This window comes from Streptomyces sp. NPDC048506, from assembly GCF_040651315.1.
GTDB lineage: Bacteria > Actinomycetota > Actinomycetes > Streptomycetales > Streptomycetaceae > Streptomyces.
On record NZ_JBEZIX010000043.1, the window covers coordinates 1 to 55,064 of the forward strand.

At 70.6% G+C, this 55,064-nt stretch carries 57 protein-coding genes and 4 pseudogenes (1 of these 61 running past the window's edge); 35 read left to right on the forward strand and 26 right to left on the reverse strand.

All coding sequences use genetic code 11. The features are described 5' to 3' along the window. Window positions 1-192 precede the first annotated feature (192 nt). Together AB0C96_RS29860 and mca are read right to left on the reverse strand one after the other, a co-directional pair. The gene (locus AB0C96_RS29860) at window positions 193-444 is read right to left on the reverse strand and encodes a hypothetical protein (protein WP_362921591.1); all 252 of its coding nucleotides are present in this window, start codon (window positions 442-444) and stop codon (window positions 193-195) included. A gap of 4 nt (window positions 445-448) precedes the next feature. Continuing rightward, window positions 449-1,321: a mycothiol conjugate amidase Mca gene (mca, locus tag AB0C96_RS29865; protein WP_362921593.1), complete on the reverse strand. Its 873-nt coding sequence runs from the start codon at window positions 1,319-1,321 to the stop codon at window positions 449-451. Window positions 1,322-1,452: 131 nt separating this feature from the next. Between mca and AB0C96_RS29870 the strand changes: the two genes are divergently transcribed. Both AB0C96_RS29870 and greA read left to right on the forward strand, forming a co-directional pair. Continuing rightward, window positions 1,453-1,863 carry a DUF4307 domain-containing protein gene (locus AB0C96_RS29870; protein ID WP_362921595.1) on the forward strand — a complete coding sequence of 137 codons (411 nt, stop codon included), beginning with the start codon at window positions 1,453-1,455 and terminating at the stop codon, window positions 1,861-1,863. A 270-nt stretch (window positions 1,864-2,133) separates the two neighbouring features. Continuing rightward, entirely contained in the window at window positions 2,134-2,631 is a 498-nt protein-coding gene (gene greA / locus AB0C96_RS29875; protein WP_362921597.1) for a transcription elongation factor GreA, read from the forward strand. Between the two features lie 88 nt (window positions 2,632-2,719). Here the strand turns inward: greA and AB0C96_RS29880 are convergent, their stop codons facing one another. The 3 genes from AB0C96_RS29880 to ilvA form a co-directional block, all read right to left on the reverse strand. Beyond that, window positions 2,720-3,598, reverse strand: coding sequence for an ABC transporter permease (locus AB0C96_RS29880; protein ID WP_362921599.1), 879 nt, complete (start codon window positions 3,596-3,598; stop codon window positions 2,720-2,722). After that, window positions 3,595-4,638, reverse strand: coding sequence for an ATP-binding cassette domain-containing protein (locus AB0C96_RS29885; RefSeq protein WP_362921601.1), 1,044 nt, complete (start codon window positions 4,636-4,638; stop codon window positions 3,595-3,597). Before AB0C96_RS29885 ends, AB0C96_RS29880 begins: the two co-directional genes overlap by 4 nt. Window positions 4,639-4,919: 281 nt before the next feature. Beyond that, complete coding sequence (gene ilvA, locus AB0C96_RS29890) at window positions 4,920-6,083, reverse strand: threonine ammonia-lyase (protein WP_362921745.1); 1,164 nt, start codon at window positions 6,081-6,083, stop codon at window positions 4,920-4,922. Between the two features lie 355 nt (window positions 6,084-6,438). Here ilvA and AB0C96_RS29895 point away from each other — a divergent pair, with 355 nt between their 5' ends. The 3 genes from AB0C96_RS29895 to AB0C96_RS29905 all read left to right on the forward strand — a co-directional run bounded on the left by AB0C96_RS29895 (window position 6,439) and on the right by AB0C96_RS29905 (window position 7,855). Then, window positions 6,439-6,942: a MarR family transcriptional regulator gene (locus AB0C96_RS29895; RefSeq protein WP_362921603.1), complete on the forward strand. Its 504-nt coding sequence runs from the start codon at window positions 6,439-6,441 to the stop codon at window positions 6,940-6,942. Window positions 6,943-7,055: 113 nt separating this feature from the next. Beyond that, window positions 7,056-7,550 carry a sigma factor-like helix-turn-helix DNA-binding protein gene (locus AB0C96_RS29900; protein ID WP_362921605.1) on the forward strand — a complete coding sequence of 165 codons (495 nt, stop codon included), beginning with the start codon at window positions 7,056-7,058 and terminating at the stop codon, window positions 7,548-7,550. Between the two features lie 11 nt (window positions 7,551-7,561). Continuing rightward, window positions 7,562-7,855: a hypothetical protein gene (locus tag AB0C96_RS29905; RefSeq protein ID WP_362921747.1), complete on the forward strand. Its 294-nt coding sequence runs from the start codon at window positions 7,562-7,564 to the stop codon at window positions 7,853-7,855. Window positions 7,856-7,923: 68 nt separating this feature from the next. On the opposite strand, the gene AB0C96_RS29910 is transcribed toward AB0C96_RS29905, so the two are convergent. After that, window positions 7,924-9,084 (reverse strand): cystathionine gamma-synthase, encoded by a 1,161-nt coding sequence (locus AB0C96_RS29910; RefSeq protein ID WP_362921607.1) that lies wholly within the window; start codon window positions 9,082-9,084, stop codon window positions 7,924-7,926. A 216-nt stretch (window positions 9,085-9,300) separates the two neighbouring features. Here AB0C96_RS29910 and AB0C96_RS29915 point away from each other — a divergent pair, with 216 nt between their 5' ends. From AB0C96_RS29915 to AB0C96_RS29950, 8 genes and pseudogenes are all read left to right on the forward strand, one after another. Continuing rightward, complete coding sequence (locus tag AB0C96_RS29915) at window positions 9,301-10,431, forward strand: hypothetical protein (RefSeq protein WP_362921609.1); 1,131 nt, start codon at window positions 9,301-9,303, stop codon at window positions 10,429-10,431. Window positions 10,432-10,679: 248 nt separating this feature from the next. Beyond that, window positions 10,680-11,354 carry a peptide-methionine (S)-S-oxide reductase MsrA gene (gene msrA, locus AB0C96_RS29920; protein ID WP_362921611.1) on the forward strand — a complete coding sequence of 225 codons (675 nt, stop codon included), beginning with the start codon at window positions 10,680-10,682 and terminating at the stop codon, window positions 11,352-11,354. 36 nt (window positions 11,355-11,390) lie between these two features. Beyond that, window positions 11,391-12,029, forward strand: a complete 639-nt coding sequence (locus AB0C96_RS29925; protein ID WP_362921613.1) for a hypothetical protein — start codon at window positions 11,391-11,393, stop codon at window positions 12,027-12,029. After that, window positions 12,028-12,186 (forward strand): annotated as a pseudogene (locus AB0C96_RS29930) (peptide-methionine (S)-S-oxide reductase); the annotation flags it as partial. The gene AB0C96_RS29925 and the pseudogene AB0C96_RS29930, both read left to right, overlap by 2 nt. A gap of 20 nt (window positions 12,187-12,206) precedes the next feature. Then, window positions 12,207-12,557 (forward strand): annotated as a pseudogene (locus tag AB0C96_RS29935) (hypothetical protein). Window positions 12,558-12,828: 271 nt separating this feature from the next. Then, window positions 12,829-13,125 carry a WXG100 family type VII secretion target gene (locus tag AB0C96_RS29940; protein ID WP_362921614.1) on the forward strand — a complete coding sequence of 99 codons (297 nt, stop codon included), beginning with the start codon at window positions 12,829-12,831 and terminating at the stop codon, window positions 13,123-13,125. Then, window positions 13,122-14,456 (forward strand): colicin E3/pyocin S6 family cytotoxin, encoded by a 1,335-nt coding sequence (locus AB0C96_RS29945; RefSeq protein WP_362921616.1) that lies wholly within the window; start codon window positions 13,122-13,124, stop codon window positions 14,454-14,456. Before AB0C96_RS29940 ends, AB0C96_RS29945 begins: the two co-directional genes overlap by 4 nt. Then, window positions 14,453-14,710: a hypothetical protein gene (locus AB0C96_RS29950; RefSeq protein ID WP_362921618.1), complete on the forward strand. Its 258-nt coding sequence runs from the start codon at window positions 14,453-14,455 to the stop codon at window positions 14,708-14,710. The genes AB0C96_RS29945 and AB0C96_RS29950 overlap by 4 nt, the downstream gene beginning before the upstream one ends. Window positions 14,711-15,152: 442 nt before the next feature. Here the strand turns inward: AB0C96_RS29950 and AB0C96_RS29955 are convergent, their stop codons facing one another. Further along, window positions 15,153-16,004, reverse strand: coding sequence for a recombinase family protein (locus AB0C96_RS29955; protein ID WP_362921620.1), 852 nt, complete (start codon window positions 16,002-16,004; stop codon window positions 15,153-15,155). 109 nt (window positions 16,005-16,113) lie between these two features. Between AB0C96_RS29955 and AB0C96_RS29960 the strand changes: the two are divergent. Then, window positions 16,114-16,212 (forward strand): annotated as a pseudogene (locus AB0C96_RS29960) (peptide-methionine (S)-S-oxide reductase); the annotation flags it as partial. Between the two features lie 36 nt (window positions 16,213-16,248). Next, window positions 16,249-16,671: a hypothetical protein gene (locus AB0C96_RS29965; protein ID WP_362921622.1), complete on the forward strand. Its 423-nt coding sequence runs from the start codon at window positions 16,249-16,251 to the stop codon at window positions 16,669-16,671. Window positions 16,672-16,676: 5 nt separating this feature from the next. Here the strand turns inward: AB0C96_RS29965 and AB0C96_RS29970 are convergent, their stop codons facing one another. The 3 genes from AB0C96_RS29970 to AB0C96_RS29980 form a co-directional block, all read right to left on the reverse strand. Beyond that, window positions 16,677-17,339: a maleylpyruvate isomerase N-terminal domain-containing protein gene (locus AB0C96_RS29970; protein ID WP_362921624.1), complete on the reverse strand. Its 663-nt coding sequence runs from the start codon at window positions 17,337-17,339 to the stop codon at window positions 16,677-16,679. A 202-nt stretch (window positions 17,340-17,541) separates the two neighbouring features. Continuing rightward, a complete protein-coding gene (locus AB0C96_RS29975) occupies window positions 17,542-18,492 on the reverse strand; it encodes a hypothetical protein (protein ID WP_362921626.1) in 951 nt (316 codons plus the stop codon). Window positions 18,493-18,807: 315 nt separating this feature from the next. Further along, window positions 18,808-20,487 (reverse strand): SpoIIE family protein phosphatase, encoded by a 1,680-nt coding sequence (locus tag AB0C96_RS29980; RefSeq protein WP_362921628.1) that lies wholly within the window; start codon window positions 20,485-20,487, stop codon window positions 18,808-18,810. Between the two features lie 495 nt (window positions 20,488-20,982). On the opposite strand from AB0C96_RS29980, the pseudogene AB0C96_RS29985 reads away from it, so the two are divergent. From AB0C96_RS29985 to AB0C96_RS30000, 4 genes and pseudogenes are all read left to right on the forward strand, one after another. Beyond that, window positions 20,983-21,095: pseudogene (locus tag AB0C96_RS29985) on the forward strand (peptide-methionine (S)-S-oxide reductase); the annotation flags it as partial. Window positions 21,096-21,320: 225 nt separating this feature from the next. Continuing rightward, on the forward strand, window positions 21,321-21,674 hold the full coding sequence (locus tag AB0C96_RS29990) for a DUF6247 family protein (RefSeq protein WP_362921748.1): 354 nt from the start codon (window positions 21,321-21,323) through the stop codon (window positions 21,672-21,674). Beyond that, window positions 21,671-21,943, forward strand: coding sequence for a hypothetical protein (locus tag AB0C96_RS29995; RefSeq protein WP_362921630.1), 273 nt, complete (start codon window positions 21,671-21,673; stop codon window positions 21,941-21,943). Before AB0C96_RS29990 ends, AB0C96_RS29995 begins: the two co-directional genes overlap by 4 nt. A 198-nt stretch (window positions 21,944-22,141) precedes the next feature. Beyond that, on the forward strand, window positions 22,142-23,059 hold the full coding sequence (locus AB0C96_RS30000) for a phosphorothioated DNA-binding restriction endonuclease (RefSeq protein WP_362921632.1): 918 nt from the start codon (window positions 22,142-22,144) through the stop codon (window positions 23,057-23,059). A gap of 83 nt (window positions 23,060-23,142) precedes the next feature. Here the strand turns inward: AB0C96_RS30000 and AB0C96_RS30005 are convergent, their stop codons facing one another. The 3 genes from AB0C96_RS30005 to AB0C96_RS30015 form a co-directional block, all read right to left on the reverse strand. Next, window positions 23,143-24,348, reverse strand: coding sequence for a DUF2786 domain-containing protein (locus AB0C96_RS30005; protein ID WP_362921749.1), 1,206 nt, complete (start codon window positions 24,346-24,348; stop codon window positions 23,143-23,145). A gap of 361 nt (window positions 24,349-24,709) precedes the next feature. Continuing rightward, window positions 24,710-25,978, reverse strand: a complete 1,269-nt coding sequence (locus AB0C96_RS30010) for an Ig-like domain-containing protein (protein WP_362921633.1) — start codon at window positions 25,976-25,978, stop codon at window positions 24,710-24,712. 306 nt (window positions 25,979-26,284) lie between these two features. Beyond that, entirely contained in the window at window positions 26,285-26,623 is a 339-nt protein-coding gene (locus tag AB0C96_RS30015; RefSeq protein WP_362921635.1) for a hypothetical protein, read from the reverse strand. A gap of 109 nt (window positions 26,624-26,732) precedes the next feature. On the opposite strand from AB0C96_RS30015, the gene AB0C96_RS30020 reads away from it, so the two are divergent. Then, window positions 26,733-27,152 (forward strand): hypothetical protein, encoded by a 420-nt coding sequence (locus AB0C96_RS30020; RefSeq protein WP_362921637.1) that lies wholly within the window; start codon window positions 26,733-26,735, stop codon window positions 27,150-27,152. Window positions 27,153-27,229: 77 nt separating this feature from the next. Here the strand turns inward: AB0C96_RS30020 and hutH are convergent, their stop codons facing one another. From hutH to AB0C96_RS30045, 5 genes are all read right to left on the reverse strand, one after another. Further along, complete coding sequence (gene hutH / locus AB0C96_RS30025) at window positions 27,230-28,768, reverse strand: histidine ammonia-lyase (RefSeq protein ID WP_362921751.1); 1,539 nt, start codon at window positions 28,766-28,768, stop codon at window positions 27,230-27,232. A 114-nt stretch (window positions 28,769-28,882) separates the two neighbouring features. After that, window positions 28,883-30,004: a diguanylate cyclase gene (locus AB0C96_RS30030; RefSeq protein ID WP_362921752.1), complete on the reverse strand. Its 1,122-nt coding sequence runs from the start codon at window positions 30,002-30,004 to the stop codon at window positions 28,883-28,885. A gap of 252 nt (window positions 30,005-30,256) precedes the next feature. Beyond that, entirely contained in the window at window positions 30,257-31,051 is a 795-nt protein-coding gene (locus AB0C96_RS30035) for an enoyl-CoA hydratase-related protein (RefSeq protein ID WP_362921639.1), read from the reverse strand. A 113-nt stretch (window positions 31,052-31,164) separates the two neighbouring features. Continuing rightward, window positions 31,165-32,259, reverse strand: a complete 1,095-nt coding sequence (locus tag AB0C96_RS30040; protein WP_362921754.1) for an adenylate/guanylate cyclase domain-containing protein — start codon at window positions 32,257-32,259, stop codon at window positions 31,165-31,167. A 265-nt stretch (window positions 32,260-32,524) separates the two neighbouring features. Further along, on the reverse strand, window positions 32,525-33,415 hold the full coding sequence (locus AB0C96_RS30045; protein ID WP_362921641.1) for a biotin--[acetyl-CoA-carboxylase] ligase: 891 nt from the start codon (window positions 33,413-33,415) through the stop codon (window positions 32,525-32,527). Window positions 33,416-33,600: 185 nt separating this feature from the next. Here AB0C96_RS30045 and AB0C96_RS30050 point away from each other — a divergent pair, with 185 nt between their 5' ends. The 6 genes from AB0C96_RS30050 (at window position 33,601) to AB0C96_RS30075 (ending at window position 38,817) form a co-directional block, all read left to right on the forward strand. Then, complete coding sequence (locus AB0C96_RS30050; RefSeq protein ID WP_362921643.1) at window positions 33,601-35,190, forward strand: acyl-CoA carboxylase subunit beta; 1,590 nt, start codon at window positions 33,601-33,603, stop codon at window positions 35,188-35,190. 52 nt (window positions 35,191-35,242) lie between these two features. Continuing rightward, entirely contained in the window at window positions 35,243-35,455 is a 213-nt protein-coding gene (locus tag AB0C96_RS30055) for an acyl-CoA carboxylase epsilon subunit (protein ID WP_362921645.1), read from the forward strand. A gap of 127 nt (window positions 35,456-35,582) precedes the next feature. Beyond that, window positions 35,583-35,723, forward strand: a complete 141-nt coding sequence (locus AB0C96_RS30060; RefSeq protein WP_362921647.1) for a hypothetical protein — start codon at window positions 35,583-35,585, stop codon at window positions 35,721-35,723. A 163-nt stretch (window positions 35,724-35,886) separates the two neighbouring features. Continuing rightward, window positions 35,887-37,371 (forward strand): penicillin-binding protein 2, encoded by a 1,485-nt coding sequence (locus tag AB0C96_RS30065; protein WP_362921649.1) that lies wholly within the window; start codon window positions 35,887-35,889, stop codon window positions 37,369-37,371. A gap of 55 nt (window positions 37,372-37,426) precedes the next feature. Beyond that, the gene (locus tag AB0C96_RS30070; RefSeq protein ID WP_362921651.1) at window positions 37,427-38,038 is read left to right on the forward strand and encodes a nucleoside triphosphate pyrophosphatase; all 612 of its coding nucleotides are present in this window, start codon (window positions 37,427-37,429) and stop codon (window positions 38,036-38,038) included. Between the two features lie 212 nt (window positions 38,039-38,250). Beyond that, window positions 38,251-38,817, forward strand: a complete 567-nt coding sequence (locus AB0C96_RS30075; protein ID WP_362921653.1) for a DJ-1/PfpI family protein — start codon at window positions 38,251-38,253, stop codon at window positions 38,815-38,817. Window positions 38,818-38,970: 153 nt separating this feature from the next. Here the strand turns inward: AB0C96_RS30075 and AB0C96_RS30080 are convergent, their stop codons facing one another. Then, window positions 38,971-39,468: a hypothetical protein gene (locus AB0C96_RS30080; protein ID WP_362921654.1), complete on the reverse strand. Its 498-nt coding sequence runs from the start codon at window positions 39,466-39,468 to the stop codon at window positions 38,971-38,973. 435 nt (window positions 39,469-39,903) lie between these two features. On the opposite strand from AB0C96_RS30080, the gene AB0C96_RS30085 reads away from it, so the two are divergent. Then, window positions 39,904-41,673: a biotin carboxylase N-terminal domain-containing protein gene (locus AB0C96_RS30085; protein ID WP_362921656.1), complete on the forward strand. Its 1,770-nt coding sequence runs from the start codon at window positions 39,904-39,906 to the stop codon at window positions 41,671-41,673. A gap of 67 nt (window positions 41,674-41,740) precedes the next feature. Here AB0C96_RS30085 and AB0C96_RS30090 read toward each other — a convergent pair whose 3' ends face one another. Then, a complete protein-coding gene (locus AB0C96_RS30090) occupies window positions 41,741-42,925 on the reverse strand; it encodes an alpha/beta hydrolase-fold protein (RefSeq protein WP_362921658.1) in 1,185 nt (394 codons plus the stop codon). A 431-nt stretch (window positions 42,926-43,356) separates the two neighbouring features. On the opposite strand from AB0C96_RS30090, the gene AB0C96_RS30095 reads away from it, so the two are divergent. Continuing rightward, window positions 43,357-43,911, forward strand: a complete 555-nt coding sequence (locus AB0C96_RS30095; protein ID WP_362921756.1) for a helix-turn-helix domain-containing protein — start codon at window positions 43,357-43,359, stop codon at window positions 43,909-43,911. A gap of 28 nt (window positions 43,912-43,939) precedes the next feature. On the opposite strand, the gene AB0C96_RS30100 is transcribed toward AB0C96_RS30095, so the two are convergent. Together AB0C96_RS30100 and AB0C96_RS30105 are read right to left on the reverse strand one after the other, a co-directional pair. Next, a complete protein-coding gene (locus AB0C96_RS30100; protein ID WP_362921659.1) occupies window positions 43,940-44,923 on the reverse strand; it encodes a DeoR/GlpR family DNA-binding transcription regulator in 984 nt (327 codons plus the stop codon). A 318-nt stretch (window positions 44,924-45,241) separates the two neighbouring features. After that, window positions 45,242-46,684: an NAD(P)H-quinone dehydrogenase gene (locus AB0C96_RS30105; protein WP_362921661.1), complete on the reverse strand. Its 1,443-nt coding sequence runs from the start codon at window positions 46,682-46,684 to the stop codon at window positions 45,242-45,244. A gap of 124 nt (window positions 46,685-46,808) precedes the next feature. Between AB0C96_RS30105 and AB0C96_RS30110 the strand changes: the two genes are divergently transcribed. The 4 genes from AB0C96_RS30110 (at window position 46,809) to AB0C96_RS30125 (ending at window position 50,384) form a co-directional block, all read left to right on the forward strand. Beyond that, window positions 46,809-47,246, forward strand: coding sequence for a gamma-glutamylcyclotransferase (locus AB0C96_RS30110; RefSeq protein ID WP_362921663.1), 438 nt, complete (start codon window positions 46,809-46,811; stop codon window positions 47,244-47,246). A gap of 125 nt (window positions 47,247-47,371) precedes the next feature. Next, the gene (locus AB0C96_RS30115; RefSeq protein WP_362921665.1) at window positions 47,372-48,193 is read left to right on the forward strand and encodes a purine-nucleoside phosphorylase; all 822 of its coding nucleotides are present in this window, start codon (window positions 47,372-47,374) and stop codon (window positions 48,191-48,193) included. A gap of 95 nt (window positions 48,194-48,288) precedes the next feature. After that, window positions 48,289-49,971: a phospho-sugar mutase gene (locus tag AB0C96_RS30120; RefSeq protein ID WP_362921667.1), complete on the forward strand. Its 1,683-nt coding sequence runs from the start codon at window positions 48,289-48,291 to the stop codon at window positions 49,969-49,971. A gap of 197 nt (window positions 49,972-50,168) precedes the next feature. Further along, a complete protein-coding gene (locus AB0C96_RS30125) occupies window positions 50,169-50,384 on the forward strand; it encodes a DUF397 domain-containing protein (protein WP_362921668.1) in 216 nt (71 codons plus the stop codon). Window positions 50,385-50,468: 84 nt separating this feature from the next. On the opposite strand, the gene AB0C96_RS30130 is transcribed toward AB0C96_RS30125, so the two are convergent. From AB0C96_RS30130 to AB0C96_RS30145, 4 genes are all read right to left on the reverse strand, one after another. Then, on the reverse strand, window positions 50,469-51,137 hold the full coding sequence (locus AB0C96_RS30130; protein WP_362921670.1) for a nucleotidyl transferase AbiEii/AbiGii toxin family protein: 669 nt from the start codon (window positions 51,135-51,137) through the stop codon (window positions 50,469-50,471). Continuing rightward, window positions 51,134-51,499 (reverse strand): hypothetical protein, encoded by a 366-nt coding sequence (locus AB0C96_RS30135; RefSeq protein ID WP_362921672.1) that lies wholly within the window; start codon window positions 51,497-51,499, stop codon window positions 51,134-51,136. The genes AB0C96_RS30130 and AB0C96_RS30135 overlap by 4 nt, the downstream gene beginning before the upstream one ends. A gap of 314 nt (window positions 51,500-51,813) precedes the next feature. Continuing rightward, window positions 51,814-52,023: a DUF397 domain-containing protein gene (locus AB0C96_RS30140; RefSeq protein WP_362921674.1), complete on the reverse strand. Its 210-nt coding sequence runs from the start codon at window positions 52,021-52,023 to the stop codon at window positions 51,814-51,816. Beyond that, a complete protein-coding gene (locus tag AB0C96_RS30145) occupies window positions 52,020-52,907 on the reverse strand; it encodes a helix-turn-helix transcriptional regulator (protein ID WP_362921675.1) in 888 nt (295 codons plus the stop codon). The genes AB0C96_RS30140 and AB0C96_RS30145 overlap by 4 nt, the downstream gene beginning before the upstream one ends. Window positions 52,908-53,064: 157 nt before the next feature. Here AB0C96_RS30145 and AB0C96_RS30150 point away from each other — a divergent pair, with 157 nt between their 5' ends. From AB0C96_RS30150 to AB0C96_RS30160, 3 genes are all read left to right on the forward strand, one after another. Beyond that, window positions 53,065-53,553: an ATP-binding protein gene (locus AB0C96_RS30150; protein ID WP_362921677.1), complete on the forward strand. Its 489-nt coding sequence runs from the start codon at window positions 53,065-53,067 to the stop codon at window positions 53,551-53,553. A 242-nt stretch (window positions 53,554-53,795) separates the two neighbouring features. Then, window positions 53,796-54,680: a helix-turn-helix domain-containing protein gene (locus AB0C96_RS30155; protein WP_362921678.1), complete on the forward strand. Its 885-nt coding sequence runs from the start codon at window positions 53,796-53,798 to the stop codon at window positions 54,678-54,680. A 49-nt stretch (window positions 54,681-54,729) separates the two neighbouring features. Continuing rightward, a protein-coding gene (locus AB0C96_RS30160; protein WP_362921679.1) for a Uma2 family endonuclease crosses the window boundary here: on the forward strand, window positions 54,730-55,064 show its 5' portion. It continues 253 nt past the right edge of the window; only the first 335 of its 588 coding nucleotides appear in the window; it begins with the start codon at window positions 54,730-54,732; its stop codon lies beyond the right edge, outside the window.

The following is a 55,064-nucleotide window of genomic DNA, read 5'->3' on the forward strand; positions in this document are numbered from 1 at the left end:
CATCGGCTCCGCGCACGGCGGGCTCCCCTTCTACGACCAGCAGCACGTCGCGATGGCGGACCGCGGTGCCCGGCTCGGGTCAGCGAGCCGCCGGGCCGGTCGGCCGGCCGTTGCCATGCGGCCGGCCGCGCACCGGTATCCGGTCTGTGCGGGTCCCGGGCCCTTGCGACGGCGGCCCGGCCGGCCCGCCCGTCAGCTGGTCTTCGGCTGGGCCACCGTGGCGGCGGCAGCGGCGTCGGTGACCGCCGCGCCGTCCTCCGGCTGCTCCTCGAAGTCCACCTTCTTCATGTGCTTGTTCATGGACTTCATCAGCAGCCACACCGCGCCGCCGATGATCGCGAAGACGATGAAGCCGAGGACGCCGGGGGTCACCTTGTCCTTGTCGAAGCTGTCGGCAAGGGTGACGAAGTGCGTCAGGGCGAGGGTGCTGGTCGCGCTCATCATGGACTCAATTGTTGCGGATGCCCGCGAAGAGGTCGTCCTCGGGGAGGGAGGTGTCCACGAGCGACTTCGCGAGCTCGTACTCCTCCGTCGGCCAGACCTCGCGCTGGATGTCCATCGGCACCCGGAACCAGCCGCCGTCCGGGTCGATCTGGGTGGCGTGCGCGATCAGTGCCTTGTCCCGGATCTCGAAGAACTCGTCGCACGGGATGTACGTGGTCAGCGTGCGCTCGCGCTGCTCGAACTGCTTCCAGCGCTCCAGCCACTCGCCGTAGGGCGAATCCATCCCGCGTGCCAGCAGCGCCTCGTGCAGCGCGATGGTGCGCGGCTTGTTGAAGCCCTGGTTGTAGTAGAGCTTCAGGGGCTGCCAGGGCTCGCCGGCCTCCGGGTACTTCTCCGGGTCGCCGGCCGCCTCGAAGGCCACCATCGTGATCTTGTGGGTCATGATGTGGTCCGGGTGCGGGTAGCCGCCGTTCTCGTCGTAGGTCGTGATGACCTGCGGCTTGAACTCCCGGATCAGCTTGACCAGTCGCCCGGCCGCCTCCTCGACGTCCTCCAGCGCGAAGCAGCCCTCGGGCAGCGGCGGCAGCGGGTCGCCCTCGGGCAGTCCGGAGTCGACGAAGCCCAGCCACTCCTGCTTGACGCCCAGGATCTCCCGGGCCTCGTCCATCTCCTTCTTGCGCACCTCGTGGATGTGCTCCTCGATGTACGGGTCTCCCTGGAGCTTGGGGTTGAGGATGGAGCCTCGCTCACCACCGGTGCAGGTGGCGACCAGCACGTCCACCCCCTCGGACACGTACTTGGCCATGGTGGCCGCACCCTTGCTCGACTCGTCGTCGGGGTGGGCGTGGACCGCCATCAAACGCAGCTGCTCAGTCAAGACTCGATCCTCAGTTAAGGGCCGGAGAAGATGCCTCCTATAGTGACCGAAGCGAGGGGGCGCTGTATTCCCTGGGGCGGGGACCCCCCGGGGGTTCCCGGTCGAGGTCCCCGAACGCAGGAGGATGGATCATGGCCGCGGTGCGCGAAGGGCTCCCCGAGGGACGCTACGGCCGCTCCGCGGACCAGCGTGCGGACCGCAAGCTCAAGATCATCGGCGCGGTACTGGGCGTCGCCCTGCTGGGCGTGGTCGGCTGGTCCGGCGTCTCGTACATCGCGGGGCAGGACCTCAGCGGCCGGGTGATCACCTGGGATGCGGTCTCCGATCATGCGGTCAAGGTCCACCTGGAGGTCGTCAAGGACACCGACGACACCGGCGTCTGCACCCTCCGCTCCCAGGCCGACGACGGCTCCGAGGTCGGCCGCAAGGACGTCACCATCGACCAGCGCACGGACCAGGTGGACACCGAGGTCACCGTGCGGACGACGAAGCGGGCCACCAACGCGGTACTGGTCGGCTGCACGGCGTCCGGCAGCCGCTAGGTGATCCGCAGGTCGTCCGCGGGTCGTCCGCGGGTCATGCGCCGAGGGCGGCCGCCGCGGAGCGCGCAACCGCACACCGCCACCACTCGCCCACAGGGCGTGTCGTGACCGCCTCTGATCAGCGATGATGCGTTCCTGAGCGGCGACTGTGAATTTCCTCTTCCCCGTTTTGTGCCGGAATTGTTAGGCTCGTGGTTTCGCCCACCCGTGAAGGCGCAAACCTTCCTGGTAGGGCGTTTGATTTATCCCCAGTACCGACGAGGAGCACCTGTGACCCAGACCAGCGAGAACGTCACCTGGCTGACCCAGGAGGCGTATGACCAGCTCAAGGCCGAGCTGGAGCACCTGTCTGGTCCCGCACGCGCCGAGATCACCGAGAAGATCGCGGCGGCCCGCGAGGAAGGTGACCTGAAGGAGAACGCCGGGTACCACGCGGCCAAGGAAGAGCAGGGCAAGCAGGAGGCCCGCGTCCGCCAGCTGAAGCAGCTGCTGGAGACCGCGAAGGTCGGCGAGGCCCCGGCCGCCAACGGCACGGTGGCTCCCGGCATGGTCGTCACCATCGCGTTCGACGGGGACCCGGACGACACCCTTGAGTTCCTGCTGGCCTCGCGGGAGTACGCGAGCTCGGAGATCGAGACCTACTCCCCGCAGTCGCCGCTGGGCACCGGCGTGAACGGCAAGAAGATCGGCGCCGATGCGGAGTACGAGCTCCCCAACGGCAAGAAGGCGAGCGTGAAGATCCTCGACGCCAAGCCCTACAGCGGCTGACCCTGCGACCCGCAGGCGACGCAGCGGCCCGGAGCGCGAGGCTCCGGGCCGCTGCGTTTGTGCCGACGGGCCGTGCGGCCGAGTGGCCTCAGGCCGTCGCGGACCGGTACTTGCGGACCGCCAGCGTCCGGAAGAACACGATGATCAGGAGGGACCAGAGCACCGAGGCCACCACCGGATGCTCCATCGGCCAGGCGCCGGTCACCGACTTGGGCACGCCGTCGATGGTGTTCCCGAACAGCTCCCGGGCCGCGGCCACCGTCGCACTGAACGGGTTCCACTCGGCGATGTGCTGGAGGAACGTCGGCATGCCGTCGACCGGCACGAACGCGTTGGAGATGAAGGTCAGCGGGAAGAGCCAGATCAGCCCGCCGGACGTGGCCGCCTCGGGCGTGCGCACCGAGAGGCCGATCAGGGCGCCGATCCAGGAGAACGCGTAGCCCAGCAGGAGCAGCAGCGCGAAGCCGGCCAGCACCGCGGCGATGTTCTCGTGGGCGCGCCAGCCGATCAGCAGCGCGACCACCGCCAGCACCACCAGGGTCAGCGCGGTCTGGACCAGATCCGCCAGGGTCCGCCCGGTGAGCACCGCACCCCGGGACATCGGCAGCGATCTGAACCGGTCGATGAGCCCCTTGTGCATGTCGTCCGCGATGCCCGCGCCGGCGCCCGCCGTGGCGAACGTGACGGTCTGCGCGAAGATGCCGGCCATCAGGAACTCGCGATAGGCCTGGGCGTCGCCCACCGGGGCACCGGGGATGTTGATGGAGCCGCCGAAGACGTACGTGAACAGCACCACGAACATGATCGGCTGGATCAGCCCGAAGATCACGACTTCCGGGATCCGCACCATCCGGATCAGATTGCGCTTGGCGACCACCAGCGAGTCGCGTACGGAGCGGCCGACACCGCTCCGCGACCGCGGGGGTCCGACATGGGTGTCACCGGCCGTTCGGGTCACCGTGGTCACTTCGCGCCCTCCTTCTGGCGTCCCCTGTCCGACCGGCCGCCCTCACGGCCGGCATCCTTCGCGGCCGGGCCGCCGCCGCTCCCGCCGTTCTCCTCGGCGGTCTCGGCGGCGTGCCCGGTCAGGGAGATGAAGACGTCGTCCAGGGTCGGGCGACGCAGCCCGATGTCATCTATCTCCACGCCCCGGACGTCCAGTTCGCGGATCACCTCGGCGAGCAGCTTGGCACCGCCGGTCACCGGGATGGTGAGCTTGCGGATGTGCGGCTCGATCGTGCCCTCGCCCTTGCCGAAGCCGCGCAGCACCTCGTCGGCGATGCCGATGTGCTCGGGGGCGTGCACCACGACCTCGACGCGCTCGCCGCCGGTGCGCGCCTTGAGCTGGTCGGAGGTGCCGCGGGCGATGACCTTGCCGTGGTCGACGACGCAGATGTCGTGCGCGAGCCGGTCGGCCTCCTCCAGGTACTGGGTGGTCAGCAGCAGGGTCGTGCCGGCCGCGACCAGCTCCTGGATGACGTCCCACAGCGCCTGGCGGTTGCGCGGGTCCAGGCCGGTGGTCGGCTCGTCCATGAACATCACGGGCGGGCTGACGACCAGTGCGGCCGCGAGGTCGAGCCGGCGGCGCATACCGCCGGAGTAGGTCTTGGCGGTGCGGTCGGCGGCGTCGCCGAGGTTGAAGCGCTCCAGCAGTTCGACGGCTCGGCGCTTCGCGTCGCGGCCGCTCATCTGGTAGAGCTGGCCGACCATCATCAGGTTCTCGCGGCCGGTCAAGTACTCGTCGACAGCGGCGAATTGACCGGAGAGGCCGATCGAGCGGCGTACCTTGTCGGGGTGCGCGAGGACATCGATCCCGGCGACCTCGGCCGTGCCGCTGTCGGGCCGGAGGAGGGTCGTCAGGACCCGCACGGTGGTGGTCTTGCCGGCACCGTTGGGGCCGAGCAGTCCGAGGACGGTTCCTTCGGGAACGTCGAGGTCGACGCCGTCCAGTGCCCTCACGTCGCCGAAGGTCTTCACCAGACCTTCGGCGTAAATGGCGCCTGGCATATGGGTACTCCCATGACTCGGGTCAGTTCCAGGTGAATTTTACGGTTAGCGGCATGTGTGCACCTTGCGGCATTTGCGCGCAGCGGAACGTCACGGCAGGCCACAACTGTTCGTCGAACACGATCGCCGGCACCCCGCAGCCGCGATACTACTCCCGAACGCGATACATCGCGATACAAATAACGGATTCCCGGCCCGCCCGACGCCGAGCCGTCACCGGCCCGACGGCCACCGCGCCACGACGGCGCCACCCCACCCCGACGGCGCCACGGCGCCCGCCGTCACTCCGCCACCACGTAACCCGCCTCGCGGAGCGCCGCGCGCACCTCGTCGCAGTGCGCCGGTCCCTTGGTCTCCAGGTGCAGCTCCACCTCGACCTCGGACAGCCCCAGCCGCGGATCGGTCCGCACATGACCGATGTCGAGGACGTTCGCGTCGACCACCGTGAGCACCCCGAGCATCGCCTCCAGCGCCCCCGGCCGGTCCGTCAGCCGCAGCCGCAGCGACAGGTAACGGCCCCCGGCCGCCATGCCGAACCGCAGGATGCGCTGCATCAGCAGCGGATCGACGTTCCCGCCGGACAGCACCGCCACCACCGGCCCCTCGAAGGACTCCGGGTCGGCGAGCAGCGCCGCCACCGGGCTCGCCCCGGCCGGCTCCACCACCAGCTTCGCCCGCTCCAGGCACAGCAGCAGCGCGCTGGAGAGCTGGTCCTCGGCGACCGTACGGACCTCGTCCACCAGCTGCCGGACGATTCCGAAGGGCACATCGCCGGGCCGCCCGACCTTGATGCCGTCCGCCATCGTCGACAGCCGCTCGATCGCCACCGGGTGCCCGGCCGCCAGCGACGGCGGATAGCAGGCCGCACCCGCCGCCTGCACCCCGATCACCTTCACGTCCGGCCGCAGCGCCTTGACCGCGAGCGCGACGCCCGCCACCAGGCCGCCGCCGCCGACCCCGACGACGATGCTGCGCACCTCGGGGCACTGTTCGAGGATCTCCAGGCCGACCGTGCCCTGACCGGCGATGATGTCGCGGTGGTCGAACGGGTGGATGAAGACCGCACCGGTCTGCCGCGCGTGCTCCTGGGCGGCGGCCAGCGTCTCGTCGACCACCTGGCCTTCCAGCCGCACCTCCGCGCCGTACTCACGGGTCGCGGCGACCTTCGGCAGCGGGGCGCCGACCGGCATGAACACCGTCGAACGCACCCCGAGCAGGGACGCCGCCAGCGCCACCCCCTGGGCGTGGTTGCCGGCGCTCGCCGCCACCACCCCGGCCGCCCGCTCCTCCGAGGAGAGACCGGCGATCCGCACATACGCGCCGCGGATCTTGAAGGAGCCGGTGCGCTGGAGGTTCTCGCACTTGAGGTGCACGGGGGCGCCGACCAGTCCGGACAGATAGCGGCTGCCCTCCATCGCGGTGGCCCGCGCGACGCCGGAGAGCATCTTGTGCGCCGCCCGCACGTCATCGACCGTGATCGTCCCGATCGCCTCCTCGGCGGCCGGGCGGCCGGCCACCGGACCGTCGGCGGGGTGCGCGGAGGCGGGGGAGTCGTGCGACGTACGCGGCGTATGAGCTGCCATGCCGCCAGTCTCGCAGTTCGCACGGCGGTGGGCCCTTCCGGCCGGACCGCCTTCAGGAGCACGTCGGAAACGCGCGCCCGGGAGGACCGCAGGAGGACCGTACGACACCCGGGGGTTACGGGCGGTTATCGGAATGGACGGCGCAGGTACGCACCGCGCCGGGTCCGCGTACGCTGTCCCCCAATCCGTACGCATCCCATGAAGCGAGCACCCGGCCATGCCCACCTCTCCGGACATGACGACCCACACCGACCCCGCTCTCCTCGACGCGCTGCAACACCAAGTCGCCGTCTTCGCCCGCCGCGCAGAACAGAGCCGGCTCGGCGGCGTCGGGCAGGCACGCAACTCCATGGACCGCGCCGCCTACCTGCTGCTCAACCGCCTGGACCAGGAAGGGCCGATGGGCGTCAAGGCCCTGGCCGCCGGTATGGGCATCGACTCCTCCACCGTCACCCGGCAGGTCGCCCCGCTGGTCGACTCCGGGCTGGTCAGCAGGACCACCCACCCCGAGGACGGCCGGGCCGTGGTGCTCCAGCTCTCCGAGCGCGGCCACGCCCGGCTGGACGAGGTCCGGGCCTCGCGCCGGGCGCTGATGGCGCTGGTGACCGACGGGTGGTCCGAAGAGGAGCGCGAGGCCTTCACGGACCTCCTGACGCGCTTCAACACCTCTCTCGCCGACGTCATCACGTCGTTGGCGCCGGCGGGCACCACGTCGTCCTGACCCGCCCGCGCCGGGATCGGGCGCGCCGGCCCCGTCACGCCTCTTGACCGGGTGGCCGCGCTGCCGTGCTATAGGAGCCCAGGGGGTCGGGCGTCCGTCATCCGGGAGGCGCGGTGCGAGAGCGGCGGCCGGCGCAGGAGCGCCGCCGCGCCCGGGAGTTCGAGTCGTTCGTGGCGGGCGCGGCGGGCCGACTGCTGCACACCGCCACCCTGCTCACCGGCGAGCCCGCGTCCCGACCCGCCCCGGCCGCCGAGGAGTTGCTGACCCACGCACTGGCCTGCACCTACGCCGGCTGGGACGGGCTGCGCGGCGAGGATCCGTACGAGCGCACCCGGCAGGAGATGGCGGCCCGCTTCGCGCACACGGCCCGGCGGTACCGCCGGCCCCGGGGCGGACTCCTGGACCGGCTCTCCCCACAGGAGCGTCTGGTCCTCGTACTGCGGCTCTACGAGGGCGTCGCCGAGGAACAGACCGCGGCCCAACTCGGCCTGCCCGCCGAGCGGGTGCAGGCGCTGTGCCTGCGGGCGGTCGCGGAGCTGCGCAGCCGCCGCACCGAGCCGGCGGCCGGGCCGGCGACCGTCCCGGGCCCGGAACCGGCGGCGCCATGAGCCGCCCCGACATGGGCCTTCCGGGCGTGCTCCGGCCCGGTGCCGGCCTCCCGGACGGGGGCCTGCCGGACCGCAAGCAGACCGAGGTCCGGCGGATGCTCGCCGGACCGCATCCGCTCGTACCGCCGGACCTGGCCGCCCGGGCCACCGCCCGCGGCCGTCGCCTGTTGGCGCACCGGCGGCTGCGGCGCCGCATCGGCTGGCTGCTCGCGCTCCTCGCGCTGGCGGCGCTGGCCTGGACCGCCGCCAATCAGCCCTGGCTGCCGCCGCCGACCCGCACCACCCCTCCCCTGGAGGGGTGGTAGGCCCCCGCGGCCCCACGGGCGGTGAGGTCCCGACGTCCCCGGAGGGGCGGTGCGGACCTCCGCGGCGGTCAGCCCAGCGCCTGGGTGAGGTCGGCCAGCAGGTCTTCGGCGGACTCGATGCCGACGGACAGGCGCACCAGGTCGCCGGGGACCTCCAGCGCGGAACCGGCCGTCGAGGCGTGCGTCATCCGGCCCGGGTGCTCGATCAGCGACTCCACGCCGCCGAGCGACTCACCGAGGGTGAACAGCTTCGCCCGGTTGCAGACCTCGACCGCGGCCTCCTCGCCGCCCGCGACCTGGAACGACACCATGCCGCCGAAGGCCCGCATCTGCTTGGCGGCGATCTCGTGGCCGGGGTGCTCGGAGAGCCCCGGGTAGTAGACCCGGGTGACCTTCTTGTGGGAGGCCAGCAGCTCGGCGACGCGCGCCGCGTTGGCGCTGTGCCGGTCCATCCGTACGGCCAGCGTCTTGATACCGCGCATCACGAGCCAGGCGTCGAAGGGGCCGGCGATCGCGCCCATCGCGTTCTGGTGGTACGCGAGTTCCTCGCCGAGGGTGTCGTCGTTGACCACCAGGGCGCCGCCGACCACGTCGGAGTGGCCGCCCATGTACTTGGTCGTGGAGTAGACGACCGCGTCCGCGCCGAGGGAGAGCGGCTGCTGGAGGTAGGGGCTGGCGAAGGTGTTGTCGACGACGAGCTTGGCGCCGGCGTCCCGGGCGACGCCGGCCAGCGCCTCGATGTCGCTGATGCCGAGCAGCGGGTTGCTGGGCGTCTCCACCCAGATCACCTTCGTACGGGGCCGCAGCGCGTCGCGGACGGCCTGCGGGTCGGAGGTGTCGGCCACCGACCACTCCACGCCCCAGCGCTCGACGACCTTCGCGAAGAGGCGGAACGTGCCGCCGTAGGCGTCATTGGGGATGACGACGTGGTCGCCGGGGGACAGCAGGGTGCGCAGCAGGCAGTCCTCGGCGGCGAGGCCGGAGGCGAAGGCGAGGCCGCGGCGGCCGCCGTCGAGGGCGGCGAGGTTCTCCTCCAGGGCGGTACGGGTCGGATTGGCGCTGCGGCTGTACTCGTAGCCGCCGCGCAGCCCACCCACACCGTCCTGCTTGTAGGTGGACACCTGGTAGATGGGCGGCACCACTGCGCCGGTGGCCTGGTCGGGCTCCTGGCCTGCGTGGATGGCGAGGGTTTCGAATTGCTGGTGGCGTTGGTCGCGCTGATCGCTCATGTCTGCCGAGGGTAGTCGCCCGCAGGGCCGGTGCTCCCAGTGCTTCCCGGTTCGCTTGGAAGCTGCAACATTCCGGTTGTTCGCGGGCCGGCGGCATACGGGCCGGAACTTTCTGGTTCGCTGGGGAGTGGATACACCAGAGGGTTCGCACAGCGGTTCCCGCCGCCCCGACCCCACCGCCGCCACCCGCACCGTCACAGGTACAGGACACTCCACATGGACGCACTGCTGGTTCTGCTCGCCGCGCTCGCGCTCGGCGGCCTCGTCTTCCTCCCCTGGATGCGACGCCGACGGGCCGTGCAGCACACCCGGCAGGGCCTGGTGGCGGCCTCCGACCCGCTGGCGGGCTACGGCTTCGTCCCGCTGGAGGAGCTCGACGTACGGCTGCCGGGCCCCGACCCGGAGCTGGACGCGGCGCTGGCCGAGATGCGGCGGACCCACGACTGGCGCCCCGCGGCCGAGCTGCTGAGGTCCACCGGCGACGACTGGGAGCGCCGCTGGCAGCGCGTCCAGACACTGGCCGGCGCCGCCGCGTTCGAGCTGGCGGCCGGCGGCACGGAGCCGGGCGGCGGGCACCGGACCGGCGGCATCTGGCTGCGCACCTGGCGCTCGGAGGCCCCCAAGGACCCGGGCGGCGCCCAGACCCACGCGCAGTTCCTCGTGCTCCAGGCGCTGCGCGACCCCGGCTCGCAGGACTTCCGCATGATCCTCGAAGAGGCCCGTACGGTCTGCCGGGAGGCGGCGCTGCTGGCGCCCGGCAGCCCGATCCCGTACATCACCGAGCTCGCGGTGGCCCGGGGGCTGGGCGAGCGGGCGGCCGACCACGAGGAGCTCTGGTCCACGGTGGTCCAGCGCGCCCCGCAGCACATGGGCGCCCACCTCGCCGCCCTCCCCTACTGGTCGCAGAAGTGGCACGGCTCCCGCAAGGAGGCCGAGGCCTTCGCCGAGCGCGCCGCCGCCGGCGCCCCCGCCGGGACCCTCCTCCCGGCCCTCCCCCTCTTCGCGGTCTACGAGCACCTCCCCGAGGCCAACATGGTCCGCGGCCTCTACCAGAGCGCGGTCGTCGAGCGCGCCATCGAAGGCGCCCACTTCGCGCTCCGCGAGGCCCCCGCCGACCACCCCATGGCGCCGCACGTCCGCCATCTGCTCGTGTGGTTCCTGGTCCGCGCCGAGCGCTACGCCGAGGCGATGGAGCAGCTCCGCCTCGTCGACGGCCACGTGGGCGCCGTCCCGTGGTCGTACGGCTCCCGCCCCGCCGCCGAGTACGCCGCCTACCGCGCCCTGGCCATCGCCGGCTGGGAACGCTCCGGCGGCACGTCGGCGAGCCTTCCCCCGGAACAGCCCTAGCCGGGGGGCGCCACAGGCGCCGTGGGTGCGACGGGTGCCGTGGGGTCCCTCCGGGTGGAAGGCCTCCCCGGATTGCCGCCACCACGGAATGCCACCGCCCCCAACGACGTTGACCCAGAAGCCCAACGTCCTTGCCGTCAGAACCCAACGCCCTTGCAGCCCTAGCCGCCCTTCCAGCACTAGCCGCCCTGGTAAAGAGAAGCGCCTTCCCCCTCGCCCGCCCTCCTCGCCCCTGGAGCCTGATCCTGATGCTGTTCTCCCGCTTCAAGACCCACCTCCCCGCCCCCGAGGAAGCGCTGACCGGCCGCCCCGAGCCGGCCTTCGCCGTCCCCGAGCGGCACACCGTTCTCGGCAACCCCCTGCTCGGCCCGTACCCGGACGGCCTGGAGGTCGCCGACTTCGGCCTGGGCTGCTTCTGGGGCGCCGAGCGGAAGTTCTGGCAGGCCGAGGGCGTCTGGACGACCCTCGTCGGCTACCAGGGCGGGCACACCCCGAACCCCACCTACGAAGAGGTCTGTAGCGGCCACACCGGCCACACCGAGGCCGTCCGCGTCGTCTTCGACCCTGCGGTCGTCCCGTACACGTCCCTGCTGAAGCTCTTCTGGGAGTCGCACGACCCCACCCAGGGCTTCCGTCAGGGCAACGACGTGGGCACCCAGTACCGCTCCGCGATCTACACCCACTCCCCCGCCCAGCAGCAGGCCGCCGAAGCCTCCCGCGACGCCTACCGCACCGTCCTGCACAACTCCGGCTACGCCGACATCACTACCGAAATCCTCCCCGCCGACACCACCCGCCCCTTCTACCCGGCCGAGGCGTACCACCAGCAGTATCTTTCGGACACCAAAAACCCGAACGGGTACTGCGGGATCGGCGGGACGGGCGTGAGCTGCCCGGTAGGCGTTGCCCCTACTGAGGGCTGACGACTTCGAGTGGGCTTCAGAACGCATGCGCGCAGGGTGCGCAACGAGCAGTTGCCCCTCGCCCGACGGCACTCAGCACTGAGGTGTGCCGTCGGGCACTACTGCCCGCTCGGCTTCCATGCGACCTGGGCTTACCTCGCCGCGACGGCACGCCCCTCCCCCGACCTCCGCAGAGACCCCGCAGCACTGCTGCGCGCACTGGAGACCTTGGAAGAGAGCCGGATGGTCAGGCTCAACGAGTTGGAGGCGTTCGCGGCCCGCCGGCACGCGGAGAAGGCAGCCGGGCGGCGAACCCCGCTGCCCACCGACACCGCTCATCTGCGTCGACCTCGCTGGCCCGGTGAAACGGCGCCCTCCCGCCTGGGGCTCGTCGCAGCCGTGGCAAACCGCCACTCCGCCTTCCGGCGCTCGGCCTACCCCGATGCGACGCTCTCCGGCGACACCCAGGCACGACGACTCGCCGACCTGCACGCCCATCTCGACGCCTGCGCCTCCGCGTACCTCACGAGCCTCGGCCGCCTGAACGGCCCGGCACAAGACGAACTGACCGACACCATCCACGGCATCAGCCGCCTGACCCGCCCAGGCTACGCACCGCTGAACGCCTACCTCCTCGGCTGGCTGCGCTTCGCGAACCTCCTCGCGTATGCCACAGGTGCACACCTTTGCCATTGAACCCTGGCACCAGCAGTACCTTTCAGACACCAAAAACCCGAACGGGTACTGCGGGCTAGGAGGGACGGGGGTCAAGCTGAGTGCCCCGTCGGAGACGAACTGGGGCCGGTCGTGCCCGACGGGCATTGCGCCTGCGTCGGAAGGCACTGAACAGTAGAACGCCCAAGGACAGTAGCCATAACCACCTCCGCCGCTGGGCAGCCACTCATTCCCCAACCCCCTGCCACGGTTGCCGCACTGCCCCAGACCATCAGTCAGATCGCGCCCGCAGCGCTGCCGCCCTTCACACCGGAGTTGGACCAAGCGGCCGACCAGTCCCGGCAGGGCTCCGACCTGGCACCGCTCCAGCGGTTGATCGCCCAGTGAGCCGTCTATGTCCACATCCAGCGTCGGCCCGACGCGACAGCGGAACTCCGCCGCTGGGAGGCCACCGCCGAGTCGGGCGACGCGGGCTCAGGCACGGCCGCCTCCGAGATCGGCCGGATCCTGGACGAGGCCCGTGGCGCCATCGGCCTTCCGCCTCGGTGAGGCGCTGACAGGCGCTGGGAGTACGGCCCCGACCACGACAATGTGGCGGGCGGCATCCCTGGTCACGTGGCGGCGGAAGTGGAACGTCTGGCCGGCCAGCGTCGACGTACGGGCATTGACCACGCTATAGGTTTAACAAAGAGGGGGTTGCCGTCACGCAAAGAGTAGTAATTATTGAGTAAACGCACGACGCCCCCAAGTGGGCATATCCGAAAATTCATGCGTTTTTATTGAGCGCGCATGACACCATCCCCGGAAGGGGGATGGATTCATGGAAAATCAGTTGAAGGTTCATTTTGCTTCGCTGGTAGAGGCCAGCGAAGCACTTGAGTCAATAGCGAAGAACCTTCAAGAAGAGCTGACAACTCTGGACGACGCGGTCAAGAGTATAGCTGAAGCCTGGACCGGTGACGCTCACATAAGTTTCCGAAGCTACTATGATCAGTGGCGCTCCAAATCTGCCAATCTGCATCGTGATTTGCGGAACCTGCAAAAGATTACGCATACGGCGCATGGTAACTACTCCGCTGCGCAGGTTGCGAATTTGAAAATGTGGGGGCGGGCATGAGTGCAGGCTTCAAAATCACCCCTGATGACCTACATAAGGTCTCATTACGCTTCGCATATGGTCAGGAACTTCTTGACTCTGCGGCTACCCGGCTCAACGCCTCGTTGCAAAATGCGGGTGGCATGGCTGGTGACGATGAGTATGCGAAGCAGTTCGCAAAGAAGTATGACAGTGCCGCGCGGGCGCTCTTCACTGCGCTCTCTGCAGCCGTGCGAGCTGTTGGCCAGGCGTCGACGTGCCTGGTGGTCACGGCCAATAACTATCTAAAGGCCGATCACCACTCCAATGCCAAGGCTGGAGGAGGTGGGCCTGAGCAATACAGTCTCCCTCCGGTTTTTACGGACGTCATCTATCCCGATCCTGAGTCGGCCGTGGGGCCTGGTGACCACCCGTTCGCTCACACACCGCTGGATGATTACTGGCCGTCCGGCCACCAGGACAAGCTTCGTGCGGCCGCCAATTCCTACCGCCTGGCTTCGCAAGGTCTGGATAGAATCAGCCGGGATCTTCACCTCTACGTGAAGGCTCTGACTGACAACAACTCCAGCGAATCGGTCCACGGCATGGCAACGTTCTGGGCCAACATATGGCAAGACGGCGCCGCGGCAGAACGGGCTCCTCTTTCCATGGCGAAGAGCGCGTGTGACAAGTTGGCTCACGCCTGCGAGGAACTGGCCTCGTCCATCGATCACGCTCGCAGCGAGTTCGAGACCAAGATGACCGAGGCTGGAATTGCAATTACCGCTACCACGGTGATTGCAGTTATTCTGACTCCTGTCACTGGAGGTGGTTCCGATGCGGCCGGAGCCGCCCTAGACAGTGCCGAGGCAGCGGCTATATTCGCCAGCGTTGAATCGATTCTTGATGTTGCGGTGTCCGCAATCGCTGGCGATGTGGTTGGCGAACTCGCATCCTTGTTGGAAATAGCAGCGGAAGCGGTTCCCGAGCTTGAGGCGGCTGAAGCTGAGACCACCGAGGTAACCCAGGTCCTTGAACGCGAGATGGCCGAGGCGAGTTCCCGGTCCAAGGGAAAGGCCGGCGGGGGTTCATCTCCGCCTCCCGCCACTCGGATCATGCCTCCCAACGGTCGCAATGGAAGCCTGCCGGCTTTCCCAGACGCGAAACCGGGACGCGCAAAAACGTCCGTGCAAGGCGGAGGGGGAAAGAGGCCGCGTTGGGTAAACAAGAAAGGGCAAATCTTCGAGTGGGATTTTCAGCACGGCACGGTCGAGATGTACGATAAGACTGGCAAGAAGCATCTGGGTGAGTTCGACGCCACGACCGGTGAGCAAACGAAGCCCGGCGATCCGTCGCGACACGTAGAGAAGTGATGATGGTCAACAGGAAAATCTACGCATTCAGCAAAGAAGACGAGTCATTTGTAAATGAAATTCAGGTTCCTGATGTTTCGCCACAGATTCTGGCCGATGTTTTTCAAGTAAATGTGGAGAATGTCGATTACGTGCACGACATCGGTCCTGCTCAGGCTTTGTTTCTGGAGCGGCTCACTGGAACGTCTCTTGATCTGGCGCGCTTCGACTATCAGCTGACGACGCTCGGAGACGACGATCCAGAGGCTGGCTGAAACAACCGGGTCACACAACAGCTGCTCGGCGCTGCACAGTCCCGGGGCTTGACTGCGGTGGGCCCGGTCCAGCACTGGGCCCACCGCACGGCTACTCGTCGTCAAGTCGTGCCATCGTGTGCGGGACCTGTTCGTTGACTTGCTGAACGCCTTGGGTTGTTCGTGCGGAGCGTCAGGGTTTCGTCGCGGTGGAAGCCACTCAAGGTTGCGTCCTGAGAAGTGGTGTACGGGTTCCCACCTGATCCGGGCGTTTGCCCCGGCGTCAGGGTGAGTGTCCGGATACCACCCCCGCTGCATGCCGAACACGGGAAACCTCCGCCGGTAGTAGCAGGACCAGTAGCTCACTACCCAGCGCTCGGCCTGCACGAAGAACGCCGGGTTCCGCGCGATGAAGTCCCCGTACGACAGGTGCTGGGCAGATCCGGTCATCGCCAGCCACCCGCTACGGGTTGAGACTCGGTCGCGTGTTGACCCGCATCGGGGCGTTGCAGATCTGCCCGTCGTCCTTCGTCTTCCCGCAACGGAGGATCCCTGTGAGGAGGTGGCTTGGAGTCCGGTAGTCAGCGATCGTCCCGTCCGCCCTGATGTTGGGGCCAACCCTGGACGCGAAGAGCGCATCGATGGCCATCCACTCCTTCGGAGTGATGAGGGGCTCCCACTGCCCGACCACCGGCACACCGTTGGCATCGCGCACCAGGTCCTCGTTGTGCCGGCGCCAGCCACACAGGCGCGGGTTCCACAGCGCGAGTTTGAGTGACCTGGATTGCCATTCGTTGCCGTGGACCGTGCGCACTCCGTCATCCCGCCACTTCTCCAGGATGGAGTGCAGCGACTTGCCGGCGATGACGTCTCGCGCTGCCTGCGCGAGAAGCTCCGCTTCCTCTGCCCGCAGGGTCCTCTTGTCGTCGTTCCAGCCGAACGGCCGCTTGCCGCCGACCGGGATCCCCAACTCGGCACGACGACGATGCGAGCGGCGTGTGCGTCGCTTGATCTTGCGTACCTCGGCCTTGGCGATCACGTACGTCAGAGCGTCTACGAATCGCTCGTAGTCACCGACACGCCTTACAAGACGGTCGTCAGCAACGACGATCGCGCCACGCACGGGCTCTCCATCCGGCCGCCGTCCGGCCCTGAGGACCTTCAGCATGGCTTCGAAGTCCGGCCGTACAACGTCGGCCTTCGCCGCGGAGAAATCGTTGTCCGTGTAGTAGTGGACGATCTTCGCCCCCACCCTCGCGGCCGTCTCGTCGTTCACCTTGTGCTGGTCCTCGACGCCGTGGCCGTCCCTGGCCAAGTCCGCGGAGATACTGCGTAGGCGACCACGGGAACCAACTGCTCACTGTTGCTCACGATGAACTCCCCCTACCTCTCTGACAGTTCTACTACTTCCTGAGAGTTAGAGGTACCACCAGCAGTACCTCGACAAGAACCCGTCGGGGTACTGCGGGATCGGGGGGACGGGGGTCTCCTGCCCCGTCGGCGTGGCCAAGGCCGACGACTGACGTCACCACGTGGGCTTCAGGACGTACGCACACAGGGTGCGCGACGAACAGTTGCCTCTCGCCCGACGGCACACGGCGCTGCGGTGTGCCGTCGGGCACTACTGCCCGCTCGGCTTCCACGCCACCTGGGCCTACCTCACCGCGACGGCACGGCCCTCCCCCGACCTCCGCAGAGAACCGGCGGCCCTGCTGCGTGCACTGGAAACCTTGGAAGCCAGCCGAACGGTCCAGCTCAACGAGCTCGCCGCCTTCGCCGCCCGGCGCCACGCCGAGAAGGCAGCCGGCCGACGTACCCCACGCCGCATCGACACCACGCAGTTGTGGGGACCTCACTGGCCCAGCGAATCGGCACCCTCCCGCCTGGGGCTCGTCGCCGCCGTAGCCAACCGCCACAGGGACCGCGGAGCGCTGATCACACGGTGGCTGTTCCGCTCAAGGACCGCTGCGGCATGTGCCTGACGCAGTCAGCTGTTGCCACGCGGTGCGCCGTACCAACGCCAGTCCGTCCGGCGGGGGCGATCGGGCGCTTCGAGGCGGCCGGTGGCCCACAGCAGGGTCGACCACGCAGTGCCTGTGAGGGGTACGTCGGGGAAGAGACGTGCAAGAGCTCGCTCGCTCAAGTCCTGCACGTCCTGCGGGGGCTCGCACACGCGGTGTACGCCCTGAGCAATGTCGTGGGTGTGGACGAGGGTCTCGACAACGCCCATCGCCGCGAATCCCTCCGGGTCCGAGGCGCCGAAGACATGCGGGGCCAAGACAGTAGGAGCTGCGGTGTCGACGGCTGTTGCGAGCAGTCCGCCGCAAGCCGCCACTACGGTCAGGAGTCCCTCGGGTCCTGCCTCCTCGTCGCCGAAGACGACATTGGCCGGCCCGTGGGGTCGGTCACGGGAGACGCGCAGTGGCACCCGTGGCACGTCCATCGGCTGCGCGAGACCGAATCGCAGTGCGTAGGTGAGCAGATCGTCCGCGAGGTGTTCCAGGGTCTCCCAGCATGTCCACTCCAGGCTGCCGGCCCTGCCCTGCCATTGGGCCGCGGGGATGCCGGTGAGGGTATCGACACAGTGGGCGACGGCTCGGCGCACATGGCTCCCGCTCACCAGCACGTGCGGTTCGACGGACTGTGACATGCGGGAAGCCTACAAGGCCGGGCCGACAGCACCCCAGGATCCCGGCTCCCGGCTCCCGGCTCCCGGCTGCGACCTGCGCAAGTCGTGAGCGCGGACGGCTCGTTGACCGGTTCCGCGCCAGGTCGGCACCGTGCCGCCTGAGGATCCTCCGTGCCGCTGCCACGGCGGTGCCCTGACGCGCATGGGCGACGGCCGACGGGTCCTACGGAATGAACAAGTCCGCCAGATAGGTCGGCTTGGCCTCTATCTCCGCATAGCGCCCGGTCTCCTTCGACCAGGCGACGTTCCCGGCGGTGAGCGCATGGAAGTCCCTGACACAGCGGAGCGCGTCGACGATGACGTCGTCGGCGAGGCCGGAACGTGCCAGCCGCTCGGGCAGGACCTGTTCGAGATCGAGGATGCGCTGGACGTATCCGGCCTGCATCACGGCCACTCGCTCCACCGCCTCCTGGAGGCCGCACCGGTGGTGGTGGCTGATCACCGTGACGGCGTTGAACGCGTAGTCGTGGGCGAGTTCTTTGGGCAGCGAGTAGAGATCGTTAATGCAGGCATTCGCGTAGATCACTGCCTCTCGCATGTCCGCGAAGGCTGGATTCGCATGCAGTTGGTCGGGCAGGTCCACACCGATACCGATTTCCACCAGGTCCAGGACGGCATCGAATGCGAACGAGGCACGACGGTGGGCGAGATATTGCTGTAGGCCGGGTACACGCCCTTCCTCCCGATGAATCATATCGGCTCGGTAGCTGTCGAAATACCACAACAGGTGCGGGACAAATCTGCGCTGCCATGTGGAAGAACGGACAGCCGCGGTACGGCGCCAAAGATCGGCCAGGGAACGCGCCAGTCGCCCACTCGTGACGTTTCCGTCGAATACGGCGAACAACGGCCCGAACGCGTCCCGCCACTGCTCGGGTTGGTAACCGCGCACCGGGTCATCGTCGAACTGGTCGTCCAACTGGAACAGCCACGCGTTCCACTGGGTGATCAGCGTCAGCGCCTCCTGTGGGGCGTTGGGGCACAGCCACGCGGTGAGCCGGTCCACACGAGTGCGCTGCACATGCCGACGCGCCTCTTCGGTGGGCACCAGACCGAACTCGTCCAACCACGCCTCAGCGGCCGCCGCGGCCTCCTGGAGTTCCGGATTGAGCACTGCCCGTACGGGTATGTAAAGGTCCGGTATTCGGAAATTTTCCATACGTCAGCTCGCTCTCGGTAATTCTCTGCCATTCGCGGCATCCAGCGACATCGCCGATGCGGCATGCCAAGGCCCGCATGGAGCATGACCAGGCAGTCCCAACCAGCGATGTAAATTACCCTGCCGGCCGATGACGTTCGACAGAGGTCTCGTTTCATTGGCGCTCTTCGTCTTGCGCCGGGCAGTACCACGGACGGGAAATTCGATTGGCCGCGGATACAAGTGCCCTGCGTTCCCGGCCAGTTGAGGGCATACCGGGTCGGGCCCGGGTCAGCTGCGGCGGTCGGGCTTGTTCAGACGAGCCAGGAGCAGAGCGACGTCGTCACCCAGGCCGTGAGCCTTCTGCGTACCGGCAAGGAGGGCATCGACAACGGTCTCCAGGTCCGCCGTGGGAGCCCCTCGCAGACCCTTGAGAAACCTCTCGAAGCCCTGGTCGATGTCCTTGTTCACGGCCTCGAGCAGGCCGTCGGTGGTCAGCGCGAGCACGCTGCCCGGAGCGATGCGCAGGCGGGTGGTCGGGTACCGCTGCTCCCGGTCGATCCCCAGAGGGAGGCCGCCGGGGACCTCCAGGAGGCGCGGCGGCTTGCGGGGTGTGATCAGCGCTGGGGCCGGATGGCCCGCCCGGCACACCTGGACCCTTCCGTCGGAGGGGGTGAGCGCGATGTAGCAGCACGTGGCGAACAGGGCCCTGTCCGGGTCGGTGTTCAGCTCGGCCAGCAGGCGGTTGGTGCGTTCCAGGACGGCCGCAGGCGGGTGTCCTTCGTTCGCGTAGGCGTGCACGGCGGTGCGCAGCCGCCCCATGAGAGACGCGGCGTGAACGCTGTGTCCCTGCACATCTCCGATGACCAGAGCCACGCCGCCGTCGGGCAGGCTGATGGCGTCGTACCAGTCCCCACCGATCCACATGCCGGAGGTGGCGGCCTGGTAGCGGGCGGCGATGGTCACACCCGGCACCGTGAGCGGCCCGCGCGGCAGCATGCCGCGCTGGAGCTCGGTCGCGAGCGCGTGCTCCGACTCGTACATGCCGGCTCGCTCCAGCGACTGGGCGAGCAGTCCCATGGCGGCGACCAGGAGGGCCCGCTCCTCGGGCAGGAATTCCTGCGGCTCGGGGAAACTGACGAGGCAGGAACTGACGCGACCGCGCGAGTCCGTGAGCGGCAGTGCCGCCCACGCCTGTCGAGCCGACTGCTCAAGCGGGGCCAGGTGCGGATAACCGGCGATCAGCGCGTCCGCGGAGCCGATGAGGACCGGCGCCCCGCGGTCGAGCGACTCCTCCACGAGTGTGCGGACCGTGGCGTCGAGGACTCGTATCGAGTCCTCGCCCTGCTCGTCGTCGGCGCACGAGGCGACGACGGACAACCGGTCCCTCTCCGGGGCGATCACTGCCAGCGCGCCCGCTCCGAAGGTACGCAGTCCTGCCTGTGCGGCGGCCATGATGTCCTTGACCGTCACCGCGGCGGCCAGAGCCGCGGTCAGTTCCTGCATCCAGCGGTCACGGGTGGCGCGTTCGTACAGCCGCCGCCGCTCCGCTTCGTGGCGCTCATGGACGGCCGTGGTGTCCATGACCACTCCGACCATGCGGGCCGGCAGCCCGTCGGCGCCGGGCAGGACCCGGCCCCGGGCTTCCAGGGACCGGTACCGGCCGTCGTCGGAGGAGACGCGGTACTCGATCTGGTAGTTACCGCAGGATTCCGCTATCAACCCCAAGGCATCGCGCACATCGGCCAGATCGGACTCGTGCACTGCGGCCAGGAAGCTCAAGAGGTCCGACGGGCCGCTCTCGGGCATGCCGTGCAGTGCGAGGGTGACCGGATCGCAGCTCACCTCGCCAGTGGCGATCTCCCAGCAGAAGAAACCCGCCTGCACCGTGCTCGCGTTGGCCTGGAAGGGGCCGGGACTGGACTCATCCTCCCGGAAAACGGCAGCACGCACCGGCCCTACGTCTCTCACTGGATCTCCCTGCGGCGGTGTGCGCTACTTCCCTCCGAGGAGCCGACCGGGCTCGACCAGATGGGCCACGCAGTGTAACGGGCGGCCGATGAAAACCAGCCAGTGAGGTGACTCGAGAGCCTGCGGGACTGCGACACCATTCCCTCCTAGATGCGAACGGGCTCTTGTAGCAGAGAGTGCTCCCGCCCTTCCGGGGAAGATCGCCGGACCGACCCGGCTGTGGCCGGATCGTGCGCATGGTAGTGACTTCCTGGATCTTGCGCTAGACGTCTCACCCGGCAGACCGGGTCGGCCGGGCAAGCGAAGGCGTTCCCCCCGCTCGGCCCACGCCGGTCGCTGAACGCGCGGCACAGGTGGGGTCCTGGCAGAGCGCCCGCCGCTTCGTCTCGGACGCCCAGCCGGGCGCCTCAACCCGTACGGGCCGGCCTTGGCCACGACCGCCTACACGAGACCTGGAGATCACTGGCCGCACCGAGAGGGACAGCGCGTGCAGCACCGGGACAGGCCGGCCACCAACGGCATCTGGACGAGAACCCCGACGGCTACTGCGGGATCGGGGAGGGACGGGGGTGCCCTGTCCGGTCGGTGTGGCCCCGGCCGACGGCTGAGTGCCCCGTCGGAGGCAAACGGGGGACGGGCGTGCCCGACCGGTGTCACGCCCGCGCCGGACGGCACGGACGGCGACGCCCCGGTCGGCCACTGAGGTGATCTCGCCGAGCCGGATCGGGCACGGGTAGCCGCACTGCCTCGCCCTCACTCGTTCGAGCGGAGGAAGAGCACTCATGCCCGATACGCTGAGGCAAGGGATCAGAATCACGCCCATGGGAGCAGCCATGACCACCTCCGCCTCTGGGCAGCCGCTCATTCCCCAACCCCCTGCCACGGTTGCCGCGCTGCGGCAGGCCATCAGTCAGATCGCGCCCGCAGCGCTGCCGGCCTTCACACGGGAGTTGGACCAAGCGGCCGACCAGTCCCGGCAGGGCTCCGACCTGGCGCCGCTCCAGCGGTTCATCGCCCAGTGGGCCGTCTATGTCCACATCCAGCGTCGGCCCGAGGCGGCAGCGGACCTCCGCCGGTGGGAGGACGCCGCCGAGTCGGGTGACGCGGCTCAGGCACGGCAGGCCGCCTCCGAGATCGGCCGGATCCTGGACGAAGCCCACGCCGCCATCGGCCTCCCGACCCGGTGAGCGCTGACTGGCGCTGGGAGTACGACCCCGACCACCACCATGTGGCGGGCGGCATCCCCGCCCATGTGGTGGCGGAAGTGGAACGTCTGGCCGGCCAGCTCGTCGACCTTGCACGTACGGGCATCGACATCAGCGACTTCGGCAACGGTCCCCGACCGGGCGGTCTGCGCCGCATGGACGCAGCCGGCGGCTGGTTCTACTTCCTGGTGGCGCCGCGTGACCCGGTGATCATCGTCGTCCGTATCGTGCCGCCGTTCGACGCGCTGTAGCCGCCACCGCTGACGATCTCGCGCGCCCCCGCCGGCGTGAACCCGGCCGACGGCTCGGCGCCGCTGGCAGGCTTCGAGATCCAGGAAGCCAGGGCCCAATGCCCTTGCGGAGACGGTGACTTGTCGACGTTGGGGATCGTGACCGCGGACGGGTGTTCGGGGAGGGGTGCCCGGGGCCCCGGCCTAGAGTCGCGTGTCATGGATTGGATCGAGCGGGTGGGGAAGCTGCGTCAGTGGGCGCAGAACGGGGCCAGGGCGCCGCACAAACCGCTGCTGCTGCTCTATGCGTTGGGACGGTTCCAGCGGCATCCCGAGCAGCCGATGCGCTACTCGGAGGTCGAGCGTGAGCTGAGTGAGCTGTTGCAGGACTACGGGCCCGCTCACCGCACGTCGCCCGCGTACCCGTTCCACCACCTCGCCAATGACGGTGTCTGGGAGGTGCGCACGGCCGACGGGGGCGCGAGTCCCGGTACGGGGGTGCGGGCGCTGCGCGAGAGTGGTGCGCAGGGGCGACTGGTTCCCGGGCTCCGGTCCGCGCTCGCCGCGGACCCGGCGCTGCTGGGGCGGCTGGCGCACCGGTTGCTGGACGTCCACTTCCCGCCGTCGATCCACTCGGACATCGCCGCCGCCGTAGGGCTCGACCTGGAACCGGCGGGCGAAACGCCGCTCGCCGCCGGCCCGGCGCAGGGGCGACGGCGAGCGGTCGAGCTGCGCAGGCAGGTGCTCATCGCGTACGAGTACCGCTGCGCCTTCTGCGGTTTCGACGGGTCGCTCGGCAGGGTGCCGGTCGGGCTGGAGGCCGCGCACGTGCAGTGGTGGGCCTTCAAGGGGCCGGACGACCTCGCCAACTGTCTGTGCCTGTGCTCGCTGCACCACAAGCTGTTCGACAGAGGCGTGTTGGGCCTCGATGCCGGCCGGCGGATCACCGTCTCCCGGGAGTTCGTCGGCCATGGCACCGCCGCCCGGAACCAGGTGCTCGACCTCTCCGGGCAGTCCCTCGTCGGGCCGCAGAACGGCAGTGCGCGGATCGCTCCCGAGCGCATCCAGTGGCACACGGCGCAGGTGTTCCGCGGCGAACCACGCATAGGCGAACCACGCATACGGGAGCACGCCTGACGACCGTTCCGCGTGCCGCTCGGCCGCCCGACCGCCCGACCGCCCGGCCCCGCGGCGGAGTCGGCACGGCGGTTGACGAACCGTCAGGTATCGCCCAGGCGTGCGCGGTCCGCGGCGGACCTGCCCTGGTGCCAGCCGGCCGCGTCGCGTACGCCGCGCAGGCGGACCGGGGCGGTGTCCGGGAAGAGGGCTCCGGTGGTCTCCTCGACGGCGAGTTCGCGGGCGGCGAGGACCGGGAGGAGGCCGGGAGCGGCGGACTCGGCGGTGGCCGCGGCCGTCGCGGCGGCGGTGGCCGCCGCCAGGCGGTCACGGATGCGGTCCGCGTAGGCGACGAGGAAGGTGTGGCGGAAGTCCCGGGTGCGGCGGGAGCGGCCGGCGGCGTGGTGGTCGTCGCCGGCGCGGTTCATCGCGGCGGTCGCCTGGAGGAGCAGCGAGGTGTAGAGCAGTTCGGCCGCCTCCAGGTCCGGCGGGAAGCCGACCAGCGTGGAGAAGCCGACGTCGGCGGCCCAGACGGCCTGGCAGCGGTTGGCCGCGGCGACCGCGTCGAGGAGCAGCGCCTTGGCCTGTTCGTAGGGTCCCTCGATGCCGATACGGATGGCCGAGGGGCCGCCGGGGCCGCGCGCGGAGCCGTCGTCGGCACCGGCGAGGAGCGCCTCGTCGATGCTGTGCCGGGCCATCAGCTCCTGCGCCTTGGCGGACAGCGCCTCCGCCTCCTCGGCGTAGTCGGTCGCCTCGGCCTTGGCGAGCAGGCCGCGGATCCGGCCGAGGGCGCGGGCCGCGGCGCCGCCGGGACGGGGTGCGTGCGGCGCCCCGGCCTTCGGCGGGGCCGGCAGCGGGGTGATCCGCGGCAGCCGGGCGAGGGCGCGCAGCGCCGCCAGCACGTCGTAGGCGGTCTCGAAGCGGGAGCTGCGACGGCGCCCGGCCACCGCGTCGAGGTACCCGCGATCGGACTCCCACCAGACCTCGGCGCCGAGTCGACCCAGCTGCTCCGACCAGCGGGGGTCGTGCGCGGGCCGGTTCCCGGACGGCCGGGCGGCCTCGGCCGCGATGAAGTCCACGACCAGTGCGGTGAGCCCGCCGCCGGCCGCGTCGCGCCGTACGATCCGCTCCAGGTCGGCGGGGTGCCAGCCGCCCGCCCAGCACTGCCGGACCGCCGCGGCGCCGGCCGCGACCACCGCCGCGCTCACCGCCTCCCGGCCGGGCGCGGCCGCGGCCAGCACCGACGCGCCGGCCTCGATGGCGTCCTCGGCCGGTGCGCCGTCGGCCGCGTAGCGGACCCGGCCGAGCACCTCCGCGACCAGTTCGTCCGCCGCCGACCCGCGCGGCCCGCCGCGCCCCGTTCTTCCGCGCTCACTCACCCGGTCACTCTACGGAGGGCCCCGCGGCCGCCGCGCTCCGCGGGCCGTCGGCGGCAGCGCCGGCACTCGCGCTCACGCTGGCACTGGCACTGGCACTGGCACTGGCACTGGCACTGGCACTCGCGCTCACGCTCACGCTGGCGCCGCGTGATCGGCACCCCGTTCGGCGGCGGCACCCCGGCATGACGGACGCCCGGCACACCGCCTGCACGGCGGGGCCGGGCGTCCCTCGCTGTCGAGCCCGTCACGGGTGGCCGTCCGCCACGGCGGGCGGCCGTCGGGCGGCCACGGGTCAGCGCAGCGCGCTGCCCGCCACCCACTGCGACCAGTCCATGTTCCAGCCGTTGAGGCCGTTGTCCGGCTTGATGGCGCGGTCGGGGGAGTTGATCACCTCGACCACGTCGCCGGTCTGCGAGTGGTCGAAGAACCAGGCGCCGTCCGTCTTGGGGTTCTTGGCGCCCTTGACGTCCTTCAGGCCGATGCAGCCATGGCTGGTGTTGGTGTGGCCGAAGACGCCCTTGCCCCAGTAGTTGCCGTGGATGAAGGTGCCGGAGGCCGACAGGCGCTGGGCGTGCGGGACGTCGGGGATGTCGTACTCGCCCTTGCCGTTCTTCTTCTTGAAGCCGACCGTCGAGCCGTTCATGCGGGTCTGCTTGAAGCGCTCGGAGATGACCATCGTGCCGTTGTAGGTCGGGTGCTCGGCGCTGCCGGCCGAGATCGGGATGGTCCTGATGACCCGCCCGTCCCGCACCACGGTCATCTTGTGCGTCTTGGTGTCGACGGTGCTGACCTGCGCGTGGCCGATGTGGAAGCTGACGGTCTTGTTCTGGACGCCGGTGATGCCGGGCGACGCCTGGACGCCGGCGAGGCCGAGGTTCATGGTGACCTCGGAGTTCGGCATCCAGTAGTCCTGGGGACGGAAGTCCAGCCGGGTGTCGCTGAACCAGTGGCCGACGACCTGCTGGTTGCTGCTGGCCGAGACCGTGATCGCGGACTCGACGGCGGCCTTGTTCTTGATCGGCTTGTCGAAGTTGATCGACACCGGCATGCCGACGCCGACCGTCGAACCGTCCTCCGGCGTGAAGTTCCCGAAGAAGGTGTGGGTCGGGGCGGCGGTGGTGAAGCGGGAGTTCTCCACTGCCGTACGGCCCTGGGCGTCGACCGCGTGCGCGGTGACCGTGTACGTCGTCGAGCGCTGAAGGGCCTGGTTCGGCGTCCAGGACGTGCCGTCGGCGGACAGCGTGCCCTGGACCGTCCGCTTGGTCACGACGGAGGTCATGGTGACGTCGGTGAGCCGTCCGCCACTGACCGTCACCTTGGCGTTACGGCTGCCCGCGTTGGTGGCGCCGTCCTTCGGGGTGATTGTGATCTTGGCGTCCGAGGCATCCCTGGCGGCGGCCTCGTCGACCTGCTGGGTGGTCTCGTGACGGGTGCTGCCGCTGTCAGCCGCGCTGCCGTGGTCGGCCGCGCTGCTGCTGCCTCCACACGCAGCCAGCGTGACCGCGCCCCCCAGCAGCGCAGTGCTGACTATGAGGCGCTTGCGGCGCTTGCTGTCCGTCATCACACGCATCTCCATTGCTACCGATTTCGCAGACGAATCCCCGAGCGAGCCGCCCACTGAGCGCGGGCATATCTGGACGCCGCCATTCCGGGCGACGCCAAGTGAACGCCTTTTCCGTTTCGCCCGTTCCATTCCTCCCGAAAATGTGGGGTAGGCCACGTATGGCGGGTCCAGGGGGGTATGGCGGCTCAGGTAGGCATGACGGCCCCGGTGGCGGGAGGCCCGGACCGCCACGTCGTCGGCCCCCGTACGGCGGGGAGCCGTACGGGGGCCGTGGCCGGTGGATGGTGGGGGTGCGCCCCGGTGTCAGCCCTCCCCGTCCGAGTCGTCCGCCAGGTCCCACTCCGCCGCGTCCCACTCGGCGTCCGGGTCGTAGTCGGCCAGCCCCTCGCTGCTCCAGGACGCCTGGGCGAGCTCGGCGCCCGGGACGGCGGTGACGAGGTCGAACGGGTCGATCAGGTGGGCCAGCGCCTCGGCTGGATCCTCCTTGACGGTCTCCTGGGACTGTCTGCGCTCGTCGTCGGGGAGTGAGGGATCGCCGTCGATGCGGTCGAGGGCCGCGTGGGTCAGCTGACCGGCGTCGGTGATCTCCATGACCAGTTCGACATGAAGCCGTACAAAACGTGATGTCTCACCATTGCTCATAGCACGGAGGTTAGGACTGGACGGGTCCTGACTTCCCCGCGACCCGCGGCGGTCACTAACATCTGCGCTCAACGGCCAATTCACCGAACCCACAAGGGGGATCGCTTCCGTGACCGCACGACGACCACTACTGACCGCCGCAGCCGCGGGATCGGTGCTGTTCGCGTTGTGGTTCGTGCCGTCCGCGAATGCGATCGTGGGAACTGACGGAGCGAAGGATTCCGCCCTGCGGGCGGACTCCGCACCGGCCGCGCCGGGCCTGACCGGCACGACGGACCGGGCGGACCGGGCGAGCCGCACGGGCAGCGGCGCGGGAGCCGGCGCGGCCGACTCCGCGACGAGCGGGGAGCGGCCGAGCGGTACGGGGAGCGGCGCCGAGGACTCCGGCTCCGCCGCCCCGCGGCACTACCTCGCCGACACCGGCAGCCCGGACACCACCCCGTACGTGATCGGCGGCGCGGCCTGCCTCGCGTTCGGCGCCGGGCTGGTCGCCTACTCGGTGCGCCGCACCCGCGACGAGACGGCCTGACCGTCCGCCGGAACGGCCCCGGGCACCGCGCCCGGAAACGGCCCCGGGGCACCGCGCCCGGAGCCGTCGCCCACGGCTTACGCCAGCTCTCCGGTGACCGCCTCCACGGCCGCCACCAGCTTGCCGTCCCGGACGAACGCGTACGCGCCCTCCAGGTCCGGTGCCAGGAAGCGGTCCTCGCCCGGACCTTGGATGCCCGCGGCGCGCACCGCCTCCAGCACCGCACGGGTGGCCGGGGCCGGGGTGAGCCCCTCGCGCATCTCGACGGCGCGGGTCGCCGCGTACAGCTCGACGGCGATGATCCGGGTGAGGTTGTCGACCGCGGTGCGCAGCTTGCGGGCCGCGGACCAGCCCATCGAGACGTGGTCCTCCTGCATGGCGGAGGACGGGATGGAGTCCACCGAGGCGGGCCCGGCCAGCCGCTTCAGCTCGCTGACCAGCGCGGCCTGGGTGTACTGGGCGATCATCAGGCCCGAGTCGACGCCCGGGTCGCCGGCCAGGAAGGCGGGCAGGCCGTGCGAGCGGTTCTTGTCGAGCAGGCGGTCGGTACGGCGCTCGGCGATCGAGCCCAGGTCGGCCGCGGCGATGGCCAGGAAGTCCAGCACGTAGGCGACCGGCGCACCGTGGAAGTTGCCGTTGGACTCCACCCGGCCGTCCGGCAGCACGACGGGGTTGTCGACCGCGGACGCCAGCTCACGGTCGGCGACCAGACGGGCGTGGTCGAGGGTGTCCCGGCCGGCGCCGGCGACCTGGGGGGCGCAGCGGATGGAGTAGGCGTCCTGCACGCGCGGGGCGTCGTCCTGGTGGTGGCCGGTGAAGCCCGAACCTGCCAGCACCTTCAGCATGTTGGCGGCGGAGGCGGCCTGCCCGGGGTGCGGGCGGATGGCGTGCAGCTCGGGCGCCAGCACCCTGTCGGTGCCGAGCAGCGCCTCCAGGGAGAGGGCCGCGGTGATGTCCGCCGAGGTGAACAGGCGGGCCAGGTCGGCGCAGGCCATCACGAGCATGCCGAGCATGCCGTCGGTGCCGTTGAGGAGGGCCAGGCCCTCCTTCTCGCGCAGCTCGACGGGCTCGATGCCGTGCGCGGCCAGCAGCTCGCCGGCCGGCCGGACGACGCCGTCGGGGCCCTCCGCATCGCCCTCGCCCATCAGCGTCAGCGCGCAGTGCGAGAGCGGTGCGAGGTCGCCGGAACAGCCGAGGGAGCCGTACTCGTGGACGACCGGGGTGATGCCGGCGTTGAGTATCGCGGCCATGGTCTCGACGACCAGCGGGCGGACGCCGGTGTGCCCGGAGGCGAGCGTCTTCAGTCGCAGGAACATCAGCGCGCGGACCACCTCGCGCTCGACCCGCGGGCCCATGCCGGCCGCGTGCGAGCGCACGATGTTGCGCTGGAGCTGTACGCGCAGCTCGGGACTGATGTGGCGGACGGCGAGGGCACCGAAGCCGGTGGAGACGCCGTAGACGGGGTCGGGCTTGGCGGCGAGTTCGTCGATGAAGGCGCGGGAGGCGGCGACGGCCGCGAGGGCCTCCTCGGACAGCTCGATCCGGGCCGCGCCGCGGGCCACCGCGACGACGTCCTGTGCGGTCGTGCCGGACGTCCCCAGCACCACAGTGTGCATATCCATATTCAGGCACCCTAGAGACTGAATCGCCAGATGTCACCACCGGATTTCGGGATCACCCCTTACGGGGCGTAGGCACGGCGCCCGGGGCGCGGGCAGGGACCTGCCACCTCACCTCCGGAAGCGCCGGCGTTCCGGCCCCGCACGGCGGTCCGGGGCGTCCGCGAGCCGTACGACGGGATCGTCCTTGCCGCCGTGCCGGCCGGCCACCACCGGCTCGCCCGAGCCCGCCGCCTTGGCCTTGTACTGCGCGGCGTCCGCGAGCCGGAAGAGCCGGCGGCCGCTGTGCACCGGGCCGATCGGGTCACCGGTCGAGGCGACCCCCACCGCGACGCCCTCGCCGAGGTCCAACTCCCCCGCCCGGTCGCACAGTTCACCGGCCACCTTGACCACCTCGTCCGCCGGCGGGCCGACCGCGAGCAGACAGAACTCGTCGCCGCCGAGCCGGGCGGCGAGCGTGCCGGGCAGCATCGCGCCGCACAGCGACAGCACCGAACCGAACCGTTCCAACAGCCGGTCCCCCACCGCATGGCCGCGCGAGTCGTTCACCCGCTTCAGCCCGTTCAGGTCGCACACCACCAGGCTGACCACCACCTCGCCGGCGCGGTGCAGCTCCAGCGCCTCGTCCAGCCGCATGTCGACCGCGCGGCGGTTGGCGAGACCGGTCAGGGCATCGGTGAAGGCCAGCCGGCGGGCCTCCGCCAGCCGCTCGGTCTGGGCGATGCCGGCGGCCGTGACGGCCGCGAGCACGCTCGCGAAGTCGGCGTCCGCCCGCTCGAAGAGCGGCTCGCCGGTGCGCCGGGCGACATACAGCTCGCCCCACGCCCGGCCGTGCAGCACGATCGGCGCGACCACACAGCAGGCCCGGCCGCGGCGGCGCAGCGCGGCCACCCGCTGGTGGTTGTACGGACCGCGGACCACCTCCGGACCGCCGGGCCGGGGCCGCGGCGGCGGATCCCCCTCGGCCGTCTCCACCCAGGCCGTGGGCTCCCCGCCGCCGGCCCACTGCTCGTGCAGGAAGTCGACGATCTCCGGGAACTCGTGGACCGGGTAGCTCTCGTCCTCCGGGAACTCCTCCTCGCCCTCGGCGAGTTCGCCGACGTTGACCAGCACCCGCAGCTTCCCCAGCTCGCGCTCCCACTTCGAGATCGCCGCGAAGGAACCGCCCAGGGCCTGGCGCACGCCCTGCGCCGCGGCGTGCGCCGATTCGCGCGGAGTGTGCGCGGCCGCCATCGCCTGCGCCAGCTCCACCACGGCCCGCAGCCGCACATCGCCCTCGCCCGTCACCGGATCCTCACATTCCGTCACCGTGAGCACGCTCCGTACTACAGCGTAGGAATGTTTAACCCCTTTCGCCCCTTTCAGCGTGGGATTGACACCGGGGCGTTATGTGCGTCGCGGCTGGTGAGCGCCGATTCCGAGACCGATGACGAGACGACTACGGTACGTGACCAACTGGCCGGCCGGCGGGCGGTGATGACCGCGTCACTCACCGGGCCACTCCGGATCCCGCTTCTCGTTGAACGCCGCCACGCCCTCCGCCCGGTCACCGGAGAAGGCCACACTGCGCCAGGCGCCGTCCTCCAGCTCCAGACCGGCCCGCAGGTCGAGGCCGTGGCCCAGGCGCATCGCGCGCTTGGCGGCGCGCAGCCCCACCGGCGAGTTACGGGCGATGGCGGCCGCCAGTTCCAGCGCCTCGGCCCGGTCCTGCCCGTCCGCCACCACCCGGTCGACCAGACCCAGCTCCGCGGCCTCGGCCGCCGGCACCCGCCGCGCGGTGAACACCAGCTCGGCGGCGCGCGCCGCGCCCACCCGGCGCGGCAGCAGCTGGGTGCCCCCACCGCCGGGGATCACCCCCACCGACACCTCCGGCAGGCCGACCACCGCGGTGCCGTCCGCAACGATCAGGTCGCAGGCCAGCGCCAGCTCGAAGCCGCCGCCCAGCGCGAACCCGTGCACCGCGGCGAGGGTGGGCATCGGCAGCTCCAGGACGCCGGTGTAGGCGGCCCGGGTGCGCGGGCGCTGACGCATCAGGTCGGCGTCGGTGAAGGAGTTGCGCTCCTTGAGGTCGGCGCCCACGCAGAACGCCCGCTCATGGGTGGAGGTGAGGACCACCGCCCGTACGGTGCGGTCCGCGGCCAGCGCGGCGCAGGCCTCGGACAGGGCGTCGGCCATCGCCGTGGAGACCGCGTTCATGGCCTTGGGGCGGTCCATGACCAGCTCCGCGACGAAGCCGTGGCGCTCGATCCCGACCCATGCGTCCGTGCCGAACCGCTGCATAAAGCCCTCCCAGGTGCCCCTGTTAACGAACGTTGACCACGCTGGTGGGGATCATGTCAGGTCGACGCCCGCAGCGACAGGACGGGACCGGCCGGCTCCGCGCCGGCGGCCCGTCACTCGCGCCGGGTCAGCAGCCACGGCTCCACCACACCCAGGCCGCGCACCGGCCGCTGCCACATCGGTTGCAGCGCGAAGCGGTACGACGGCGGCGCGGCGCCGGTGCCCTCCTCGGCGGCCTTCTGCGCGGCCGCGGCGTCCGCCTCGGACACCGGGGCCTCGCCGGTCCGCCCGAGCTCCTCCGCGAACGCCTCGTCCACCAGCACGGTGTCCTTGGGCGCTATGGAGGTCAGCCGGCTGGCCAGGTTGACGGTGGTACCGAAGACATCGCCCATCCGGGTCGTGACCGTGCCGAAGGCGATGCCGACCCGCAGCTCCGGCATCGTCTCGTCGTGGGCCATCGTCTCGATCAGCCGCAGCGCGATCTCGGCGGCGATGCCGGCGTCGTCGGCGGCGAAGAGGACCTCGTCGCCGAGGGTCTTGATGAGCCGGCCGCCGTGCGCGGCCACCAGGTCGGCGGCGGTGGTCTCGAACGCCTCGACCAGCTCGCCCAGTTCCTCCTCCTCCAGGCGACGGGTCAACCGGGTGAAGCCCACCAGGTCGGCGAAGCCGACGGCGAGCCGGCGGTCGACCATCTCGGCGTCGTCCTGGGCCTGCACGACCCGGCCGGTGGCGGCGGCGAGCTGGCGCCGCCAGACGTAGACCAGGAACTCCTCCAGCTCCGGCAGGAGCAGCTCGACCAGCGGGTAGGTGATCTCCGTGCGGGTCAGGCCGGAGTCCTGGGGCTCGGTGAGGCCCTCCAGGAAGGAGTCGATCTGCCAGTCGGCGAGGCGGGCGGTGGTCTGGCCCGTGGAGCGCGCGACCTGTACGGCCATCGCCTCGCTGAGCAGCCCGGCCTCGACCAGACCGGCGAGCCGGCGCAGGGCCAGCACATCGGCCTCGGTGAGGGCCTTGACCTGGCCGATGTCGGCGAAGCCCATGGCCCGCCAGAAGCGCGCCGCGAGGTCCATCGACACGCCGGCGCTGCGGGCCGCCTGGAACGGCGTGTAGCGGCGGTCGGCGCCGAGGATGAGTTGTTCCAGACGGACCGCGATGCTGTTCTCGCCCTCGTCGCCGTCCACCGGCGGGTCGCCTTCGGGGGCGTCGCCCACGGCCTCGTCCTCGATGTCCACGTCGCGCGGGCCGGCGCCCGAGTCGTCGGCGGTCACCGGCCGCTCCCTGTCCGATCCGTGCGCACTGCCCTTCCGATCACTGCTCGCCGGTGGTCCGCTCCCTGGCGGACCGCCTCAACGATACGGCAGGTGTGCTCTGGCTCACTCTCCCGTCGCGGGTACGTCGTGCCGAGCCGGGGCGGAGCCGTGGGCGGTTTCGGTGGATACAGGGCCCGTCGCCGGGATCGTGAGCCCTCTCAGCGCGTCACTTCGGGCGTCCGGTGCCGTCCCCTCCGGCCGGGCGCAGATGGATGATGTCGCCCGCCCCGACCGGCTCCTGCACGCCGTCCGCGGTGGCCAGGACGAGGCGGCCGTCACCGTCGATGGCGACCGCCTCACCGACGATCTGCCGGTCCCCGGGGAGTTCGGCGCGCACCGAGCGGCCCAGGGTGGCGCAGCCCACCGCGTAGGTCGCCTGGAGGCCACTGGCGGCCGGGTCGCCGTCGGCGGTCTGCCATTCGCCGTACCAGCGCTCCAGGGAGCGCAGCACGGCGCGCAGCAGCGGGTCACGGTCGGTGGTGACGGCGCCGGCGAGGGCCAGCGAGCCCGCGGTGGGGACCGGGAGTTCCTCGGCGGTCAGGCTGACGTTCAGCCCGATGCCGATGACCACGCCGTCGCCGGCGCGTTCGGCGAGGATGCCGCCGGTCTTGCGCTCCTCGTCACCGATCGTCACCAGGACGTCGTTGGGCCACTTGAGTGCGGTGTCGACGCCGGCCGTGCGGGACAGGGCGGTGGCGGTGGCGACGCCGGCGAGCAGCGGGAGCCAGCCCCAACGCGACACGGGGACGCGGGGGGTGAGGTAGACGGAGAAGAAGAGGCCCGAGCGCGGCGGCGCCGACCAGGTCCGGTCGAGGCGGCCGCGGCCCGCCGTCTGCTCCTCCGCCACCAGGACGGCGCCCTCCGGCTCGCCCCCGGCCACCCGGTCCGCCAGATCGGTGTTGGTGGAGCCGGTGGTGGGGACGACGTCGACGGCGCTCCAGAGGCTGCCGGGGCGCACCAGCGCACGGCGCAGCGCGGTGACGTTCAGCGGGGGACGGCCCAGATCGCTCCAGCGGCCGGCATCTTTGTCCCGGTTTCCCGGTGGTTGAGGCGTCATGGGACCAGCCTAGGTGTGGTCAACGACGCAGTGCCGCTGAGCAGTCCCGCCGATACGCTACGAAGCGGTAGCCAATCCGTATGACTCTCAGTACCTGTACGGCCTTCCATACCCGTACCCCTCAGTACGAGCCCGTACCTCCCTCAGTACGAGCACAGTCCAGGACGAGCAGGAGCCGCATCCCGATGTCCGAGCCGGAAGCAAACATCCACACCACCGCGGGCAAGCTGGCGGATCTTCAGCGACGGGTCGACGAAGCCACGCACGCCGGATCCGCCCGGGCGGTGGAGAAGCAGCACGCCAAGGGCAAGCTGACGGCGCGTGAGCGCATCGATCTGCTGCTGGACGAAGGCTCGTTCGTCGAGCTGGACGAGTTCGCCCGGCACCGGTCGACCAACTTCGGGATGGAGCGCAGCCGCCCGTACGGCGACGGCGTGGTGACCGGCTACGGCACGGTCGACGGCCGCCCGGTCGCCGTGTTCTCGCAGGACTTCACGGTCTTCGGCGGGGCGCTCGGCGGCGTCTTCGGCGAGAAGATCGTCAAGGTGATGGACTTCGCCCTGAAGACCGGCTGCCCGGTCGTCGGCATCAACGACTCCGGCGGCGCGCGCATCCAGGAGGGCGTGGTCTCGCTGGGCATGTACGGCGAGATCTTCCGCCGCAACACCCATGCCTCGGGCGTGATCCCGCAGATCAGCCTGATCGTCGGCCCGTGCGCGGGCGGCGCGGTCTACTCCCCCGCGATCACCGACTTCACGGTCATGGTCGACCAGACCTCGCACATGTTCATCACCGGACCGGACGTCATCAAGACCGTCACCGGCGAGGACGTGGGCTTCGAGGAGCTGGGCGGCGCGCGCACCCACAACACCACGTCGGGTGTGGCGCACCACATGGCGGGGGACGAGAAGGACGCCATCGACTACGTCAAGGGCCTGCTGTCCTACCTGCCGTCCAACAACCTCTCCGAGCCGCCCGTCTTCCCCGAGGAGGCGGACCTGGAGACCTCGGAGTACGACCGCGAGTTGGACGCCCTCGTCCCGGACTCGGCGAACCAGCCGTACGACATGATCACGGCGGTCGAGCACATCCTGGACGACGGTGAATTCTTCGAGACCCAGGCGCTGTTCGCGCCGAACATCGTCACCGGCTTCGGGCGGGTCGAGGGCCACTCGGTCGGCGTGGTGGCCAACCAGCCGATGCAGTTCGCGGGCACGCTGGACATCAAGGCGAGCGAGAAGGCCGCCCGCTTCGTGCGGACCTGCGACGCCTACAACATCCCGGTGCTGACCTTCGTCGACGTGCCCGGCTTCCTGCCCGGCACGGACCAGGAGTACGACGGGATCATCCGGCGCGGCGCCAAGCTGATCTACGCGTACGCGGAGGCGACGGTCCCGCTGATCACGGTGATCACCCGCAAGGCGTTCGGCGGTGCCTACGACGTCATGGGCTCCAAGCACCTGGGTGCGGACCTCAACCTCGCCTGGCCGACCGCCCAGATCGCCGTCATGGGCGCGCAGGGCGCGGTCAACATCCTGCACCGCCGCTCGCTGGCCGAGATCGAGGACCCGGCCGCGCAGGACGCACGGCGCCAGGAGCTGATCCAGGAGTACGAGGACGCCCTGCTGAACCCGTACGTGGCGGCCGAGCGCGGCTACGTCGACGCGGTGATCATGCCGTCGGAGACGCGCCGGCACATCGTCCGCGGGCTGCGCGCGCTGCGCAACAAGCGGGAGGCCCTGCCCCCGAAGAAGCACGGCAACATCCCGCTCTGACCGGCAGCAACCCCGAAGGTCCCGCACAGGGTTCAGTAAAGGAGCCTTCTCGATGATCAAGGTCGTACGGGGCAACCCCACCCCTGAGGAGTTGGCCGCCGCACTGGCGGTGGTGCAGGCGCGGGCGGCGGCGGGCGCCGCCGTCGCCCCCGGGAGCCCGGAGCGCGGCAGCGAGTGGTCGGACCCGGCGTCCACCATTCCGGCGCGGGCGCGGCTGCCGCACCCGGGGCCGCGGGCCTGGCGGACGAGTTACTGGCCGCGCTGACCCGGCCGGCTCCGTGCACCACGCCGTCCGCCAGGTCGGTGCATGATGCAATGACTAGTCCTTCGTTCCCCGGCGCCTGAGTACGCGTACTCAGGCGCCGCGCGCGCGGCGGGCACAGGATCGATACATGCTGTGGTCAGATCCGCCCGATGAGCCGCCCGAGGAGCTGCGCGATGTGCAGGCCAAGCTCCGCCGGCTGGGCATCGTGCTGGCCGTGGCCGCGGTGCTGCTGATGTTCCTGCTCTCGGGGAGGTTCCCGGTCCCGTAGGCGCGCGACGTGGGAAGTTCCCGAGACGCGAGCCTTCCGGGGAGGTAACGCTCACAGCTCTCCTCTGCAACCACAGTCGCCGGAACGACATCTTTCACTCTCGAAGAGCGCAATTCGGACGCGAGCCGCGCGCCCGGCGCTGCCGGTGGGGAGTGGGAGAACGATGAACAGGCCGCTGAGGCATATAGCCGTCTTCTGCGGGGCGCTGGTGCTGGCCCTGCTGGTGCGCGCGACCTGGGTCCAGTTCGTCCAGGGCGACGATCTCGCCAACGACCCCAACAACCGCCGCGTCAAGATCGAGGCGTTCTCCTACCCGCGCGGCAACATCATCGTCGACGGCAAGCCGATCACCGGCTCGGTGGCCACCTCCGGCGACTTCAAGTACAAGCGGACGTACAAGGACGGCGCGATGTACGCCCCGGTCACCGGCTTCGCCTCGCAGGCCCAGGGCACCACCTTTCTGGAAGGCATCTACAACAAGCTGCTCTCCGGCAAGGACGACAAGCTCGCCCTCAAGCGCGCCAAGGACATCCTGACCGGCGAGAAGCCGCGCGGCGGCGATGTGATCACCACCATCGACCCCAAGGCGCAGAAGGCCGCGTACAAGGGGCTGACGGACCTCAACGCCAAGGGCGCGGTGGTCGCCCTCGACCCGCGCAACGGCCGGGTCCTCGCGCTGGCCTCCACCCCCTCCTACGACCCGTCGGTCTTCGCCGGCATCTCCGGCGCCGAGGGCCGGAAGTTCAAGGAGCTGGACGCCGACAAGACCAAGCCGCTGAGCAACCGGGCCCTGCGCGAGACCTACGCCCCCGGCTCCACCTTCAAGATCCTCACCGCGGCGGCCGCCCTGGAGCACGGCGTGGTCACCGACATCGACGCCTCGTCCGGCGCCCCCGCCCCGTACCAACTGCCGCTGAGCACCACCAAGATCGGCAATGACGTGGCCGGCGCCCCCTGCGACAAGGCCTCCCTCAAGACCGGCATGCAGTGGTCGTGCAACAACGTCTTCCTGGACACCGCGCTGAAGGTCGGCAAGGACAAGATGCGCGAGACCGCCGAGAAGTTCGGCTTCAACTCCGACATCTACGACGACGAGCTCGGGGACCTGCTGGCCACCAAGAGCCTCTACCCCGACAAGCTCGACAAGCCGCAGACCGCACTGACCGGCATGGGCCAGGGCAGCCTGACCAGCACCCCGATGCAGATGGCGACGGTGGTCGCGGCGCTGGCCAACGACGGCAAGCTGATGATGCCGCACATCGTCGACGAACTGCGCGGCCCTGACCTGTCGACGATCCAGAAGTTCGAGCCGAAGCTGAAGTCCCAGGCCGTCTCCGCCGACACCGCGAAGAAGGTGCAGGAGATGATGGAGTACACCGTCAACGAGGGCACCGCCTCCAAGGCCAAGATCGACGGGGTGACGGTCGGCGGCAAGACCGGCACCGCCCAGCACGGCGCGAACGTCAACGACGAGCGCCCCTACGCCTGGTTCGTCTCCTACGCCAAGCAGAGCGACGGCTCCTCCCCGGTGGCGGTCGCGGTGTTCGTCGACCCCAAGGACATGGACATCCCCCGTGCCGAGATCGCCGGCGGCAAGCTCGGCGGCCCCATCGCCAAGCAGGTCATGGAGGCCGTCCTCAACAAGTAGTCGGAACCGGCAGCCCGGCCACCCGCACCGCCCGCGGCTCCGTACGATGGCGGTCATGACCGAAGAGCCCCGCCCCCACCGTCTCGTCCTCGCCTCCCAGTCCCCCGCGCGGCTTGCCCTGCTGCGCCAGGCCGGTCTGGCGCCCGAGGTCATCGTCAGCGGTGTCGACGAGGACGCCCTGACCGCCGGTACGCCCGGTGAGCTGGCCCGCGTCCTCGCCGAGGCGAAGGCCGCCGCGGTCGCCGCCCGCCCGGAGGCCGCGGGCGCGCTGGTCATCGGCTGCGACTCGGTCCTGGAGCTGGACGGCCGGGCGCTCGGCAAGCCGGACGACGCCGAGGACGCCACCGCCCGCTGGAAGTCCATGCGCGGCCGCAGTGGCATCCTCCGGACCGGCCACTGCGTCATCGACACCGCCAACGGCCGGCAGGTCGCCGCGACCGCCTCGACCACGGTCCGCTTCGGCGAGCCCACCGACGCCGAGATCGCCGCCTACGTCGAGAGCGGCGAACCGCTCTTCGTCGCCGGAGCCTTCACCCTCGACGGCCGCTCCGCCCCGTTCATCGACGGCATCGACGGCGACCCCGGCAACGTCATCGGCCTGTCCCTGCCGCTGCTGCGCCGCCTGCTCGCGGACCTCGACGTGGCCATCACCGACCTCTGGACCTGAACCTCAGCGTCTCACGGCGGCATCGCCCGGGCCCGGACCGCACGGCGTCCGGCGCCGGGCGGCCGGATCGCGGCCCGACCGCACGCGGGGCCGGCGGCGGAAAACCGGCAGTGGGCGACGCATTCCGGGTCACCGAGCGGGGAACCGATTGATCCGATACGGCCCGATCACCCCGATCAGACCGGTTGCTGCGACCACGAGGAGTACGCCGCATGCCCAAGATCCTGCTCATCGCCGGCGACGCCACCGAGGACCTGGAGTTCTTCTACCCGTACCAGCGGCTGCTGGAGGAGGGCTACGAGCTGCGGGTCGCCGCCCCGTCCCGCAAGAAGCTGCACTTCGTCGTGCACGACTTCGTGGACGCCTTCGACACCTACATCGAGCGCGAGGGGCACTCCTGGCCGTCCGACCTCGCGCTGTCCGAGGTCGACCCCGACGAGTACGCGGCACTGGTCCTCCCCGGCGGCCGGGGCCCCGAGTACCTCCGCAACGACGCCGACTACCGCCGGGTCGTCACCCACTTCTTCGACGCCGACAAGCCCGTGGCCCACATCTGCCACGCGGCCGTCTCCCTGGCCCCCCTCGGCGTCCTCAAGGGCCGCCGCACCGCGGCCTACCCGGCCTGCGCCCCGGACGTCGAGATGGGCGGCGGCGTCTTCGTCGACGGCTCGGCGGTGGTCGACGGCAAGATGGTCTCGGCCCGCGCCTGGAACGACCACCCGGAGTGGATGCGGGCGTTCATGGAGGTGCTGCGGGAGCACGCACCGGTGAAGGGCTGAGGGACCGCGGGTCCGGGGCGCGGGCAGCCGCGCACCGGTCCGCCGGCACCCGCAACCGGCGCCTCCCTGCGCACGTCGAATAGCAGCCGGGAACGGGGAGTTCGGGCACGGACCGGCACGCTGCCGGTCCGGATCGGACGGCGCCCGGACGGATCAGACGGCGCCCGGCGCCGCCGGCTGCGGGCCGTTCGGGGGACCGCTCGCGGCCGGCTCCCCGCCGTCGTGCGCCCGCTCGTCCCCGTACGCCACCAGCGTCAGCACGATCAGCCCCAGCACCACCATCATCGCCAGGAACGCGCCCCAGCCGACCAGGCCGATGGAGAACGCCCCCACCAGCCCGTGCACCACCGCGGCGCTGATGAGGACGATCCGGCCGAGGCCGCCGGGCGCCCGGTCGCGCAGTGCGGTGCGGATCAGCAGGACGGCGCAGAAGAGGAGGTAGAGGCCGAAGAGGCCGCCGGCCACCCACGAGCCGGTGGACATCGCGCCGGGCTCCAACCCGGCCAGGGACATCTGCTGCTTGTCCACGACGATGCTCATGATCCAGTTGAGCAGCACGATCCCGCACGCCTCCAGGATCAGTACCACCGCCGCGGCCAAGGCCACCGGTCGTCGCGCCACCACGTCCACCCACTTCCGCCCGTGACCCATGCACGCCTGCTACCCGAAGTACAGCTGCCGTCCCCGGCACGGGAAGGGCATCGCGCACGCTACTAATGGGTAATAGCCGGGGCAAGGGGTCTGCACGTGTGGGCACGAAAGGGCGCGGGCGGGAGTCCGACGGCGCGCCGACGGACCGAGCCGCCCGCAAAGTTTCCTTCGCCCATTCGTAGGGACTCCACAAAGAATTGACGATCCGCTGGAAGTGCGATGTTCGAGACCTAGGCCACACGGGGTCCGGCGCCGGAGCCCGGGAATCCGGGCCTACCCTGGGATACCAGGGGACTTAGGCCCCTCACTGGCGCCCCGGGCACACTCCGTGTGGGAAAGGTCACCCCAGGGAACGGGTCGGCATGCGGTGTCGCCAGTCCCTAAAATCGCCGCATCCCTATTGTTGCGGCGAAGCGCCAAGGAAGGACCCCCATCGTGCGCAAGGTGCTCATCGCCAACCGTGGCGAAATCGCTGTTCGCGTTGCCCGTGCATGCCGGGACGCCGGGATCGGCAGCGTCGCTGTCTACGCCGACCCCGACCGGGACGCCCTGCACGTACGTGCGGCCGACGAGGCGTACGCCCTGGGCGGTGACACTCCTGCCACCAGCTACCTGGACATCGCCAAGGTCCTGGCCGCTGCCGCCGATTCGGGCGCGGACGCCATCCACCCCGGCTACGGCTTCCTCTCCGAGAACGCCGACTTCGCGCAGGCCGTCCTGGACGCCGGACTGACCTGGATCGGCCCGCCCCCGCAGGCCATCCGCGACCTCGGCGACAAGGTCGCGGCGCGGCACATCGCCCAGCGCGCCGGTGCGCCGCTGGTCGCCGGCACCCCCGACCCGGTCTCCGGCGCGGAGGAGGTCGTGGCCTTCGCCAAGGAGAACGGCCTGCCGATCGCGATCAAGGCGGCCTTCGGTGGCGGCGGCCGCGGCCTGAAGGTCGCCCGCACCCTCGACGAGGTCCCCGAGCTGTACGACTCGGCCGTCCGCGAGGCGGTCGCCGCCTTCGGTCGCGGCGAGTGCTTCGTCGAGCGCTACCTGGACCGTCCGCGGCACGTCGAGACCCAGTGCCTGGCCGACAAGCACGGCAACGTGGTCGTCGTCTCCACCCGTGACTGCTCCCTTCAGCGACGTCACCAGAAGCTGGTGGAGGAGGCGCCCGCGCCCTTCCTGACCGATGAGCAGAACGCCGAGCTGTACCGCGCGTCCAAGGCCATCCTCAAGGAGGCCGGCTACGAGGGCGCCGGCACCTGCGAGTTCCTCGTCGGCCAGGACGGCACCATCTCCTTCCTGGAGGTCAACACCCGCCTCCAGGTCGAGCACCCGGTCACCGAGGAGGTCACCGGCCTCGACCTGGTCCGCGAGATGTTCCGGATCGCCGACGGCGAGGAGCTCGGCTACGGCGACCCGGCCGTCCGGGGTCACTCCTTCGAGTTCCGCATCAACGGTGAGGACCCGGGCCGCAACTTCCTCCCGGCGCCCGGCACGGTCACCCGGTTCGACGCGCCGACCGGCCCCGGCGTCCGCCTCGACGCGGGCGTCGAGTCCGGCTCGGTCATCGGCCCCGCCTGGGACTCGCTGCTGGCCAAGCTGGTCGTCACCGGCGCCACCCGCGAGCAGGCCCTTCAGCGCGCCGGCCGTGCGCTTGCCGAGTTCACCGTCGAGGGCATGGCCACCGCCATCCCGTTCCACCGCGTGGTCGTCAAGGACCCGGCGTTCGCCCCCGAACTCACCGGCTCCGCCGACCCGTTCACGGTCCACACCCGCTGGATCGAGACCGAGTTCGCCAACGAGATCCCGCCGTTCGCCGCGCCCGGCGCGGAGGAGTCCGAGGCGGACGCCCGCGAGACGGTCGTCGTCGAGGTCGGCGGCAAGCGGCTGGAGGTCTCGCTGCCGTCCTCGCTCGGCATGCCGCTGGCGCGTGCCGCGGTCGCCGGCGGTGCCAAGCCCAAGCGCAAGGCCGCCAAGAAGTCCTCCAGCGCCGCCTCCGGCGACGCGCTCGCCTCCCCGATGCAGGGCACCATCGTCAAGGTCGCCGTCGAGGAGGGCCAGCAGGTCACCGAGGGCGAGCTGGTCGTGGTCCTGGAGGCCATGAAGATGGAGCAGCCGCTGAACGCGCACCGCTCCGGCACCATCAAGGGCCTGACCGCCGAGGTCGGCGCCGCGCTCACGTCCGGCGCGGTGATCTGCGAGATCAAGGACTGACCGCAGCCACGCAATCGCCCGAGGGGCCTTTCGGCACATCGCCGAAAGGCCCCTCGGGCGTTCGCCGTCACGAGTTCCCCACCACGTCCTCGGGGAACGTCAGCTGCTTGTCCATCCACTGGAGCGCGGCGGGCAGCTCCCGCCGCCAGGTGGCGAAGTTGTGGCTGCCGTGGTCGAGAACGATCGCGTCCGCCTTCATCGGCGGTTTGACCGCGGCCAGGAAGGCCTTGGCGGCCGGGTAGTTCTTCTCGCCGGTGCGGCTGGTGCCCACCAGGACGTTCACCTGCGGGGCGGGCAGGTGCGCAAGACGCCACATCAGGTCGTGCTCCTGGCGGCGGCGCACCCGGTCCCGGCCGTCGCCGAAGAGGTTGCCGGTCGTCGGGTCGTTGCTGACCTTGTAGTCGGGCGAGAGGGCGGCCGCCACGGTGTACGTACGGTCGTGCCGCATGGTCAGCTGGAGGGCGCAGCTGCCGCCCGACGAGTAGCCGAGCAGGCCCCAGCCGCCGGGGTCGTGGCCGACGCGGTAGCGCGAGCGCAACGCGTCCGGCACGTCGCGGGCGAAGAACGTCTCGGCCTGCGGGCCGCCGGGCACGTCGACGCACTGGGTGTCGCGCGGCGGGGCGATGGTGGGCCGCAGCATGACGATGACGGTCGGCTGCATCCGGCCGGCCCGGATCAGCCCGGCGGCGGTCTGCGGCAGCCGCAGGTGCTGGCCCAGCAGGAACGTGCCGCCCGGGTAGCCGCTCAGCGCGACGATCACGGGGAAGCGCTGACGGGCGTACTGCGGCTGGAAGTACTGCGGCGGCAGGTACACGTACGCCGGATCCACGGCCCGGGTCCGCTTGCCGACGATCCGCACCGACTCGACCTTGCCGTTCTGCTCCGGCGGGCCCTTCGGCAGGCCGTGCACCTTGTCCAGGCCGTCCGGGCCGGAGGCCTGCACCAGGCCCTTCGACGGGTCGCCGGCCGGTCCGGCCGACCCTTCGTTGCCCCACTTGCCGACCGCGGCCGGCGCGTCGTCGTAGAGGCCGAGCAGCTCGTGCCAGGAGGCGTAGAACTGGAAGTTGGCGTTCACCGCCAGGCCGAGCGCCGCCACGACGGCCAGTTGGGTCGCGGCGATCGAGCCGAGCCGGCCCAGTATCGCCCGCGGCCCGCGGCCGGCGAACCGTGGCCACAGCCAGAGCGTGAGTCCTACGCAGACCACGGCGACCGCGGCCATGGCGTACAACAGCGACCGGCTGGTCAGTCCCATGACGTCTTCCCCAGTACTCCGCGCCGTGGTCCGTTCCCCCGGTCGGCTTCCACGGCGTATCCCAAGCCCTCCGGAAGACCCCGGAAGACCTCTTTGCGCCAGGTTTGATGTCTCTTGAGAGCCCGACGTTGCGGCCGGGGAAAGGTGTTCGGCCGCGCGACCACTGCGATACGCCGGGACTTCACGCGCAGTGCGCCGACCGGCCACCGGCACGGCCGCGGGGGCCACGCCGAGCCAACCGGAGGGTATCTCCAGTAATCCTTGCGCACCGCACCGGGACAGCGGCTCATCAGGCAATGGCATCCTGGAGCCACCGGCGCAACCGGCCGGGTCGAGGGAGGACGGCGATGGCGACCGAGACGGCAGGGCAGCGGCAGACGGCGCGGGAGCCGATGGCGACCGTACCGGTGCGGACCCAGGACGCACGCCCGATGCGGGCCGATGCGCGCCGCAACTACGAACGGCTGCTGACCGAGGCCCGGACGGCCTTCATCGAACACGGCACGGACACCTCGCTGGAGGACATCGCGCGCCGCGCCGGCGTCGGAATCGGCACCCTCTACCGGCACTTCCCCAACCGCACCGCCCTGATGGGCGCGGTCTTCCAGGGCGAGGTGGACGCCCTGCTCGCCTACGCCAGGGAGCTGGCCGACGCACCGCAGCCGTGCGCCGCACTGGTCGACTGGCTGCGCGCGATCATCACCCACGCCAGCACCTACCGCGGACTGTCCCGCGCACTGATGACCGCGTCGACGGACGAGACCTCCGGGATGGCGAGGTGCAGCGTGCCGATGCGGGAGGCCGGCGGCGCACTGCTGGCCCGCGCCCAGCAGGCCGGAGCCGTACGCCCCGATGTGAACATCCACGACCTGATGCAGCTGACCAACGGCATCGCACTGGCCGTCGAGGAGTCGCCGGACGACCCGAAGCTCGCCGACCGGCTGCTGACCCTCACCCTGAGCGGGTTGAAGGCGGGGACCTGCTGACCCTGGCCCCCGCCCACCCCCCGTGCGCTCAGCGCCGTCTGGGTGCCAGGTCCGCGACCCGGCCGCCGGTGTCGGAGAGCGAGCCGGCCGAGCGGAGCTGCGGCGCACCGGCCGCGCCGCCCGGCGCATGGCTGCGCCGTTGACCGGGCAGCGGCACGTCCCGCCGGGGGCCCCGGCGGTCGCCGGCGGCGCCGTCCAGGCCCGCCTGTCCCGCCCCGTGACCGGCGCCCGAACCGCCGGCGACGGCGATCTGGACGCCCTGGTCGGCCAGCGCCTGGAGCTCCGTAGCGGCCCGGTCGTCATGGCCCGGCGGCTCGTCGGTGACCAGGCGGGTGATCACGTCCGTCGGCACGGTCTGGAACATCGTGTCCGAGCCGAGCTTGGTGTGGTCGGCGAGCACCACCACCTCCCCGGCCGCCTGAACGAGCGCCCGGTCCACGCTGGCGGAGAGCATGTTGGAGGTGGACAGCCCGCGTTCGGCGGTCAGCCCGCTGCCCGACAGGAAGGCCCGGGAGACCCGCAGTCCCTGGAGGGACTGTTCGGCGCCGCTGCCGACCAGTGCGTAGTTGGAGCCGCGCAGGGTGCCTCCGGTCATCACCACCTCGACGCGGTTGGCATGGGCCAACGCCTGGGCGACGAGCAGGGAGTTGGTGACGACGGTGAGTCCGGGGACGCGGGCGAGCCGGCGGGCCAGCTCCTGGGTGGTCGTTCCGGCACCGACGACAATGGCCTCGCCCTCGTCGACGAAACCGGCCGCGAGATCGGCGATGGCCGTTTTCTCCGCGGTCGCTAGATGGGATTTCTGTGGGAATCCGGATTCGCGGGTGAAACCTCCCGGCAAGACTGCTCCACCGTGTCGGCGGTCGAGCAGTCCCTCTGCCTCCAGCGCCCGCACGTCCCGCCGTACGGTTACTTCGGAGGTCTGGACGACGCGGGCGAGCTCCCGGAGCGATACCGCCCCGTTGGCGCGCACCATTTCAAGGATCAATTGGCGACGTTCTGCAGCGAACACGAAACTGACAGTAACGCCAACGACCGTCTGTTTTCAGCAGGTTGCACCAATTAACGGAAGTCGTTCACACCACGCACCGTGACGTGGTATGCGAAGCGCATATGTCGCGCGCGTGTCGAACTGCCGGGCGGTACCGCCGGCTTGACCCCTGGTCAGCCACCATGCCGGACTGAGAGTGACGGACCGTCACCACGGCCCGGCCACCGGGTGCATGCAGGACCGTTTCATCCCAAGTGCTCATTGGGGGCACAAAGTTTTCAATCGCCCCCGGCCGGCCGCGGATCGCCCACGCACCGACCGGGTACCACTCGTGCCCGCCTACTCGCCGGTCTTCCGGCTGTGCAACTGCCGGGCGACCTCGGCGATCGAACCGGACAACGACGGGTAGACCGTGAAGGCGCTGGCGATCTGCTCGACGGTCAGATTGTTGTCGACCGCGATCGAGATGGGATGGATCAGCTCGCTGGCGCGCGGGGAAACGACCACGCCGCCGACCACGATGCCGGTACCGGGGCGGCAGAAGAGCTTCACGAAACCGTCCCGGATGCCCTGCATCTTGGCGCGCGGGTTGCGCAGCAGCGGGAGCTTCACGACCCGGGCGTCGATCCTGCCGCTGTCGACGTCGGCCTGGGAGTAGCCGACGGTGGCGATCTCCGGGTCGGTGAAGACGTTCGCGGAGACGGTCTTGAGGTTCAGCGGGGTCACCGCGTCACCGAGGAAGTGGTACATCGCGATCCGGCCCTGCATCGCGGCGACCGACGCCAGCGCGAAGACGCCGGTGCAGTCACCGGCCGCGTACACGCCCGGGGCGGTGGTGCGGGAGACCTTGTCCGTCCAGACGTGGCCGGAGTCCGTCATCCTGACCCCGGCCGACTCCAGACCGATGCCCTCGGTGTTGGGGATCGAACCGACCGCCATCAGACAGTGCGTACCGGAGATCGTCCGGCCGTCGGCGAGGGTGACCTCGACGCGGTCGCCGACCCGCTTGGCGGACTGGGCCCGGGAGCGCGCCATCACGTTCATGCCGCGGCGGCGGAAGACGTCCTCCAGGACGGCGGCGGCGTCCGGGTCCTCGCCGGGCAGCACCCGGTCACGGGAGGAGACGAGGGTGACGCGGGAGCCGAGCGCCTGGTAGGCACCGGCGAACTCGGCGCCGGTGACGCCGGAACCGACCACGATGAGCTCCTCGGGCAGCTCGTCGAGGTCGTAGACCTGCGTCCAGTTCAGGATCCGCTCGCCGTCCGGGAGGGCGTCCGGGATCTCCCGGGGGTGGGCGCCGGTGGCGATCAGCACCGCGTCCGCGATCAGGCCCTCGGACGTGCCGTCGGCGGCGGTGACGGTGACCTTGCGCGACCCGTCCGGCGCCTGGCCCGGCTCCAACCGGCCGCGGCCGCGCATCACCCGGCCGCCGGCACGGGTCACGGAAGCGGTGATGTCATGCGACTGGGCGAGCGCGAGGCGCTTGACCCGTCGGTTGACCTTGCCGAGGTCGACACCGACGACCCGGGCCGGCCGCTCGTTGTACGGGGTGTCGTCCTCGACGATGATGCCGAGCTCTTCGTACGACGAATCGAAGGTGGTCATCACCTCGGCCGTGGCGATCAGCGTCTTCGACGGCACGCAGTCGGTGAGCACCGACGCCCCGCCCAGACCGTCGCAGTCGACGACGGTCACCTCCGCGCCGAGGGAGGCGGCCACCAGGGCCGCTTCGTATCCGCCGGGTCCGCCACCGATGATCACGATCCGAGTCACGTCCTCCATTGTCCCGCACGCCCGTGGATGGCTCTCGCCCGGGGGCGGATTCACGGCCGGGCGCGCGCCCCCCTCGTCATACGAACCTCCGGTACCACGAGCCCGACGGGCATCCTCCCGTACCCTCGGAACCATGTCGCTCTACGCCGCGTACGCCGGCAACCTCGACGCGCGGCTGATGTCCCGCCGCGCACCGCACTCACCGCTGCGCGGCACCGGCTGGCTCAACGGCTGGCGGCTCACCTTCGGCGGCGAGCAGATGGGCTGGGAAGGCGCCCTGGCGACGGTCGTCGAGGACCCGGACTCCCAGCTCTTCGTCGCGCTCTACGACATCGCCCCCATGGACGAGGAGTCCATGGACCGCTGGGAGGGCGTCGGTATGGAGATCTACCGGCGGATGCGGGTACGGGTCCACACCCTCGAAGGCGACGAGACGGCCTGGATCTACGTCCTCAACGGCTACGAGGGCGGCCTGCCGTCCGCCCGCTATCTGGGCGAGATCGCCGACGCCGCGGAGTCGGCCGGCGCGCCGCACGACTATGTGATGGAGATCCGCAAGCGGCCCTGCTGAGCACGGCCCCCGGAATCCGGCGCCCGCGCTCGGGACCCGTTTGGCGGAAGCCACAAGGCAACGATCCCAGCACCGTGAGCAGAGACATCTACGCGCGTAGGGGATTACCGGCTACCCTCGTCCGCGTGAACGCATCTGTTACCCCGGACATCGCGCGCGACCCGCAGGGCGCCGCCGCCGACGCCGCTGCCCGCCTGCGCGAGCTGACCGGCGCCGAGACCCACGACGTCGCCCTGGTGATGGGCTCCGGCTGGGCCCCGGCCGCCGAGGCCCTGGGCGCGCCCGAGCACGAATTCCCCGTCACCGACCTGCCCGGCTTCCCGCCGCCGGCCGTCGCCGGCCACGGCGGCAAGATCCGCTCCTACCGCATCGGCGAGAAGCGCGCCCTGGTCTTCCTGGGCCGTACGCACTACTACGAGGGCCGCGGTGTCGCCGCGGTCGCGCACGGCGTCCGCACCGCCGTCGCCGCCGGCTGCAAGACCGTCGTGCTCACCAACGGCTGCGGCGGCCTGCGCGACGGCATGCGCCCCGGCCAGCCGGTCCTCATCAGCGACCACCTGAACCTCACCGCCACCTCCCCGATCGTCGGCGCGAACTTCGTCGACCTCACCGACCTGTACTCGCCGCGCCTGCGCGCGCTGTGCAAGGAGATCGACCCCAGCCTGGAAGAGGGCGTCTACGTCCAGTTCCCCGGCCCGCACTACGAGACCCCGGCCGAGATCAAGATGATCCGCACCCTGGGCGCGGACCTGGTCGGCATGTCCACCGTCCTGGAGGCCATCGCGGCCCGTGAGGCCGGTGCCGAGGTGCTCGGGCTGTCGCTGGTGACCAACCTCGCCGCGGGCATGACGGGCGAACCGCTCAACCACGAAGAGGTGCTTCAGGCCGGCCGCGACTCCGCGTCCCGTATGGGCACCCTGCTCGGGCAGGTCCTCAGCAAGATCTGAGGCCTGCCGCACCGGACAGGCCCCAGTCGGCGGGGCGGGTCGGGCACCGCCCGACCGCACCCCGCGACGCACCCCCACCAGGCAGGAGCAACCACGTGGCTACCGATCCCGCGGAGCTGATCAACCGGGCCAGGGCATGGCTGGCCGAGGACCCCGACCCGGAGACCCGGGACGAGCTCGCCGGGCTCGTCGAGGCCCAGGACACCGACGAGCTGGCGGCCCGGTTCGCCGGCACCCTCCAGTTCGGCACCGCCGGGCTGCGCGGGGAGCTGGGCGCGGGCCCGATGCGGATGAACCGCTCGGTGGTCATCCGGGCCGCGGCCGGCCTCGCCGCGTACCTCAAGGGCAAGGGCGACGGCTCCGGCCTGGTCGTCATCGGCTACGACGCGCGCCACAAGAGCGCCGACTTCGCGCGGGACACGGCGGCCGTGATGGTCGGCGCGGGCCTGCGCGCCGCGCTGCTGCCGCGCCCGCTGCCCACCCCCGTCCTGGCGTTCGCGATCAGGCACCTGGGTGCGGTGGCCGGCGTCGAGGTGACCGCCAGCCACAACCCGCCGCGGGACAACGGCTACAAGGTCTACCTGGGCGACGGTTCGCAGATCGTGCCGCCCGCGGACGGCGAGATCGCGGCCGAGATCGCCGCGGTCCGCACGCTGGCCGAGGTACCGCGCCCCGAGTCCGGCTGGGAGACCCTCGACGACACCGTCCTGGCGGCCTATCTGGCGCGTACCGACGCGGTGCTGTACCCCGGCTCCCCCCGCGACCTGAACGTCGTCTACACGCCGATGCACGGCGTCGGCCGGGACACCCTCGTCGCCGCCTTCGCCCGGGCCGGTTTCCCGGCCCCGACGGTCGTCGCCGAGCAGGCCGAGCCGGACCCGGACTTCCCGACGGTCGCCTTCCCCAACCCGGAGGAGCCGGGCGCGATGGACCTCGCGTTCGCCACCGCGCGCACCCGGGGCGCGGGTGAGGTCGACATCGTCATCGCCAACGACCCGGACGCGGACCGCTGCGCCGTCGCCGTCCCGGCCCCCGGTACGCCGGACGGCTGGCGGATGCTGCGCGGCGACGAGGTCGGTGCGCTGCTCGCCGCCCACCTGGTCCGCAAGGGAGCCACCGGCACCTTCGCCACCACGATCGTCTCCTCCCAACTGATGTCCCGGATCGCCGGTGCCGCCACGCTCCCGTACGAGGAGACGCTGACCGGCTTCAAGTGGCTGGCCCGGGTGGACGGTCTGCGGTACGCCTTCGAGGAGGCGCTCGGCTACTGCGTCGACCCGGAGGGCGTCCGCGACAAGGACGGCATCACCGCGGCCCTGCTGGTCGCGGAGCTGGCCGCCGAGCTCAAGGAGGCCGGCCGGACCCTCGACGACCTGCTGGACGACCTCGCGGTGGACTTCGGGCTGCACGCCACCGACCAGCTCTCGGTCCGCGTCGAGGACCTCTCGCTGATCTCCGACGCCATGCGCCGGCTGCGCGAGCAGCCGCCGACCGCGCTGGCCGGCCTGTCCGTGACCCGGGCCGACGACCTGAACGAGGGCAGCGAGGCACTGCCGCCGACCGACGGCCTGCGCTACTACCTCTCCGGCTCACCGGAGGCCGGCATCGAGTCCGCCCGCGTCGTCGTCCGCCCCAGCGGCACCGAGCCCAAGCTCAAGTGCTACCTGGAGGTCGTGGTGCCGGTGGCGTCGGCGGACGCGCTGCCCGAGGCCCGGGGCCGGGCGACGGGGACGCTCGCCGCGATCAAGGGGGATCTGGCGACGGCGGCCGGGATCTGACGGATTCCCTCGACAAACCGCCAGCGGAAAACGGCGGCAACCGCGTTAAGTGGTTGCCGCCGTTTTCCGCCATATCACCAACGATCCGGCTGCCTATACACGGTATAGCCAAGCCTATGATGTGCTCACGGCGGACATCCCGTCAGCTCGCGAGTCCGCCGCTCTGATCAGCGACGTGATGAAGGGGTACGGGCAGCATGGACAAGCACGAACTCAGCACGGCGACCTGGATCAAGAGCAGCTACAGCGACCACGACGGCGGCAACTGCATAGAAATAACCCCCGTTTTCCCCGCCGTCGTCCCCGTCCGCGACAGCAAGACCCCTGAGGGCCCGGTGCTCGTCTTCCCGACCGGCGGCTGGTCCGCCTTCGTCTCCACCGTACAGAACGGGCACTTCCCCTCGGGCACCTGACCGCGCAGCAACCCATCCCCACCGTGAAGAAGGCCGCACGATGGCGAATTCGGGGGCCTTCTTCACGTCGGCACCGGAAAGCGGTCAGTCCTCGTACGCCTCTGTTTCCCCTACCAGCCGCTCGTCAAGGTCGCTCGCCCATTGCTGGGCCCAGATCCTCAGGGCAGTGATGGCGTCCTGGGTGAGGCCATAGGCGGCGAATTCCTCGTCGTCGTACCACTCGGCGCCGGCCAGACGGTCGCGCAGGTCGTCGAGGCGGAAAGTGTCACGTCCGTGGCGTTGGCCGAGCCGTTCGAGTTCCGGACGGGTGCGGTGTTCGGCTGCGGCGTGGACGTCGATGAGGTCCCGGACCGCGCCTCGGTCGGCCAGGGCGCGGACCTTGGTGCCGATGACATCGTCCAGTGACAGGACTGGGCCGTACTCGGTATCGCGCGGCGGCGACCAGAGGTTTTCCTTGAGGATGTCCACCTCACATGCCGCGCCGTCGGTGTCGGTGGCCACGAGACGGGCAGAGAGCGGGTCGGTGCTGATCACCGTGACGTGCCAGCCTCGCTCGGACAGGCCCTCCTGGAGGGTGCGGGCGATATCGGCCATGGGGGCGGGGTTTTCGGTGGCGACGTCGAGGTCTTGGCTGAGGCGGTCGACCAGTCCATGGGCCTGGACGGCGTAGCCGCCGGTGATGACCAAGGGGTAGGGGCTGCCGAGGGCGAGCACATCGGCCAGGAGCCGGCGGTGGAGTGCGCTGAGGTTCACGCGGCCGCAGACGTCCCGTCGGCGAGGGCGGGGAAGGCGGCTTCCCACACTTCGCGGATGTGCCGGCTGACCAGCGTGCGCAACACCGGCCACAGCGAGACGAGCAGGCCCTCGTCGAGGAGGGCGGTCAGGTCGTCGTGCTGTCCCTCGGCCAGGACGGTGCGGTAGTAGCTCATGCGCTGGCGTGGCTGGTCGAGGTTGTAGATGCGCAGGCCGGACCATGCGACGTGCAGAGGCAGCTCGATGCGACCGTGAGTGGGGCCGGTGAGGTCGTTGAGGGATGCCGGCAGGCGGTCGGCGTACCGCTGGCGCAGCACATCGGCGGTGGATGGTGCAGCGGCGGGTGAGGACTGCGAGGCCATGGAGCGATTATCCCCCGCCGAGTGCCTGACGGGTACCGCCGGATCCAGCTGGCGCGCCAGCCCCGCGACTGCCGAACCGACCGCACAAAGGCCGCCCAGGATGAACGCGACGATCCTTGCCCCTGAGTGCGGACGGTGGCGTCGGCGGACGCGCTGCCCGAGGCGCGGGGCCGGGCGGCGGGGACGCTCGCCGCGATCAAGGGGGATCTGGCGACGGCGGCCAGAATCTGACGGATTCCCGTCCACTCCTGCTCTACGTCATGCGCCCCGCTCCCGGGTTCACCGGGGACGGGGCGCGTTGCGTTCGGTCGTCTTCAGCGCCCGACCATGTACGTCACGAAGTCGGCCCACGCGCCAGGTGTGAAGCCGAGGCGGGGGCCCTGGGTGTTCTTGGAGTCACGGACATGGATCGTGCCGGGGGTGGTCGCGACCTCGACGCACTCGCTGCTGTTGCTGCTGTCGCTATAGCTGCTCTTGAACCACCGCAGCCTGGAAGTGTCCCCAGCAGATGCCTTGCGCATCATGTCTCTCCCAGCACTCGCTCGATGAAGGCCAGCGACTCCCCAGGCGTGAGAGCCTGGGAGCGGATCATGCCATACCGCAGCTCAAGGATTCGGAGCTGCTTCGGATCGGAAATGGCACGGCCCGCAAAGGCCCCCTCGGAACGCCCCATCGCCGTTCCGTCCCCGAACTTCAGCACCTGCGTCTCGCCCTGCATTCCGGCGTGCTCCTCGCGGGCAGTCGGCATGACCTGGATCGTGACGTTGCGCAACTTCCCCACCTCCAGGAGACGTTCGAGCTGTCGCCGTAGCACCATTCTGCCTCCGAGGGGGCGGCGCAGTGTCACCTCTTCCTGGACAAAGCTCAGCGCAGGAGCAGGCGACCGCTCGAAGATGGACCGCCTGGCCGCGCGAGCAGCAACTGCCCTTTCGATCTCATCCTGCTCGTACGCGGGCTGCCGCATCTCGAAGAGCGCCCGCGCATAGTCATCCGTCTGCAACAGCCCATGCAGATTGTGGTCGCCGTACGCGAGCAACTCGACCGCCCTGGCCTCCAGCTTCGCCAAGTCCCGTACCTTCTTCGGATACCGGGCCTCCGCCACATCCCGCTTCATCGCGGCCAGCTTCCCGCCCGCCCCCAGCACCTCGTCCGCCCTGTCCAGGAACTCCGGCCGGGGGATGCGCCGCCCGCCCTCCACCTTGTAGATCAGGTCCTCCCCGTACCCGATCGCCGCCCCGAACTCGGCGGCCCGCATTCCCGCCGCCTCGCGCCACGCCTTGAGCTGGCGGCCGACCGTCGCGACCACCGCCGCCCCCGACTCGTCATCCGGATCGACGTCCCAGCCCGGCTCGTCCGCCCCGGCCTCCCCGGTCTCCCCGGTCCCCACGCCCTCGCCGTCTACGGTCATCCGCGCCCACCTCCGAGATCCGTTCCTGGTCAACGCCCCAGCTCACCGCGGTGTCACTCCGGACAGCCGGGACAGCGCCGGACAAGCCCGGGACAGTCTCCGTACGCAAGGGCGCCACCGCTGTTCACGGTACGCACGCATCGCCACGCTGAGTTACATGAACCGAGGAATCCCCCAAACCGACACCCGCACACGGCAGTTCGCGGTCCAGCTCTCCGCCACCCGTCGAGGTGCCCGGCTCGCCAGGCTGCTCGCCATCGAGCAACTCCGTTCCTGGGGGCTCTCCATGGACACCGCCGCCCACGTCATCGCCGAACTCGCCGCCAACGCCGTACTCCATGGGCGCGTAGCGGGACGGGACTTCCGGCTCATGCTGACCGTGCGCGGCGACACACTGCGTATCGAGGTGATCGACGCCCGTGCTGAGCGGCTGCCCGTCCTCGCCGAGCACCCGGAGCACCCGGCCGACAGCGAGTCGGGCCGCGGGTTGCTCCTCGTCGGGGCGCTCGCCGACCGTTGGGGCGTCACCCCGGGGCCCGTCCCCTGCAAAACGGTGTGGGCGGACATCACCCTGGTCACCGCATCGTTCACCACGCCGTTCACCGCATCGCACCTGCCGCGACCCGGCGCAGCACGACGCGGGTGACCACGACGCGGCGCGCCACGACATCAAGGCTTAAAGAGACCGGGAAACAACCCGGGGAAATACCCTTCCCGGCCCCTCCAGCCTCCCGTCACTCACACAGGTGACATCGGCCAACTGGGCTGGATTTCCAGCGGGTTCACTGGCATATGCTCGCCACGACAACTCCAGACATGCGACGGCCCCCGCCGGGACGGCAATCCCGGTGCGAGGGCCTGACCACCGAGGAAGTACGGAGCTTCCCGATGGCTTTGCAGCACCCTAGCGCGCCCTCGTGCGCCGCGTCTCCCGTTCCCCGCCCGACCGCCCGATCCGGTGTCGTCCACGTCAACACCCGGCACACCACCTGCTACACGGTCGTCGGCAACCACCTCGCCCAGCACCGCGAGCTCTCCCTCCTCGCGATCGGGCTCGCCGTCCACATCCAGTCGCTGCCCGTCGGCGCCCTGGTCGGCATCAAGTTCCTGTCGGCCCGCTTCCCCGAGAGCGAGCACCGCATCGCCGGCGCCCTGCGGGAGCTGGAGGCCCACGGCTACCTGGCGCGCACCCGGGAACGTCTCCCCGGCGGCAAGGTCGTCACCCGCACGGTCTCGTACAACCAGCCGGGTTCGAAGGTCACTCCCGCACCCAGGCCGGCCCGCACGCCCGAGCGACCTCAGAAGCAGACGCCGACCGCCCCGGAACCCACGCCGGAAGCCACCCGGCCCGCCGCGCCCACGCCCGTCCCCGTACCTCGGGAACCGCTCCCCGAGCCGCGCACCCCTGCCCCGGAGCGACACCGCACCGCCGCCGCCCTCCTCGCGGAGTTGCACCACCACGAACCCCGGCTTCTGCTCGCAGAACGGGAGGTGCACCGCCTGGCCCCGGCCGCAGCGGCCTGGCTGGAGCGCGGAGCCGCCCCCGATGCCGTGCGGCGCACCCTGACCGCACGCCTTCCTGACGACCTGAAGCACCCGGCCGGTCTGCTCGCACACCGCCTCACCGCGCTGCTGCCGCCGCCCCTACCGGCCATCCCGGTCGTGACCCGCCGCGACCCACTCCAGAACTGCGAGGGCTGCGACCGTGCCTTCCGCTCAGCCGCACCAGGGCACTGCCGCGACTGCCGACCCAACCACAGAGAGGCCGCCTAGCATGAACGTGACGACCCTTGCACCTGAGCACAGACGAGGAGCGCACGCGATGACCATCGCCCCGGATGGCGCACGAAACGGCAGCTCCGAGTACCGAGCGATGCGCGAAATCGTCGAACGGATGCAGGACAGCATTCCCGGCAAATTCGAGATCACCAAGGAAGGAATCGTCCACGACATGATGTCGCCGGGGCGTCCCCACGAGTTCACCGCGGGGCTGATCAGCCGTCGTCTGGAACGCGAGATGCCGGACGGGGTCTGGGCATACACCGGCACACCCGACGTGGAGGACGGGCTCGAAGGCATCATGCGGCATCCCGATGTGATGGTGATCGCCGTGGAGGAGATGAAGGGCCAGGGCTCCTTCGACCCCCGCACCCTCAT

Coding starts and splice junctions, on each gene's coding strand:
- AB0C96_RS29860 (WP_362921591.1), bottom strand. CDS start 444: ATGATGAGCGCGACCAGCACCCTCGCCCTGACGCACTTCGTCACCCTT.
- AB0C96_RS29870 (WP_362921595.1), top strand. CDS start 1,453: ATGGCCGCGGTGCGCGAAGGGCTCCCCGAGGGACGCTACGGCCGCTCC.
- AB0C96_RS29885 (WP_362921601.1), bottom strand. CDS start 4,638: ATGCCAGGCGCCATTTACGCCGAAGGTCTGGTGAAGACCTTCGGCGAC.
- ilvA (WP_362921745.1), bottom strand. CDS start 6,083: ATGCTCTCCGGCGTCGCGCGGGCCACCGCGATGGAGGGCAGCCGCTAT.
- AB0C96_RS29895 (WP_362921603.1), top strand. CDS start 6,439: ATGCCCACCTCTCCGGACATGACGACCCACACCGACCCCGCTCTCCTC.
- AB0C96_RS29905 (WP_362921747.1), top strand. CDS start 7,562: ATGGGCCTTCCGGGCGTGCTCCGGCCCGGTGCCGGCCTCCCGGACGGG.
- AB0C96_RS29910 (WP_362921607.1), bottom strand. CDS start 9,084: ATGAGCGATCAGCGCGACCAACGCCACCAGCAATTCGAAACCCTCGCC.
- AB0C96_RS29915 (WP_362921609.1), top strand. CDS start 9,301: ATGGACGCACTGCTGGTTCTGCTCGCCGCGCTCGCGCTCGGCGGCCTC.
- msrA (WP_362921611.1), top strand. CDS start 10,680: ATGCTGTTCTCCCGCTTCAAGACCCACCTCCCCGCCCCCGAGGAAGCG.
- AB0C96_RS29940 (WP_362921614.1), top strand. CDS start 12,829: ATGGAAAATCAGTTGAAGGTTCATTTTGCTTCGCTGGTAGAGGCCAGC.
- AB0C96_RS29945 (WP_362921616.1), top strand. CDS start 13,122: ATGAGTGCAGGCTTCAAAATCACCCCTGATGACCTACATAAGGTCTCA.
- AB0C96_RS29970 (WP_362921624.1), bottom strand. CDS start 17,339: ATGTCACAGTCCGTCGAACCGCACGTGCTGGTGAGCGGGAGCCATGTG.
- AB0C96_RS29990 (WP_362921748.1), top strand. CDS start 21,321: ATGACCACCTCCGCCTCTGGGCAGCCGCTCATTCCCCAACCCCCTGCC.
- AB0C96_RS30000 (WP_362921632.1), top strand. CDS start 22,142: ATGGATTGGATCGAGCGGGTGGGGAAGCTGCGTCAGTGGGCGCAGAAC.
- AB0C96_RS30010 (WP_362921633.1), bottom strand. CDS start 25,978: ATGACGGACAGCAAGCGCCGCAAGCGCCTCATAGTCAGCACTGCGCTG.
- AB0C96_RS30015 (WP_362921635.1), bottom strand. CDS start 26,623: ATGAGCAATGGTGAGACATCACGTTTTGTACGGCTTCATGTCGAACTG.
- hutH (WP_362921751.1), bottom strand. CDS start 28,768: ATGCACACTGTGGTGCTGGGGACGTCCGGCACGACCGCACAGGACGTC.
- AB0C96_RS30030 (WP_362921752.1), bottom strand. CDS start 30,004: ATGGCGGCCGCGCACACTCCGCGCGAATCGGCGCACGCCGCGGCGCAG.
- AB0C96_RS30035 (WP_362921639.1), bottom strand. CDS start 31,051: ATGCAGCGGTTCGGCACGGACGCATGGGTCGGGATCGAGCGCCACGGC.
- AB0C96_RS30045 (WP_362921641.1), bottom strand. CDS start 33,415: ATGACGCCTCAACCACCGGGAAACCGGGACAAAGATGCCGGCCGCTGG.
- AB0C96_RS30050 (WP_362921643.1), top strand. CDS start 33,601: ATGTCCGAGCCGGAAGCAAACATCCACACCACCGCGGGCAAGCTGGCG.
- AB0C96_RS30055 (WP_362921645.1), top strand. CDS start 35,243: ATGATCAAGGTCGTACGGGGCAACCCCACCCCTGAGGAGTTGGCCGCC.
- AB0C96_RS30060 (WP_362921647.1), top strand. CDS start 35,583: ATGCTGTGGTCAGATCCGCCCGATGAGCCGCCCGAGGAGCTGCGCGAT.
- AB0C96_RS30065 (WP_362921649.1), top strand. CDS start 35,887: ATGAACAGGCCGCTGAGGCATATAGCCGTCTTCTGCGGGGCGCTGGTG.
- AB0C96_RS30070 (WP_362921651.1), top strand. CDS start 37,427: ATGACCGAAGAGCCCCGCCCCCACCGTCTCGTCCTCGCCTCCCAGTCC.
- AB0C96_RS30075 (WP_362921653.1), top strand. CDS start 38,251: ATGCCCAAGATCCTGCTCATCGCCGGCGACGCCACCGAGGACCTGGAG.
- AB0C96_RS30080 (WP_362921654.1), bottom strand. CDS start 39,468: ATGGGTCACGGGCGGAAGTGGGTGGACGTGGTGGCGCGACGACCGGTG.
- AB0C96_RS30090 (WP_362921658.1), bottom strand. CDS start 42,925: ATGGGACTGACCAGCCGGTCGCTGTTGTACGCCATGGCCGCGGTCGCC.
- AB0C96_RS30095 (WP_362921756.1), top strand. CDS start 43,357: ATGCGGGCCGATGCGCGCCGCAACTACGAACGGCTGCTGACCGAGGCC.
- AB0C96_RS30105 (WP_362921661.1), bottom strand. CDS start 46,684: ATGGAGGACGTGACTCGGATCGTGATCATCGGTGGCGGACCCGGCGGA.
- AB0C96_RS30110 (WP_362921663.1), top strand. CDS start 46,809: ATGTCGCTCTACGCCGCGTACGCCGGCAACCTCGACGCGCGGCTGATG.
- AB0C96_RS30125 (WP_362921668.1), top strand. CDS start 50,169: ATGGACAAGCACGAACTCAGCACGGCGACCTGGATCAAGAGCAGCTAC.
- AB0C96_RS30135 (WP_362921672.1), bottom strand. CDS start 51,499: ATGGCCTCGCAGTCCTCACCCGCCGCTGCACCATCCACCGCCGATGTG.
- AB0C96_RS30140 (WP_362921674.1), bottom strand. CDS start 52,023: ATGATGCGCAAGGCATCTGCTGGGGACACTTCCAGGCTGCGGTGGTTC.
- AB0C96_RS30145 (WP_362921675.1), bottom strand. CDS start 52,907: ATGACCGTAGACGGCGAGGGCGTGGGGACCGGGGAGACCGGGGAGGCC.
- AB0C96_RS30150 (WP_362921677.1), top strand. CDS start 53,065: ATGAACCGAGGAATCCCCCAAACCGACACCCGCACACGGCAGTTCGCG.
- AB0C96_RS30155 (WP_362921678.1), top strand. CDS start 53,796: ATGGCTTTGCAGCACCCTAGCGCGCCCTCGTGCGCCGCGTCTCCCGTT.